Raw genomic sequence first — 57,671 nt, forward strand, 5'->3', positions numbered from 1 at the left:
CCAAATCAGCCTCTTTTGCTTGTCGCTTTTCACCAAACATCCGACAATTTAGCCTAACCCGGCAAAAATGGAGATGCCTATGTCCACGACATGGTTTGTAGGAGCCGACTGGCTCGCCGAACATATTGATGACCCGGAAATTCAGATTATCGATGCCCGCATGGCACCGCCTGGACAGGAAGATCGTAACGTTGCCCAGGAGTATCTGAATGGACATATTCCCGGCGCAGTGTTTTTTGATATCGAAGCGCTTTCTGATCACACTTCCCCGCTTCCGCACATGCTGCCGCGCCCGGAAACGTTCGCCGTTGCAATGCGTGAGTTAGGCGTTAACCAGGATAAGCACCTGATTGTCTATGACGAAGGTAATCTTTTCTCAGCCCCACGCGCATGGTGGATGCTGCGCACCTTTGGTGTAGAGAAAGTGTCGATTCTGGGTGGTGGACTTGCAGGCTGGCAGCGTGATGATCTGCTATTAGAAGAAGGCGCAGTAGAGCTGCCGGAAGGAGAGTTTAACGCCGCGTTTAATCCTGAAGCCGTGGTGAAAGTAACCGATGTATTATTGGCAAGCCATGAAAATACGGCGCAAATTATTGATGCCCGCCCGGCTACACGTTTTAACGCAGAAGTTGATGAACCTCGCCCAGGTTTACGTCGCGGACATATTCCCGGTGCATTGAACGTTCCGTGGACGGAACTGGTCCGTGAAGGCGAACTAAAAACGACCGATGAACTGGATGCGATATTTTTTGGTCGCGGTGTCAGCTACGACAAACCAATTATCGTCAGCTGCGGTTCTGGTGTAACAGCAGCCGTGGTTTTATTGGCACTCGCGACGCTGGATGTGCCAAACGTGAAACTATACGACGGCGCATGGAGTGAATGGGGCGCACGGGCCGATTTACCGGTTGAGCCAGAGAAATAAGCTTTTTACAGGCAATAAAAAACCGCCAAATTTGGCGGTTTTTTATTGCTGGTCTGGTTCGCGGCCTTTCCAGCAGGTTGACTTGTGTTGCCGGAGCAACGCAGGCACCCCACAGTGTTGAAATACTCTCTTTTATGCCTGGCTAAGTCAAGATAATAAATAGAGTAATTATTCAAATATGAGAGTATTATTCGTGACGGCCCTTTTCGCCGTCTCGCAAACGGGCGCTGGCTTTAGGAAAGGATGTTCCATGACCGTAAATGCAGGCACCCCACAGCGCTTGCTATCGCGGCAATATCGCCAGTGGTGCTGTCGTGATGCGGTCTTCGCATGGACCGCACAATGAAGATACGGTGCTTCTGTATCGTACTTATTGTTTCTGGTGCGCTGTTAACCGAGGTAAATAATAACCGGAGTCCCTCCGGCAACAATTTACTGATGGTTAACAACCTTCAGAACAGCAAGTAAGCCCGAATGCCGCCCTTTGGGGCGGCATATTTTAAATTATTCGATTCTGTTTAAAATCACGCAGGAATCCACCCCAACGACGTTCATAGAATGGCGCAATATGTTCGGTAATAAAGTGGCTAATTCCTTTTTCCCCTTTTTTCACCTGGCAAATATCTATTGGTTCATCACCAGGTAATGTATCGGTCGCTACACTTCCCGCCGCCTGAATAATTTCTTCGATATCGCCATCGGCTTCAATGCCAATAAGTAAATTAGGCTGTGCCTCTTCGTTCTCTTTAATTGAACAAATAAAAGCACGCTTCACCGGCTTAATGGTTTTAAATAAGGTGGTAAGTGAATCAATCATTTGTGCTGGCGGCTCTGCGACTTCCGATAATATCAGCGATTCGCCGCCTTCCAGTACTTCCTGACTACTCAGCGGATTTCCTTCTTCACCAATCAACAAACTGATTTCACGCGGCATAAATTCTTTACCGATTGGCAGTTTGGCATTAAGGAAGAGCGTTTCGCCAAGGGTCATCTCAAACAATGTGCGAACGGGCATTACGACAAACGCCTGTTCGTCTTCAACCGCCTGTTGCAGTGCTTCTAACGAGGTGAAAAAAGGAATGACGCTGGTACCGTCTTCTTTTTCCCAGTGCTGTAAATCAAGCGCGCTATCTTCAGCCACTGCCTCGCCCTGCGCCGCCGTACCTGGTACCCAGACAGTGGATTCCAGTAGAGTACGGAAAAAGGCCGGGCGGTGCGCCGGTTCAGTTGCTGCTTTTTCCAGCAGCTCTTCAAGTTCGTTTTTTGTTTCGGACATAAGAACCACAATTCATTCAACGTTCGGGGCACAAGTGCCTGATGCGCTACGCTTATCAGGCCTACAAGGGAATCGCAATTTTTTGAATTCACAATACTTTGTAAGCCGGATAAGGCGTTTACGCCGCATCCGGCATATTAGTTTACGCCGTTAACAGATTAGCAATCGTGCGCACACCCAGCCCGGTCGCACCCGCAGACCACTGTTCAACCGGTGCTTTACGGTAAGTCGCCGAACAGTCGATATGCAGCCAACCTTGTTTATAGTTCTCAACAAAGTGCGACAGGAAGCCCGCCGCCGTACTTGCACCCGCCGGATACGCCGCGCTTCCGGTATTGTTCAGTTCCGCAAAGTTAGACGGCAGCTGGCTACGGTGGAACTCCGCCAGCGGCAGACGCCAGAACGGTTCGTTCTCCTGGGCGGCACTCTCCAGTAGGCGACCGGCCAACGCATCGTCAAAACTGAACAGCGCGTGATAATCATTACCCAGCGCGGTTTTCGCCGCACCGGTGAGTGTCGCGGCATCGATAATCAGTTCCGGTTTCTGCGCACTGGCGTCAATCAGGCCATCTGCCAGAACCAGACGCCCTTCCGCATCGGTGTTCATGACTTCGACTTTTTTACCGTTGCGATAGGTAATGATATCCCCCAGTTTGAACGCGTTGCCGCTAATCAGGTTATCCGCACAGCAGAGGAACAGCTTCACACGCTTGTTCAGACCGCGCGTAATGGCAAATGCCAGCGCCCCGGTAACCGTTGCCGCACCGCCCATGTCAGACTTCATTGAGTCCATAAACGCGGTCTGTTTGATGCTGTAGCCGCCGGAATCAAAGGTGATGCCTTTACCTACCAGGCACGCGTACACCGGCGCTTCTTTATCGCCAGTTGGGTTGTAATCCAGCGCCAGCAATACCGGGGAACGTTCTGAACCACGCCCGACAGTGTGCAGCCCCATATAACCTTGATCACGAAGATCTTCACCTTTGGTGATCCGGTAAGTCACACGATCGCCTGCGACGTTGCTGATCAGATCAACAGCACGCTGTGCCAGTTGCGATGGCCCCAGTTCTTCTGCCGGTGCGTTGATGGTGTCACGCACCCAGTCGATGATCATCAGGCGGTTATCCAATTCCTGACGCTGGGCATCGTCCAGATCCGGCCACTCCACTTTACGCGTGCCTTTCGGGGCTTTGTAACCTTGCCAGAATGCCCAGCAACGATCCGCATCCCAGCCATCACCGCTTAGCTGAACATGCTTGATGCCCAGACCGTCAATCTTGCGCGCCGCACGCTGGATCAGCCCCAGATCGTCTGCCCCGTTCAAATGCAGGGTAATGCCGTCATTATTAATGCTGTAAGTTGCTTTTTCTCCCCAGCGCGCGTCGGCAGGTTGGGTCGAGAGGGTAATCTTCATCGCTTCTGTCATTTTAGTTATCCTTATTTGTAAAAGGGCCGCCAGTTGGCAGCCCCAGGATTTTTCCGCTAAATGATTCGCGTTGCAGGAAGGCGGCAAGTGAGTGAAGCCCCAGGAGCATAGATAACTATGTGACTGGGGTGAACGAGCGCAGCCAACGCATCTGCGGCGTGAAGCATGACGCGGAAATCACTCGGCTTCGTCCAGCCAGACTAATAAAATCGCTTCGAGGATTTTCTCGTTCGATGCCTGCGGGTCGTCGTCGAAATCTTCCAGATCGCAAATCCACTGATGCATATCGGTGAATCGAACCGTTTTCGGATCAAGATCCGGATACGCATCGTACAGTGCTTCGCCAATTTCGCGGCTATCGGTCCACTTAAGTCCCATACTAACCTCTGTTAATGCTCACGCGCATGGTTGATAGTGTAACGCGGGATTTCGACCACTAAATCTTCGTCGGTAACGCGCGCCTGGCAGCTTAAACGGCTTTCCGGCTCCAGCCCCCAGGCTTTGTCCAGCATGTCGTCTTCCTGCTCTGAGCTTTCCGGCAGCGAATCAAAACCTTCACGAACGATGCAGTGGCAGGTGGTGCAAGCACAGGATTTTTCACAGGCGTGTTCAATCTCGATGCCGTTACGCAGCGCAACGTCGAGAATGGTTTCACCGCTATTCGCTTCCAGAACAGCGCCATCAGGACAGAGATCCTGATGAGGCAAAATAACAATCTTTGGCATATTAAACCTCGTCCACGGAATGGCCCTTCAGCGCACGACGAACCGACTGGTCCATGCGGCGAGCGGCGAAATCCTGGGTTTGTTTGTCTACGTTTTTAATCGCTTGTTCGATGGCGTCAACATCATCGCCCTGCGCCACTTCACTCAGGTGAGCGGCAGCATCGTCAATGACCTGACGCTCTGGGGCGCTTAACAGCGCGGCATCAGCAGCCAGCGCGCCGTGCAAACTTTCCAGCACACGCGCCGCTTCTACTTTTTGTTCAGCCAGCATACGGGCTTTTACGTCCTGCTCGGCATAGCTCATTGAGTCTTTGATCATCGAAGCGATTTCACTGTCGGTCAGACCATAAGACGGTTTAACCTGAATAGACGCCTCAACGCCGGTGGATTTCTCCATCGCCGTCACGCTCAAAAGACCATCAGCATCGACCTGAAACGTTACGCGAATATGCGCGCCGCCAGCCGGTAGCGCCGGAATACCACGCAGCGCAAAACGTGCCAGCGAGCGGCAGTCCTGCACCAGCTCACGCTCACCCTGCATTACATGGATAGACATCGCCGTCTGACCATCTTTAAAGGTGGTGAAATCCTGGGCGCGCGCCACCGGAATTGTGGTGTTACGCGGGATCACTTTCTCCACCAGGCCACCCATGGTTTCGAGGCCCAGCGACAGCGGGATCACATCAAGCAACAGCATTTCGCTGTCCGGCTTGTTACCCACCAGAATATCCGCCTGAATCGCCGCGCCAATAGCGACGACTTTATCCGGGTCGATGGAAGTCAGCGGTGGACGACCGAAAAATTCACCCACCCGTTCACGCACCAGCGGCACGCGGGTAGAACCACCAACCATCACCACTTCCAGTACGTCGTCAGCCTCAACGCCCGCGTCTTTCAGCGCACGACGACAAGCCAGTAAGGTTCGTTTTACCAATGGCGCGATCAGTTCGTTGAATTGTTCACGGCTGATTTCACCCTGCCAGCCCGCAACACTCACGGTCACAGAGTCCGCATCGCTCAGCGCGATTTTGGCCGCAATGGCGGCATCCAGCAGTTCACGCTGAACGCGGTTATCGCTACGGTCAGGAATGCCCGCCTGTTCGCGAATGTAATCTGCTAACAGATGGTCAAAGTCATCGCCGCCGAGCGCGGAATCACCGCCGGTCGCCAGCACTTCGAACACGCCGCGACTTAAGCGCAGAATGGAAATATCAAACGTCCCGCCACCGAGGTCATAAACAGCGATCACGCCTTCCTGACCGGAATCCAGCCCGTAGGCGATAGCCGCAGCGGTCGGTTCGTTAAGCAAGCGCAGAACATGCAGCCCAGCCAGACGCGCCGCGTCTTTGGTGCCCTGACGCTGGGCATCGTCAAAGTACGCCGGAACGGTGATAACGACACCATCCAAGTCGCCTGCCAGGGCTTCAGTTGCCCGCGCCGCCAGTGCTTTGAGGATGTCCGCAGAAACGCGCACCGGATTCAGCAATCCCGCTGCTGTTTCAATCATCGGCAAGCCGTTTTCGCTGGCCTGGAATTGATAAGGCAAATGCGGGTAGCGTTGCTGGATATCAGCCAGCGAGCGCCCCATCAGGCGTTTAACAGAACTAATGGTGTTGGCGGTGTCAAGCGCTGCGTTAGTGCGCGCGTCATAACCCACCGAATGCCCCTGCTGTTGATAGTGAACAACAGAGGGCAGCAGGTGACGGCCTTCATGGTCGGCTAACGTTTCGGCCTGACCGCTGCGCACTGTCGCCACCAGCGAGTTGGTTGTGCCCAGGTCAATACCGGCCGCCAGACGACGCTGATGCGGCGCAGCACTCAAACCAGGTTCACTAATTTGTAATAAGGCCATGTTTAGCTTCCAGAAATTAAAAATCGAGCAGTTTTTCTTCGAGTTGTTCGGCACTGCTTCGCAGTTTATCGAGAAAACGCAGCTTACGCACGGTATCCGCCGCCGCGTCCCACGTCTCGTTGTCTAACTGTTCAACCATCAACTGATGGCGGGTATCAAACATCTTTTTCACACGTTTGATAAAGCTTTCCAGCCGCGCTTCATCTTTCGCCTGTTCGATCTCGTCCAGTTCTTCGCGAAGCTCCAGCTGTTCCATCAGGAACGCGGTGTCGCGCACAGTATGCTGCTCGCTGGCGAGATCAAAACCGTGCAAAGAAAGTAAATATTCCGCGCGCATTAACGGATGACGCAGCGTTTGCCAGGCCTGGTTAATGGTTGCAGATTGCTGTACGGCGGCGAGTTGTTCCGCCTGGCTTCCGCTGGCGAATTTATCAGGATGATACTGACGTTGTAGATCCTGAAAACGCAGGCTCAGTGCCTGGGTATCGAGTTGATAACGGGCAGGCAAGCCAAAGAGGGTGAAGTAATCCATAACATTCTCAGGGCTGCGATCCGCCGCAATAACGACGAATCAGGTAAAACAAACCCCACGCGCAGCTGACCACGATGGGGTTATCGGTATGCGCATCAAACGTGGAAGCTTTCGCCGCAACCACACTCATCTTTGACGTTCGGGTTGGTAAATTTAAACCCTTCGTTCAGGCCTTCTTTTACGAAATCCAGTTGCGTACCGTCCAGAAATTGCAGGCTTTTGCCATCGACCACGACTTTCACGCCTTTGTCTTCAAACACGATGTCTTCCGGCGTCGGTTCGTCAACAAATTCCAGTACATAAGCCATACCTGAACATCCGGAGGTTCTCACGCCCAGACGCAGGCCAAACCCTTTGCCGCGGTTAGCCAGAAAGGTATTTACTCGCGCTGCTGCACTGTCGCTCAGTGTAATCGACATAACCAAACCTCAACTCTTATTTTGCTTCACGTTTGCTTTTATAGTCCGCAATGGCGGCTTTGATCGCGTCTTCTGCCAGAATAGAACAGTGAATTTTCACCGGCGGCAGTTCAAGTTCTTCAGCAATATCGGTGTTTTTGATCGCCTGTGCTTCGTCGAGAGACTTCCCTTTCACCCATTCGGTGACCAGGGAGCTGGAAGCGATAGCGGAACCGCAGCCGTAAGTTTTAAAACGCGCGTCTTCAATGATACCTTCATCGTTGACTTTAATCTGCAACTTCATCACGTCGCCACAGGCCGGTGCACCCACCATGCCGCTGCCCACGTTCTCGTCGTTGTTGTCAAAGGAACCCACGTTACGTGGATTCTCGTAATGATCGATAACTTTTTCGCTGTAAGCCATTATAAATTCTCCTGATTCCGATACCGATTAATGATGTGCCCATTCGATGCTGTTCAGATCCACGCCCTGCTTGTACATTTCCCACAGCGGAGAAAGGTCACGCAGACGACCGATGGATTTACGAACTAACTCGATGGTGTAGTCGATCTCTTCTTCAGTAGTAAAACGACCTAAAGAGAAACGGATAGAGCTATGTGCCAGCTCGTCGTTCAGCCCCAGCGCGCGCAGCACGTAGGACGGTTCGAGGCTTGCTGACGTACAGGCAGAACCGGAAGAAACCGCAAGGTCTTTCAGCGCCATAATCAGCGACTCACCTTCAACGTAATTAAAGCTGACGTTGAGAATGTTCGGCGCACCGTGTTCCAGGTCACCGTTCAGGTAAACTTCTTCGATATCTTTGATGCCGTTCCACAGACGGTTACGCAGGCCGCGCAGACGTTCCATCTCGGTCGCCATCTCTTCTTTTGCGATGCGATAGGCTTCGCCCATACCGACGATCTGGTGAACAGGCAGAGTACCGGAACGCATACCGCGCTCGTGACCGCCGCCGTGCATTTGTGCTTCGATACGTACGCGCGGTTTACGACGCACATACAGCGCACCGATACCTTTCGGGCCGTAGATTTTGTGACCGGAGAAAGACATCAGGTCAACTTTCAACTGGCTCAGGTCGATAGGCAGTTTGCCCACGCTCTGGGTTGCATCAACGTGATAGATAATGCCACGAGCACGGCACATTTCACCGATAGCCGCGATATCCTGCACCACGCCGATTTCGTTATTTACGTGCATGATGGAAACAAGGATGGTGTCATCACGCATCGCTGCTTCGAGTTCTTTCAGGTCGATAATACCGTTACGCTGCGGTGCCAGGTAAGTGACTTCAAAACCTTCGCGCTCCAGTTGACGGCAGGTATCCAGTACCGCTTTGTGTTCGGTTTTGCTGGTGATGATGTGCTTGCCTTTTTTCTGATAAAAGTTAGCAGCACCTTTGATCGCCAGGTTGTCAGATTCGGTAGCACCAGAGGTAAAGACAATTTCACGCGGATCAGCGCCAACCAGATCGGCAATCTGATTACGAGCGATATCTACCGCTTCTTCAGCCTGCCAGCCGAAACGGTGAGAACGGGAGGCCGGGTTACCAAAGGTTCCGTCCATCGTCATAAACTGCATCATTTTCTCGGCAACACGCGGGTCCACCGGCGTGGTTGCGGAGTAGTCGAGATAAATCGGTAATTTCATTGCTCTATAAACTCCGTACATCACTCAATGCAAGGAACCAGGCTACCGGCTGGATGTACGACCGTGTTTACGGAGCGCGAGACGCCCCGGCCTGATTCTAATATCTTGTTATCTTTAACCTAACTGTTTCGGGTTTCAGCAAGTTGACAAACTTACGAATCTCCGGGAGCTTACATAAGTAAGTGACCGGAGTGAGTATGTGCAGTCAACGCAGATGCAACACGAAACAGGACGGTTAAATTAAGCGCGTAACTTAACGTCGATCGCGTCTTGTGTGCGGGTGCGTGGCGCGTCGTGAGTATGCTGACGACCAGATACATCCAGCACTTCCTGGTTATTAACCAGTTCGCCTAAAGTAATGTTGTTGAGAAAACCGGTGAGGCGGTCGCTCAAATCACGCCACAGCGCATGGGTCAGGCATTTATCGCCCCCCTGGCAGCCGCCTTTACCCTGACAACGGGTGGCATCTACAGATTCGTCAACGGCGCTAATCACTTCGCCAACGGCGATGCTGCTGGCATCTTTGCCTAACAGATAACCACCGCCTGGTCCGCGTACGCTGGAAACCAGACCATTTTTACGCAGACGGGAAAACAGTTGTTCCAGATAAGAAAGGGAAATTCCCTGACGTTCGGAAATATCAGCCAACGGTACCGGGCCCGCTTCAGAGTTGAGCGCAACGTCAAGCATTGCGGTCACGGCATAGCGCCCTTTAGATGTCAGTCTCATGTCTTACTTCACCTCAAACTCGCCCCTGCCCGGGGTTTTTTATTGTAAAAGTGGGGGTATTGCATAGCAGGGTCAAGTCTGACATTCCCGAGTAAATTGGTCAACTATTTACTTGACTGATTTAGTCGGGTATTTAACCTTCAGTGCCATTTTTTTATCGTGGCGTTTGTACCTGTTGTCGGGTGCGGCGTAAACACTTTATCCGACCAGGGGTTCAGTACAATGTAGGCCTGACAAGACGCGTTAAGCGCCGTATCAGGCAACCTCGGTTATTCGGCCTTGTTACCTTTATTCTGCTGCTCAATAGAAGCCAGAATCCCGCGCAGGATATTCAACTCCTGGCTTTCCGGGCGCGCACGGGTAAACAGACGACGCAGCTTATTCATCACCTGCCCCGGATGGTTTTCACGGATAAAGCCGGTTGCCAGCAGCGTTTGTTCAAGATGACCGTAAAAACGTTCCAGATCATCGACCAGCGGATACGGCGTCTCGTCATGTTCAACCTGCTCGCTGTTCTCCTGAGTCGCCAGCCAGGCCATGCGCACTTCATAGGCAATAACCTGAACAGCCATCGCCAGGTTCAGCGAACTGTATTCCGGATTAGCGGCAATGGCGACATGATAATGGCACTTTTGCAACTCTTCATTGGTCAAGCCAACGCGCTCACGACCAAAAACCAGTGCCACCGGCGTATTTGCCGCTTCAGCGACGCTTTTCAAACCGCATTCACGCGGGTCGAGCATCGGCCACGGCAGCGTGCGGGAACGTGCGCTGGTGCCAACCACCAGGCTACAACCGGCTAACGCTTCGTCGAGCGTATCGACAATGTGAGCATTACCAATCACATCGCTGGCCCCTGCTGCCAGAGCAATCGCCTGGGAGTCAGGTTTCACCAATGGATTAACCAGCCACAGATTGGTTAAGCCCATTGTTTTCATGGCACGGGCAACAGAACCCATATTGCCGGTGTGTGACGTCTCCACCAGCACAATTCGAATATTTTGCAGCATTGTCTTTCTTCGTCTAAAGATTATTTGCGCATCTTATCATAAAACGAAGACAGATGCCGATCTCGCTGCTATACTCTGCGCCGTTTTCCCGTTCTTTAACATCCAGTGAGAGAGACCGATGCATCCGATGCTGAACATCGCCGTGCGCGCAGCGCGCAAGGCGGGTAATTTAATTGCCAAAAACTATGAAACCCCGGACGCTGTAGAAGCGAGCCAGAAAGGCAGTAACGATTTCGTGACCAACGTAGATAAAGCTGCCGAAGCGGTGATTATCGACACGATTCGTAAATCTTACCCACAGCACACCATCATCACCGAAGAAAGCGGTGAACTTGAAGGTACCGATCAGGATGTTCAATGGGTTATCGATCCACTGGATGGCACTACCAACTTTATCAAACGCCTGCCGCACTTCGCGGTATCTATTGCCGTTCGTATCAAAGGCCGCACTGAAGTTGCTGTGGTTTATGATCCTATGCGTAACGAACTGTTCACCGCGACTCGCGGTCAGGGCGCACAGCTGAACGGCTACCGTCTGCGCGGCAGCACCGCTCGCGATCTCGACGGTACTATTCTGGCGACCGGCTTCCCGTTCAAAGCAAAACAGTACGCCACCACCTACATCAACATCGTCGGCAAACTGTTCAACGAATGTGCAGACTTCCGTCGTACCGGTTCTGCGGCGCTGGATCTGGCTTACGTTGCTGCGGGTCGCGTTGACGGTTTCTTTGAAATCGGTCTGCGTCCGTGGGATTTCGCCGCAGGTGAGCTGCTGGTTCGTGAAGCGGGCGGCATCGTCAGCGACTTCAACGGTGGTCATAACTACATGCTGACCGGTAACATCGTTGCCGGTAACCCGCGCGTTGTTAAAGCCATGCTGGCGAACATGCGTGACGAGTTAAGCGACGCCCTGAAGCGTTAATTTCTCTGGCGGGTGATTTCTCTCACCCGCCCTCGCCTTTCAGGCGCTATTCCGAAATGCTTCCGCTCTGCTTTACTTTCTTTCGTCACTCTCCCACCATCTTTCCCCGATTAATGGATTATAAAGAAGTCGCAAGGAAAGGTTATGGCACTGCCAGTGAACACACGCGTTCTCAAAATTCTGTTTATTCTCTTTGTTGTTGCCTTCTGCGTTTATTTAGTGCCGCGCGTTGCCATCAACTTCTTCTATTATCCCGACGACAAAATTTACGGTCCCGACCCCTGGTCGGCGGAATCCGTCGAATTTACAGCTAAGGACGGTACTCGTCTGCAAGGCTGGTTTATCCCTTCTTCGACAGGCCCCGCTGACAACGCCATCGCAACCATCATTCATGCTCACGGCAATGCCGGAAATATGTCCGCCCACTGGCCGCTGGTCAGTTGGTTACCTGAGCGTAATTTCAACGTTTTTATGTTTGATTATCGCGGGTTTGGTAAATCAAAAGGCACGCCGTCTCAGGCCGGATTGCTGGACGATACGCTAAGTGCCATCAATGTGGTGCGCCATCGCAGTGATGTAAACCCACAACGACTGGTACTGTTCGGGCAGAGTATTGGCGGGGCGAATATTCTTGATGTTGTTGGTCAGGGTGATCGTGAGGGCATACGTGCAGTGATCCTCGACTCCACATTTGCCTCTTATGCAACCATTGCCAACCAGATGATCCCCGGCAGTGGCTACTTACTTGATGAGAGTTACAGCGGCGAAAATTACATCGCCAGCGTCAGCCCGATCCCAGTTTTACTCATTCACGGTAAGGCCGATCACGTTATCCCATGGCAGCACAGCCAAAAGTTGTATGATCTGGCAAAAGAGCCAAAACGTTTAATCTTAATCCCTGACGGCGAACACATTGATGCTTTTTCCGATCGTCACGGTGATGTTTATCGCGAACAAATAGTGGATTTTATCCTTAGCACGTTGAATCCGCACAACTAACCCATGATCGCTAGCGCGATAATCATTCACAAATCCACCTTTAGACGAGCTAATCCACTGGTCAGAACAGTTTAAGATGAGAAAAATTCTGTGACGCTTGCCAACATTTCTGATGATTAGCATTCCCTTCGCCATTTCCCTGGGCAAACTTTAGCTATTCTTATCAATTATGCTTATGGGAGATCTACAGATGATGCCTACGCTTGCTTCACCATCTGTCCTTTCGGCTCCCCAGCGCCGCTGCCAGATCTTGCTGACACTCTTTCAGCCGGGGTTGACCGCCACCACGGCAACTTTCAGCGAGCTTAATGGTGTGGATGATGATATTGCCTGTCTTGATATCAGCGAAACAGGACGGGAGATCCTGCGCTATCATCAACTCACACTGACTACTGGTTATGACGGTAGCTACCGGGTTGAAGGCACAGTGCTTAACCAACGTTTGTGTTTATTTCATTGGCTACGACGTGGTTTCCGTCTGTGTCCGTCATTTATTACCAGCCAATTCACACCTGCTCTGAAGAGTGAACTAAAGCGGCGCGGAATTTCGCGTAACTTTTACGACGATACCAATCTACAAGCGTTAGTGAATCTCTGCTCTCGACGGCTACAAAAACGCTTTGAATCGCGCGATATTCATTTCCTGTGTCTGTATCTGCAATATTGCTTGCTGCAACACCACGCTGGCATTACGCCTCAGTTTAATCCGCTCCAACGTCGCTGGGCAGAATCCTGCCTGGAATTTCAGGTAGCGCAGGAAATTGGACGCCACTGGCAGCGTCGGGCGCTCCAGCCTGTACCGCCTGATGAGCCACTATTTATGGCATTACTTTTTTCCATGTTGCGAGTTCCCGATCCAATTCGGGATGCGCATCAGCGGGATAGACAATTGCGTCAGTCTATCAAACGTCTGGTAAACCATTTTCGTGAGCTGGGAAATGTTCGTTTTTATGATGAACAGGGGTTATTAGATCAGCTTTATACTCACCTCGCCCAGGCGTTAAATCGCAGTTTGTTTGCCATCGGTATTGATAACACCCTGCCAGAAGAGTTCTCCAGACTGTACCCACGCCTGGTGCGCACCACCCGCGCGGCGCTGACCGGATTTGAAAGTGAATACAGCGTCCATCTTTCTGATGAGGAAAGCGGTCTGGTCGCGGTGATTTTCGGTGCCTGGCTAATGCAGGAAAACGACCTGCATGAAAAACAGATTATTCTACTGACCGGGAATGATAGCGAGCGTGAAGCGCAGATTGAGCAGCAGTTACGTGAACTAACGTTACTGCCGCTCAACATTAAGCATATGTCGGTAAAAGCATTTTTGCAGAGAGGTGCTCCACGCGGCGCGGCACTGATTATTGCGCCTTACACCACGCCGTTACCGCTCTTTTCACCACCGCTGATCTACACAGATCTGACGCTGACAACACACCAACAGGAGCAGATCCGCAAAATGCTCGAATCAGCATGAGGGAACAACTTTCGGGCGCAAGAACATTGCCGGAAGCGCCACCAGCGCCATCACCCAGAACACGCCGTGGCCCAGATATTGATACAGGAAACCGGCGAAGACGGTCATGATGGCGATACTACCGCCCATTGCAACGGCAGAGTAAACCGCCTGCAAACGAATGACTTCGCTACCCTGGCGGGCGGCAATATAACGCATGGCCGCCAGGTGGCAGACCGTGAAGGTGCCGCAATGCAGAATTTGCACTACTATCAACCACGGCAACGCCGTCGTTGCTCCCATAATTCCCCAGCGCATTACGCCGCTAATTGCCGAGATCAGCAGCATATCGCGTGCACTACAACGGCGGAAAAGTTTATTACTCAGCGCAAAAATAATGACTTCTGCCACCACGCCCAGCGACCACAAATAGCCCACCGCTGAAGCAGAATACCCAGCTGCCTGCCAGTAAATAGCGCTAAAACCGTAATAGGCTGCATGCGCTCCCTGTAATAAACAAACGCAGGCCAGAAAGCGCCAGTTCTGGCGGACCAGTGTCAGCCAGGCTGGCCCTCCCGTGCTCTCCTGCTGACGGCTAGCCCCTTGTGGCTGAATCGTTGGACGAATGAGAAATCCGAGCAGCATGGACGCCACGCCCAACGTCAACAGCGCGAGGATCACCCGATAATCCAACATACTGACCAGTTTGCCTGTCAGCGCCGAGCCAATGACAAACGCCACCGAGCCCCACAGTCGCACTTTGCCGTAATCAAGCGGGAACTGTTTTTGCCATGTATTCGCCAGTGCATCGGTCAACGGTACCAGCGGTGAGAAAAAGAGGTTAAAGCCAATCATCACCACCATCAACCACGCTACATGCGCCCCCGCCCAGAAGGCGACAGCAAAGAGAAGTGTCAGCAGTGCCAGTACGCGCAAGGCGGAAATCAGGCGGGAAGGATCGCTAACGCGGGGCGCGATGATCAAACTCCCGAGAAAACGGGCAACCAGACCAGCCCCCAATAACAGGCCGATAGTTTCTGGCGTTAAGCCAATCCCCTTAAGCCAGACGCTCCAGAAAGGTAGAAAAATGCCGTAACTAAAAAAGTATGTGAAATAACCGAGCGCCAACCAGCGCGTGGATTGCAAAACCATGAGTCCCTCCCGTCAGGAGGCGTTAGTCTGGGGTTAATCGAATGTTGGTGCAAGTTGAAAAATAAGAATATTCGAGCCTGCTTCCCGATGTCTGTAACGCCTGTTCGCAAGCACTAAAAAAGCTGCGCCCCACAACGCACCTTGCAAAATTATTGCGTATTTATGCCGTTACGCTTGCCAAACGTTCCTGCACAATGGCGATGAAATCGCGTAATGCCGGTTTCATTTCGCCTTTCTTCCACGCCATTAGTAGGGCAATGGAAGGCACATTTCCGGCAATTGGCCGAAATACCACCTGCCCGGTATTAAAATTATTCATATAACCGGGTATCAAAGTTACGCCAAGCCCCATCCCCACCAAATTCATCGTTACCAGAATATTGGTTGCCACCTGGACGATATTCGGCTGGCTGTTTTCTTGCGCAAACCACTCCTTAACGATCGGCGCAAGCGAACCGGAATACGCCGGATCGGTACTAACGAAATTCACGCCATCCAGCTGCGCGGCGGTGATCTCTTTTTCTTGTGCTAAAGGATGATCAACCGGCAACACCACCACTAATGGTTCGTCAAAAAGTTCCAGATAATCAATCTCCGGGCTATAAACAGGATGGCGCATTAAGCCGACATCCAGTTCACCACGGCGAATTTTTTCTTCCTGTTCCGTGGTAATTAAACTCACCAATTCGATCAAAGTTTCTGGCTGTTTCAGTCGGAACATGGGCAATACTTTTGGCAGTAAATTCACTTCCGCCGATGGAACGAAACCGATGATTAAATGCTTATCTTCCTGAACAATTTTCCGCGCCCGTTGTTTGGCCTTTTCCGCTTGTTCCAGGATTGCCTGCGCGTCCTGGAGAAAACATTCTCCCGCCGCCGTCAACGCGACTTTACGTTTATCACGTACCAGTAGCGGAACACCAACACAGTTTTCGAGATCGCGGATCTGGCTGCTTAACGAAGGCTGTGAGGTATGCAGTTTTTCCGCCGCACGGGTAAAGTTCAGTGCCTGCGCCACTGCGACGAAATAGCGTAAATGCCGTAGTTCCATCACCTTCCCCCTGTTATCGAAAAAACGTCTCAGTTGGTAGAAATTAACTATTTCACATATCAGCAACCAACCAGCAACATCCTTATGGCACAAAAATAGAAGGTCAATACATCTTATCTTTCAGGATTAAAAAATATGACCACACCCTCAGATTTGAACATTTACCAACTGATTGACACCCAAAACGGTCGGGTTACTCCGCGTATTTATACCGACCCGGATATTTACCAACTGGAGCTTGAGCGCATTTTCGGTCGTTGCTGGCTATTTCTCGCCCACGAAAGCCAGATCCCAAAACCCGGTGATTTCTTTAACACCTACATGGGAGAAGATGCGGTTGTCGTGGTGCGCCAAAAAGACGGCAGCATCAAGGCGTTTCTCAACCAATGCCGCCATCGAGCCATGCGTGTGAGTTATGCCGATTGCGGCAACACTCGCGCCTTTACCTGCCCGTATCATGGCTGGTCTTATGGTATTAACGGCGAGTTGATTGATGTACCGCTGGAACCTCGCGCCTACCCACAAGGGCTGTGTAAATCCCACTGGGGGTTAAACGAAGTTCCCTGTGTGGAGAGTTATAAGGGGCTGATTTTTGGCAACTGGGATACCTCCGCGCCGGGCCTGCGTGATTACCTGGGTGACATTGCCTGGTATCTGGATGGCATGCTGGATCGTCGCGAAGGCGGTACCGAAATTGTCGGCGGCGTACAGAAGTGGGTGATCAACTGCAACTGGAAATTCCCGGCAGAGCAGTTCGCCAGTGACCAGTATCACGCCCTGTTCAGCCATGCTTCTGCCGTACAGGTATTAGGAGCGAAAGATGATGGCAGCGATAAGCGTCTCGGCGATGGACAAACCGCCCGCCCGGTATGGGAAACCGCTAAAGATGCCCTGCAATTCGGTCAGGACGGACACGGTAGCGGTTTCTTCTTTACCGAAAAGCCAGACGCCAATGTCTGGGTCGATGGCGCGGTTTCCAGCTATTACCGCGAAACCTATGCCGAAGCAGAACAACGTTTAGGTGAAGTTCGCGCTCTGCGCCTGGCGGGTCATAACAATATTTTCCCCACGCTTTCCTGGCTCAACGGCACTGCCACACTCCGCGTCTGGCATCCGCGCGGCCCTGATCAAGTTGAAGTGTGGGCGTTCTGTATTACTGATAAAGCCGCCTCCGATGAAGTTAAAGCCGCTTTTGAAAACAGCGCCACCCGCGCTTTTGGTCCTGCTGGTTTTCTCGAGCAGGATGACTCGGAGAACTGGTGTGAAATCCAGAAATTGCTGAAAGGTCACCGCGCCCGCAACAGCAAACTGTGTCTGGAAATGGGGCTTGGTCAGGAAAAACGTCGCGACGACGGCATTCCAGGCATTACAAACTATATCTTCTCAGAAACGGCCGCCCGTGGAATGTATCAACGCTGGGCCGATCTCCTGAGCAGCGAAAGCTGGCAGGAAGTGCTCGATAAAACCGCCGCATACCAGCAGGAGGTGATGAAATGAGTGCGCAGGTTTCACTGGAGTTACATCACCGCATTAGCCAGTTTCTCTATCACGAAGCCAGTCTGCTGGATGACTGGAAATTTCGTGACTGGCTGGCGCAGCTCGACAAAGAGATTCGTTACACCATGCGCACCACGGTTAACGCGCAAACGCGTGACCGCCGCAAAGGCGTTCAGCCACCGACAACCTGGATTTTTAATGACACCAAAGACCAGCTGGAGCGGCGAATCGCGCGTCTGGAAACGGGCATGGCCTGGGCAGAAGAGCCGCCGTCGCGCACCCGTCACTTAATCAGCAACTGCCAGGTAAACGAAACCGACATCCCAAACGTGTTTGCTGTGCGGGTAAATTATCTGCTTTATCGGGCACAAAAAGAGCGCGATGAAACATTCTATGTCGGGACTCGTTTTGACAAAGTTCGCCGTCTGGAAGATGACAACTGGCGCTTGCTGGAACGGGATATCGTCCTGGATCAAGCGGTGATCACGTCCCATAACCTGAGTGTACTGTTCTGATGAATCGAATTTATGCGTGTCCCGTTGCGGATGTGCCGGAGGGTGAGGCTCTCCGGATCGATACCTCGCCCGTCATCGCCCTGTTCAACGTTGGCGGCGAGTTTTATGCCATTAACGATCGTTGCAGTCATGGTAATGCGTCGATGTCAGAAGGGTATCTGGAAGATGATGCTACGGTAGAGTGCCCACTGCACGCCGCCAGTTTTTGCCTGAAAACGGGGAAAGCGTTATGCCTGCCCGCCACCGATCCGCTAACCACTTATCCAGTACACGTTGAAGGTGGTGATATCTTCATCGACTTACCGGAGGCGCAGCCATGAGCGATCTGCATAACGAGTCCATCTTTATTACTGGTGGCGGATCGGGATTAGGACTGGCACTGGTCGAGCGATTTATCGAAGAAGGTGCGCAGGTTGCCACGCTGGAACTGTCGGCGGCAAAAGTCGCCAGTCTGCGTCAGCGATTTGGCGAACATATTCTGGCGGTGGAAGGTAACGTGACCTGCTATGCCGATTATCAACGCGCGGTCGATCAGATCCTGACTCGTTCTGGCAAGCTGGATTGTTTTATCGGCAATGCGGGCATCTGGGATCACAATGCCTCACTGGTTAATACTCCCGCAGAGACGCTCGAAACCGGCTTCCACGAGCTGTTTAACGTCAACGTACTCGGTTACCTGCTGGGCGCAAAAGCCTGCGCTCCGGCGTTAATCGCCAGTGAAGGCAGCATGATTTTCACCCTGTCCAATGCTGCCTGGTATCCCGGCGGCGGTGGCCCGCTGTATACCGCCAGTAAACATGCCGCAACCGGACTTATTCGCCAACTGGCCTATGAACTGGCACCTAAAGTACGGGTGAATGGCGTTGGGCCATGCGGTATGGCCAGCGATCTACGCGGCCCACAGGCGCTCGGGCAAAGTGAAACCTCGATAATGCAGTCTCTGACGCCGGAGAAAATTGCCGCCATATTACCGCTGCAATTTTTCCCGCAACCGGCGGATTTTACGGGTCCGTATGTGATGTTGGCATCGCGGCGCAATAATCGCGCATTAAGCGGTGTGATGATCAACGCTGATGCGGGTTTAGCGATTCGCGGCATTCGCCACGTAGCGGCTGGGCTGGATCTTTAAGGAAGTACGATGAAAGAAAAAACGATCATTATTGTCGGGGGCGGGCAAGCGGCGGCAATGGCTGCGGCCTCGCTACGCCAGCAAGGGTTCACCGGTGAGCTGCATCTGTTTTCCGATGAGCAACATCTTCCTTATGAACGCCCACCGCTCTCGAAATCCATGTTGCTGGAAGATTCCCCGCAGTTACAGCAGGTGTTACCTCCTCACTGGTGGCAGGAAAACAATGTTCATCTGCATTCCGGTGTAACCATCAAATCGCTGGGCCGCGACACAAGAGAGTTAGTGTTAACCAACGGCGAAAGTTGGCACTGGGATCAGCTGTTTATGGCAACCGGCGCGGCAGCCCGACCGCTGCCATTGCTTGATGCACTGGGAGAACGCTGCTTTACCCTGCGCCATGCCGGCGATGCCGCCAGACTGAGAGAAGTTCTGCAGCCCGAACGGTCAGTCGTGATTGTCGGTGCCGGAACTATTGGTCTGGAACTGGCTGCCAGCGCCACGCAGCGTGGATGTAAGGTGACAGTGATTGAACTGGCGGCAACCGTCATGGGCCGTAATGCACCATCGCCCGTGCAACGCTATCTTTTACAGCGCCATCAGCAGGCTGGTGTGCGCATTCTGCTCAATAATGCCATTGAACATGTGGTCGATGGTGAAAAAGTAGAACTGACGCTGCAAAGTGGCGAAACGCTTCAGGCCGATGTGGTGATTTACGGTATTGGTATCAGCGCCAACGACCAACTGGCTCGCGAGGCCAACCTTGATACTGCCAATGGTATTGTCATTGATGAAGCTTGCCGCACCTGCGATCCCGCGATCTTTGCCGGTGGCGATGTGGCAATCACCCGTCTTGATAATGGTGCACTACACCGCTGCGAAAGCTGGGAAAACGCCAATAACCAGGCGCAAATTGCCGCTGCCGCAATGTTGGGGCTACCGCTTCCGCGACTGCCGCCGCCGTGGTTCTGGAGCGATCAGTACAGTGATAACTTACAGTTTATTGGCGATATGCGTGGCGATGACTGGATTTGTCGTGGCAACCCGGAAACTCAGAAGGCGATTTGGTTTAATCTGCAAAACGGCGTGCTTATCGGTGCGGTAACACTGAATCAGGGCCGTGAGATTCGCCCAATCCGCAAATGGATCCAGAGCGGCAAAACGTTTGATGCGAAACTGCTGATAGATGAGGACATCGCGCTTAAATCACTGTAACCAGGATAATTAGCGAATATCTCAACGCCTGGGGCGTGGCGAGGTACCAGAGTGTGTATTACGTTTAAATCACATTATCTTGCAAAGGGATTGGTTATGAACACACTACGTTATTTTGATTTTGGTGCTGCCCGCCCCGTTTTGTTATTAATTGCCCGTATCGCCGTGGTCTTAATTTTCATTATTTTTGGTTTTCCCAAAATGATGGGCTTTGACGGTACGGTCCAATATATGGCCTCGCTGGGCGCGCCAATGCCGATGCTGGCAGCGATTATTGCGGTAGTTATGGAAGTGCCCGCCGCGATTTTAATCGTGCTTGGCTTTTTCACCCGTCCGCTGGCGGTGCTGTTTATTTTCTACACGCTGGGTACGGCGGTGATTGGTCACCATTACTGGGATATGACCGGCGATGCGGTTGGGCCAAATATGATTAATTTCTGGAAGAATGTCAGTATCGCTGGCGCATTCCTGCTGTTGGCAATTACCGGGCCTGGAGCGATTTCTCTCGATCGACGTTAGGAAAGATGCCGGATGCGGCGTGAACGCCAGATCCGGCCTACCGTTCCAACACCGATTGTAGGCCTGATAAGACGCGGCAAGCGTCGCATCAGGCATTTTATAAATTACAGCAACTCCACCCGCAACGACATCTCTGAGGTTGTTGATTCCCCCGGCGCAAGCGCAATGAGATCACCCCCTTCCGGGCGATGATGGTCATCCGGCGCATGACTCATCGGCTCCAGACAGAAGAAATCAAACGCGTACCCTTTATCAAACGCGGGGTCGGAGACAAAGATGAAATAGCACGGCGCGGGCGGCATCGTTTCCATAGTGATAGCGTAACCCTCCTGCGGCTGCTCGATGCGGGCCTGACCATTCCATCCGGCAAAGCCATTGTTCACCCACTGGTGCGGCAACGGCGCGAACTGGTTGAAATCCAGCGCCTGCGGTAGCTGCTCGCAAAACTCACCCGCCAGCCACTGCTCCCGCTCCAGCCAGTAACCGCTCGCCTGCGCCTGAATCCGCGTTTGTGGTGACAACGGAAAATAAGGATGCCAGCCGGTACCAAATGGCAGCGTCTCTGTCCCTTGGTTGGTGACAGAGAGCGTCACCGTCAGCGTATCTGCCGTTAAATGAAACGCCTGACTTACCCGATACTGATAAATACCTGTGCGATGTTCATATACCAGACACAAGCTTTCATCGCTGCGCGAGACACATTGCCACTCGCCCAGCCAGCCGTCGCCGTGCAGATAGTGCGCATCCCATTCAATATTCGGTTGCAGTTGATACTCACGCCCCTGCCAGACAAAATGGTTGCCGCTCACCCGGTTTGCAAACGGCACCAGCGGAAAACAAGAGGCATCGGTTGCCACACCGCTTTTTTTACCGGGACGTAAGAGCGGCGTCGCGTCACGCCAGAAGCCTTCGATGACGCCGCCCCGGTCAGAAACGTCCAGCTTTAGCGGCCCGTGAGATAAGGTATAGATGGTCATCCGCTGACTCCTTAATCCGGGAAGTTAATCACAACTTTCCCGCATTTACCGCTCGCCATCAGCGCATAGGCATCTCCTGCCTGTTCCAGTGAGAAGCGATGGGTAATGGCATTACGCGGCCACAGTTTCCAGTCCGTTAAATCGTGGGCGCATTTTTCCATATGGAACAGACTGGTCACCCAGGAGCCAATAATCCGCCGTTGATGATGCATCAGATCAGCGCTAACCTCGAACTCCACTTTTCCGGTTTCCCCGATGTAAACCACCCGTCCCCAGTCAGCAGTGGATTGCAACGCCAGTAAGCGACCTGCGGCATTACCGGAACAATCGAGCGCAACATCCGCGCCACCGTGGGTGAGTTCGGCGATAATCTGCGGCAGACCTTCGGTCGTTGCTAAATAGCCGTGATCCATCACCCCTAACTGTTTCGCCATCGCCAGACGTTCCGGCAGCATATCAACGCCGATGATCCTTTTTGCACCGCGACCTTTCGCCAGCATCATCGCCATCATCCCGACCGGCCCCAGACCGACCACCAGCACGTTATCACTGCCGGAAACTTCGCCGCGCAAAATCCCTTCATACGCTGTACCAACGCCGCAACTGATAAACGCACCATCTTCATAGCTCAGCGCGTCCGGCAGGAGGATCAGATCTTTTTCTTCCGCCAGCAGGTATTCGGCATGACCGCCGTCACGCTGCCAGCCGTAAGCGGCTTTTCCTTCGCCAGTACAAGAGATAGGAAAACCGCGACGGCAGTTCGGGCAAAAACCACAGCCAGAAATGTGATACACCAGCACGCGGTCGCCCTCTTTAAAATGGCGACAACCTTGCCCCATCGCCACAATTTGCCCGCACGGTTCATGACCGTTGATAAATCCCTGGTATAACGGTTTATCGGGAGCCGCCGCTGTGGCGCGGTGTTGATGATAGATATAGTGGACATCGCTTCCGCAAATCCCGGAGGATTTCATTTTAATCAGTACCTGGTTAATCCCCGGTGTCGGCACCGCAACTTCCCGCAGATCGACGGTCGAATTTCCTGGTAAATAAGCTGCCAGCATCGTTTTCATAATTCCCTCATTAACAATACGATTAATTTTCATCCCTGCCGCACCCGCGCCAGGGGCGTTAAGGTTTAGCGTTTCGCTTTACTGCTTCGCTGGGTCAGCAAGATATTCGCCAGAACCGCCACCACGATGATGACGCCGCGCACCACCTGCTGGAAAAAAGAGTTAATCCCGAGCAACACCAGACCGTTACCGATTAGCGTAATCACCAGCACACCAAGCAACGTACCGAACAAGGAACCGCGACCGCCGGAAAGTGCCGTACCGCCGACCACGACCGCAGCGATGACGTCAAACTCCAGACCGTTTGCCGCACCTGCGTTACCAGAACCGAGGCGAGCTGCCAGCAAAATGCCGGTCACCGCCGCTAATAATCCCGAAAGGGTAAAAATAAGAATGCGCACCCGACGAACGTTGATACCGCACAACTGCGCTGCCGTCGCATTACCGCCAACAGCAAAAACCGAGCGCCCGAAGGCGGTTTTGCGGCTGATGAACACAAACAGCGCAAACAACACCATCATGATCAGCGCGGATACTGGCACACCGAGAAATTGTCCCCCCAGCCAGTCCAGTACCTCGTTTTCGTCAATCGGCACTGGCAGGGCGTTAGTCATAAACAGCCCCATTCCGCGCAGGGCGCTCCACAGCCCCAGCGTGGCAACGAAACTGGGCACGTTAAACACGCCGCGCAGCACGCCGGCCAGCGTCCCCATCAGCGCGCCTAACAGCAACACCAGCAGACAAGCAATCGCCAGCGGAACGTTAAATTGCAGCAAAAATGCCAGGCACACCGAGACAAAAGCCACCATCGGTCCAACGCTGACATCAATTTCACCGGAGATAATAATCAGCGTCATCGCCCAGGCGGCGATCCCGATGGTGGCAGCATCGCGCAGCACGTTCATTTGGTTATTCAATGAGATAAAGCCAGGCGCATTCAGGGAGAAGACCAGATAAAGAATGGCGATTACCACCAGCAAACCGATCTCATTAATATGGCGACTGACAAATTGTTTGAGCGAGACGCTCTTGCCCTGCGGCAATGGTAATGACGAAGCAGACATCTTCAGGTTCCTCGGTAAAATTCATCAGTGCACAGACAGAATGGCGGACATCAGCTCATCCACATTGACCGGCGAGTGAAACTCCTGCGAGAACGTACCGTGCTGTAATAACAGGATGCGGTCGCACACCAGCGGCAACTCCTCCACTTCACTGGAGATAAACACCACGCTTTTCCCTTCGGCAGCCAGCTCACGGACAATACGGTAAATCTGCTGTTTGGCTTCGATATCGACGCCGCGCGTTGGCTCGTCGAGCAATAAAATCTGGCTGGCGGCATAGACCCAACGACCGATCACCACTTTTTGCTGATTGCCGCCAGAAAGCGTGCCGATGGGCGTTTCGCTACTGGCGGCCTTGACCGTCATCCGCTGCATCACCTCTTCGGTCAGGCGGCGGATGGTGGACCATTGCAGCACACCGTTGGCGCTGATTTTTTGCCGATTGGTCAGCACTGTATTTTCGTCAACGCCCAGCCAGGGAATGATCCCCGCTTCTTTGCGGTTTTCTGGCGTATAGCCAATGCCGCGTTTCAGCATGTCGCCGTAATCGGGGCGCGTGATTTTCTCGCCGTTGATAACAATTTCGCCCTGTTCATACGTCTCCAGCCCAACAATCGCCTTCAGCAATTCACTGCGCCCTGCCCCCAGCAGGCCAGCAATGCCGAGCACTTCGCCGCGACGTAGCGTAAAGCTGATATCCTCCAGCTTGGGCTTATGGCGTAACGCACGGACTTCCAGCACGGCTTGATCCATAATTTCCTGAGGGGCAACCGGCGCAATATCAACGTGATCGCGCCCTAGCATTAGCGACACAATATGATGCGTAGAGGTGTTTTCGAGCATCACATCGCCCGCCACCTGACCATCGCGCATGACGGTGGCACAGGAGGCAATGCGGCGGATTTCTTCCATTCGGTGGCTGACATAAATCACCGCCACGCCCAGTGCTGACATTTTTTTCACGGCGCTGATTACCAGTTCAACTTCCGTACTGGCAAGCGAGCTGGTCGGTTCATCAAGGATGACCACGCGCGGCTCGCCCTTCATCACCCGCGCAATTTCCACCAGCTGCTTTTGCGCCGGGCTTAGTGTTGAAACAAGTTGTTCAGGGCTAACATCGACGCCCAGCGCCTGTAAACAACGTCGGGCATCCTGCGCCATTTGCGGGTAATCAATCATGCCGTTGCGGCGGGGCCATTGACCAAGGCAGAGGTTTTCCGCCACCGTCAGCCCCTCCACCAGACTTAACTCCTGATAAACCGCGCGTACCCCCAGTTCAGCGGCACGGCGAGTCAGCGTAGCTTCGTCGCCTTCCAGTCGCGTCTCGCCAATCCAGATATCACCGCTATCCGGACGTTCGCTACCGGTAAGCATTCGAATGAGGGTCGATTTTCCCGCACCGTTTTTGCCTAACAGTGCGCGAACTTCGCCTTTATTGAGCGTAAAGTTAACGTTATCCAGCGCAACGACGCCGGGGTAACGCTTATTTCCTGCCACCACTTTTGCTACCGGAACTGCCTCTGTTGCCGTGAACATAGGGACCTCTACGAATCAGCTATTAGGGCAGACCATCAACGTGCGTTGCCAGCCACTGTTTACCGTCTTCCGTTTTGGTATAGAGATCGATTGGCACCTGAATCACTTTTTCACCGTCGGCTTGTTTATTGATAACCTTCAATGTTTGCGCGAAAACAGCGTTACCCATTTTCTTACCGGAAATATCTACCACCGCTTTCAGCACCTGGTTGTTTTCCAGCTCCTGAGCAATTTCAGTGGTCATATCCGAACCGAAAACGGCAATTTTTCCAGCCTGATTTTGATTACGTACCGCTTTTACCGCGCCGAGTGTCGCTCCCCCCGATTCCCCCATAATGGCGTTGAGATCTGGCGTGGAGATAATCAATTTTTCACCAACAGAAATCGCTTTATCTAAAACAGTCCCTTCCTGATTAGCGACAATTTGCGCGCCGGGAACGCGGGCTTTTAATACTTCCTCAAATCCTTTACGTCGTTGCACACAAACTTCAAAGGCTTCGCAATTGATGACAGCAATTTTCGGCTGGTCAATTTTGTTGGCAATAAAATAATCGGCGGCAGCGTTACCCAGTTTTTTACCAAATTCCAGCGGATCGCCAACCAGATATGCCGAGACATATTTATCGACACCCTTTTGATTAATACAGGTGTTGTAGCAAATCACCGGAATACCCGCCTCACTGGCGCGGCGAACGGTGCGGCTACTGCCATTTTCAGACACTGCCGACAAAATAATGGCATCGACATTACGCGCCACGAGGGTATCAACAAAGGTACTTTCTTTCGAAATATCGCCCTGAGCGTTAGTTTCAATTAACTGTACCTGTACTGAAGAATCTTTTGCCGCATCCTGAACGCCCTGGCGCACTCCAGCGTAATATCCCTGGGTATCAAGGTATATTGCGCCAATGGTCATTTCTTTATCCGCAGCGTTGGCAAATAGTGCGCTACCTAATAGCGTAGCCATTAATAATAGATTACGGGTTGTTCTCATTTTTTTAGGCATAGTGCCTCCTGTAGGGTTTTTATTTACAACGGCTTATTTTAATTATTTGAGCGTGAGCGGCAGCGCGTGCCGCTCAAATATTACAGTTAATAGTGTTTAGTGAACGTAGCTAAAAATAAAAGGCATCACGGTGGTAAATAATGCCGCTTTCGGCCAGGCTGGATTAATCGCCGTCAATTCAGCGCGAGCAGATTCGTATTGCGTAATCTCGCCTAATCCCGCAGCCGCCAGCATCGCCACCATCAGACATTTTTCTTTATGTTGCTGTTGTAAATCGCCATACAGCGATAACAAGTCAGGTTGCGAGACGGCAAAGAAATCCGCTTCGATACTGGTTTTCGCCATCTCTTGCGCCCACTGTTTCATTTCAATAAACAGTTGCTGTGCGGTTTGTTGTTCGCCCAGTAATCGCAGCGCCATCCCTTGCCAGAAGAGATAATCAACCGGTTGATCGTTGTAATAACTGTGGATGTTAATGGTGCGATCACCCGTCGCCGCCAGACGTAAACAACGCGTCGCTGCAGTTTCATCGCCCTGGGCTTTGGCACATATCGCCTGCCAGAACCAGATGTCGTTGTCAGTTTGCCCCGGTAAACGGCCTTCGCTTAAATTCTCCGGATAATGCAGCGCGGCATGAAGCAGTTCGCTGGCCTGCTGCGGTTGTCTGGCATCAAGGTGTTGCCAGGCGCGTAACAACTGGTTGAGGATAAACTGACTGGTGACTTTCCCTTCTCCGCCTTCCCACGGATGGAATTTACGCGTGGCGAGAATGTCTGCCGCTTTGTCCGCCTGACCCGTGAGATGCCACAAATTGAGCAATTCTGCGGTCATGTCGTCGCGTTTCAGAGCAATTTCCAGATTATTTTCCAGACGAGCCAGTCGTTTCTCCGGTGCGGCTCCGGTTAGCTTATCCAGCAAATCCCGTTCAAAAAGCAGACGAGCATCCTGCGGCGCAAGCTGATAAGCACTATCAAGATAACGCGCGGCCAGTTCATAATCATGCTGCTTATTCCACGCATGGATTGCCAGCCCACGCCAGCCGTCGGCAAACTCCGGCGACATCTCAACGCAACGTTGCCATAAGGCAATGGCTTTGCCGTAGCTGCGCTTGTTGTAGTAGAAACAGGCCAGTAAATGCCGGGCAAACCAGCACTCTTCGATACTCTCCAGCGCCGCCACTTCTTCCAGCGTATTAGGGAAACGGACAAACTGCGGGAAGACATCAATAGCTTTTGCGACCAGTTCTCCGCGTTCAGCTTTTGGCAGCAAACTGGCTTGCAGGTAAAGCGGTAGCGTGCGCTGACAGTCCAGTGCGTTCAGCATCTCTGCCGCCAGAGCGGGCATGCCCCAGTTAATCAGTTGCCCGGCGGTCATCAGGGCGTTAACGTCGCGTCCCTGACACAGACCTCGCCACTGTACGAGGGCAGATTCGCTACAACCATCGAACCAGTTCAGCCACCACAGAGTGGCGTTCAGCGGATAATCACGCAGCAACTTCTCTCGCTGCAAACGCGCGTTGTCCTGACGACCACTTAACACCAGCAGCAGGTTATGCAGGCAAAGCACTTCCTGATTGGTTGGGCAGGCGCGAAGACTTTGTTGGCAAAAATCCAGACCCGCGTCGAAGTGACCATTACGCGCCGCCAGCCGTGCCAGACCATAATAGCCACCGGCTTTACTGTTTCCGCTCCAGACCGCACGCCAGAAATCCTCTTCGGCTTGTTGATATTGCCCCTGACGTTCGTAAGCACTGGCGCGAATTAAACTCGCCTGTCCGCACTGCGGGTTTTTGTTCAACGCATGTGCGCGTTTCAGCGCCTGAGTGGCATACGACACCGCTTGTGGGTAATCGGCGCGGTTATATTCCAGCATTGCCAACGCCAGGTTACAGCGATAATCCAGCGGATCCAGCGCCACGCCGCGCAGGTAGTAATCGAACGGTGAACGGCTGGCGTGATGATATTGCTCCAGATGCTGACCGATAAACCAGGCTTCATCTGTACTGGCAATGTCTTGTGCTGCCAGTGGCGCTTTGGCGACGTCCGGCAACGGCAACTCCTGCGGCTGATGTTCCTGATAACTCAGTACAATATTGCCGTCGGCATCGGAGAGTTCAATGGTCAGTCTGTCAGGATTGATACCGTGCAACACGCCCTGGATGGCGGTCGCTGGTGTCAGGGCCACGGCATCATCGAGTAACGCGTTGCATTTGCCGATTTCGCGGATCGCCAGCCGGTATCCGTTCAACGGAGAGATGGCATACAGCCCCCACTCAATCCCCCGCTCGCTACGCTGGAGTTTAATCACCGCATCGCGGGAGGCGTTTTGCACCATGCCCAGAGAATGATAAGGCAGGAAATACTGCTCGAAACGCTTCTCTTCGTAAGCATCAAGCCAGGTAAAATCGGGCTGGTTGTCAGCGAAAATGCCCGTCATCAATTCGATATACGGGCCGTTATTGTCGGTCAGGCTCTTATCCCATGCCTGGCCGAATTCACTGTGTCCCCAGCTCCACTGTTTTTTACCTGGCGCGATGTGGTGGTTGGCAACGTGTAGCAAACCGCCATCTTCATCGTGACACCATGCGCCAACAAAATCGTACTGCGATTTTTCGGCCATATACGAAGTCGGCACTGGCACATTTTTATAGCGAGAAATATCCACTCCGGCGGAGTAGTCCACTTTGTAGTAGGTGCCGGTGGCGATGGGGAAAGCGGATACGGCCCGTTTGCCGTGATCAAACACCGCCGTTACATCCGGCGGGAAAACGCTCTGATGCCCTTCACCCCCTTTCACTGCCGGGTTGGCCCACCACAAGAAATGACGCGGCGTGGCGTTGCCGTTATAGACGCGGCTGGCGATTTCCAGCGCCGCCCGGTCAGGGCGCAGGGTGAAACTTGTCATCACCTGTAAACCATGCATCGGCTCCGTTTCGCCTACCCACACCGTCTGTGCGCCGTCTTCATGGGCTTCGAGGGTGAAATCAACGGGCATAAAGGTAGTCGGGCGATGGTGTTGTGGCCAGTTAAACTCAATCCCGCCAGAGATCCACGGCCCCAGCAGCCCCACCAGCGCCGGTTTAATGACTTCATTGTGATAGACAAAATCGCGCTGTTTCACTTTATCCCACGCGCGATGCACCCGACCGCCCAGCTCCGGCAGGATCATCACTTTGATGTAGTCGTTTTCCAGCCACACCGCTTGCCAGGATTTCAGGACTTTCTGCTCGCTTAGCGTATCGGTCACGCCGTAGGGATAAACCGCACCGGACGATCCCTGATAAACGCGATTTTCCAGGAACATAGGGTGTATATCCTGCGGCCCGGTTTCATAAGTCGGGATCTCAACGCGCTCTTGCCACACTTTTACTGGAGTCATGGTGCCCTCAATATTAACAAGACATACTGAATTAAAAGATTTGTGGCAGTGTATTGAACAATCTGGCACTGTTTTCGCGGAATAATCACGCAATTAACTAAACAAGGTTTAGTGAAGATGAAAGCCTGCATTAATAATCAACAGATTCGCCACCATAACAAATGCGTGATTCTGGAACTGCTGTACCGGCAAAAGCGCGCCAATAAATCAACGCTGGCCCGGCTGGCGCAAATTTCAATTCCGGCGGTCAGTAATATTTTGCAGGAGCTGGAAAGCGAAAAACGGGTGGTGAATATCGACGATGAAAGCCAGACGCGCGGGCACAGTAGCGGTACATGGCTGATCGCGCCGGAAGGTGACTGGACGCTGTGCCTGAACGTGACGCCCACCAGCATTGAGTGTCAGGTCGCTAATGCCTGTTTAAGTCCGAAAGGCGAATTTGAATATTTTCAGATTGATGCACCGACACCGCAGGCTCTGTTGTCCGAAATCGAAAAATGCTGGCATCGCCATCGTAAACTGTGGCCAGACCGTACCATCAACCTGGCGCTGGCTATCCACGGTCAGGTTGATCCAGTGACTGGCGTGTCGCAAACCATGCCGCAAGCGCCGTGGACAACGCCGGTTGAGGTGAAGTATCTGCTGGAAGAGAAGCTGGGCATTCGGGTGATGGTCGATAATGACTGCGTGATGCTGGCGCTGGCGGAGAAATGGCAAAATAATTCGCAAGGACGGGATTTCTGCGTGATCAACGTTGATTACGGTATTGGCTCGTCGTTCGTGATTAACGAGCAAATTTATCGCGGCAGTTTGTATGGTAGCGGACAGATTGGTCACACCATCGTTAATCCGGATGGTGTCGTCTGCGACTGCGGACGTTATGGCTGCCTGGAAACCGTCGCCTCGTTAAGTGCATTAAAAAAACAGGCGCGGGTATGGCTAAAATCACAACCGGTTAATACTCAGCTTGATCCTGAAAAATTGACAACCGCACAATTAATCGCTGCCTGGCAGAGTGGAGAACCGTGGATCACCAGCTGGGTTGACCGCAGTGCCAACGCCATTGGTTTGAGTCTGTATAACTTCCTGAATATCCTCAATATTAATCAGATTTGGCTGTATGGTCGCAGCTGCGCCTTTGGTGAGAACTGGCTTAATTCCATTATTCGCCAAACAGGATTTAACCCGTTCGACCGTGACGAAGGACCGAGCGTGAAAGCGACGCAAATTGGCTTTGGGCAATTAAGCCGCGCACAACAGGTGCTGGGGATTGGCTATTTGTATGTTGAGGCGCAGTTACAACAGATTTGATGGCGCGATAACGTAACAAGGCTTCCCGAAGAAAGCCTTGATGATCACAAACGAAAAATTGCCTGATGCGCTACGCTTATCAGGCCTACACGGAGATTGCAATATCTTGAATTTGCAATAATTTGTAGGCCGGATAAGGCGTTCACGCCGCATCCGGCATGAACAACGAGCACATTGTCAGCAAATCACCGTTTCGCTTATGCGTAAACCGGATAACGTGCGCAGATGTCGAGAACTTTACCTTTGATGCGCTCGATAACGGCTTCATCATTGATGCTGTCCAGCACGTCACACATCCAGCCAGCCAGTTCTTTCGCTTCGGCTTCTTTAAAGCCACGACGTGTAATCGCCGGAGTACCCACGCGAATACCGGAGGTTACAAACGGGCTCTTCGGATCGTTCGGTACGCTGTTTTTGTTGACGGTGATGTTAGCACGGCCCAGAGCGGCGTCAGCTTCTTTACCGGTCAGGTTTTTATCAACCAGATCAACCAGGAACAGGTGGTTATCAGTACCGCCGGAAACCACTTTGTAACCGCGCTCCAGGAATACTTCTACCATCGCTTTAGCGTTTTTCGCAACCTGCTGTTGGTAAGTTTTGAACTCAGGCTCCATCGCTTCTTTCAGAGCAACCGCTTTACCGGCGATTACGTGCATCAACGGACCACCCTGACCACCAGGGAAAACGGCAGAGTTCAGTTTTTTGTACAGCTCTTCGCTACCACCTTTCGCCAGGATCAGGCCACCGCGCGGACCCGCCAGGGTTTTGTGAGTGGTGGTAGTCACTACGTGAGCATGAGGAACCGGGTTCGGGTAGACGCCAGCAGCGACCAGTCCCGCAACGTGCGCCATATCAACGAACAGGTAAGCACCGATGCTGTCAGCGATTTCACGCATTTTCGCCCAGTCAACCACGCCGGAATATGCAGAGAAGCCACCGATGATCATTTTCGGCTTGTGTTCTTTGGCTTGTTTTTCCAGATCGGCGTAGTCGATATGACCGGTAGCATCGATACCGTAAGGAACGATGTTGTACAGTTTACCGGAGAAGTTAACCGGAGAACCGTGAGTCAGGTGACCGCCATGCGCCAGGTTCATACCCAGAACGGTGTCGCCGGGTTCCAGCAGCGCGGTGTACACCGCAAAGTTCGCCTGGGAGCCGGAGTGCGGCTGGACGTTAGCGTAGTCAGCGCCGAACAGTTCTTTCGCGCGATCGATCGCCAGTTGTTCAACGATATCAACATACTCGCAACCGCCGTAGTAGCGTTTGCCCGGATAACCTTCAGCATATTTGTTGGTCAGCTGAGACCCCTGCGCCTGCATTACGCGCGGGCTGGTGTAGTTTTCGGAGGCGATCAGTTCGATGTGCTCTTCCTGACGTACTTTTTCCTGCTCCATAGCCTGCCACAGTTCGGCATCATAATCGGCAATGTTCATTTCACGCTTTAACATCCGCATCTCCTGACTCAGCTAACAATAAAATTTTCGGCCTTTATAGGCGGTCCTGTTGGACAACGGCGAACAGTATAACCGAATCATTGTGCGATAACAGGTCTTGACAAAGGAATTTACGCAAACGATTACCTTCAGGCTGCGCAAGGCTTTGGAGAATAAAGAGCTTGCAACCGTAAACGGATTTCTTTTCAGGTTTGTGATGCAAATTTTTCACTTCATCACATTCTTTCTGAAAAACACCAAAGAACCATTTACATTGCAGGGCTATTTTTTATAAGATGCATTTGAGATACATCAATTAAGATGCAAAAAAAGGAAGACCATATGCTTGACGCTCAAACCATCGCTACAGTAAAAGCCACCATCCCTTTACTGGTGGAAACAGGGCCAAAGTTAACCGCCCATTTCTACGACCGTATGTTTACTCATAACCCAGAACTCAAAGAAATTTTTAACATGAGTAACCAGCGTAATGGCGATCAACGTGAAGCCCTGTTTAACGCTATTGCCGCCTACGCCAGTAATATTGAAAACCTGCCTGCGCTGCTGCCAGCGGTAGAAAAAATCGCCCAGAAGCACACCAGTTTCCAGATCAAACCGGAACAGTACAACATTGTCGGCGAACACCTGTTGGCGACGCTGGACGAAATGTTCAGCCCGGGCCAGGAAGTGCTGGACGCGTGGGGTAAAGCCTATGGCGTACTGGCTAATGTATTTATCAATCGCGAGGCGGAAATCTATAACGAAAACGCCAGCAAAGCCGGTGGCTGGGAAGGTACTCGCGATTTCCGCATTGTGGCTAAAACACCGCGCAGCGCGCTTATCACCAGCTTCGAACTGGAGCCGGTCGACGGTGGCGCAGTGGCAGAATACCGTCCGGGGCAATATCTCGGCGTCTGGCTGAAGCCGGAAGGTTTCCCGCATCAGGAAATTCGTCAGTACTCTTTGACTCGCAAACCGGATGGCAAAGGCTATCGTATTGCGGTGAAACGCGAAGATGGCGGGCAGGTATCCAACTGGCTGCACAATCACGCCAATGTTGGCGATGTCGTGAAACTGGTCGCTCCGGCAGGTGATTTCTTTATGGCTGTCGCAGATGACACACCAGTGACGTTAATCTCTGCCGGTGTCGGCCAGACGCCAATGCTGGCAATGCTCGACACGCTGGCAAAAGCAGGCCACACCGCACAAGTGAACTGGTTCCATGCGGCAGAAAATGGCGATGTTCACGCCTTTGCCGATGAAGTTAAGGAACTGGGGCAAGCACTGCCGCGCTTTACCGCGCACACCTGGTATCGTCAGCCAAGCGAAGCCGATCGCGCTAAAGGTCAGTTTGATAGCGAAGGTCTGATGGATTTGAGCAAACTGGAAGGTGCGTTCAGCGATCCGACAATGCAGTTCTATCTCTGCGGCCCGGTTGGCTTCATGCAGTTTGCCGCGAAACAGTTAGTGGACCTGGGTGTGAAACAGGAAAACATTCATTACGAATGCTTTGGCCCGCATAAAGTGCTGTGATTTGAGGTTGCCGGATGGAGACATCCGGCAACCCTGACGCGGTTTAAATTGCCGCGTCGTCCTCTTCGCCAGTACGGATACGAATGACCCGTGCCACGTCAAAGACGAAAATTTTACCGTCACCGATTTTGCCGGTTTGCGCCGTGCGAATAATCGTATCTACGCAGATATCGACAATGTCGTCCGGCACGACAATCTCAATTTTTACCTTCGGCAGAAAATCCACCATATACTCCGCGCCGCGATACAGCTCGGTATGGCCTTTCTGGCGGCCAAAACCTTTCACCTCGGTGACCGTCATGCCAGTAATGCCGACTTCAGCCAGTGCTTCGCGGACATCGTCCAGCTTGAAGGGTTTAATAATCGCATCAATCTTTTTCATGCTATTCCTTGAAAAGGTCGCCTGTCTTTTGATCTGCTAAACGTAACACATTACGCCGATTCATTCCTTGAAATCGTTTGCATCCAGCTCGTGTCGGGAAAGCAGTTTATAAAATTCTGTCCGGTTGCGCCCCGCCATTCTCGCCGCGTGGGTGACATTCCCTTTGGTGATTTGCAGCAGCTTACGCAAGTAGTTGAGTTCAAACTGATTACGCGCCTCAACAAAGGTTGGCAGAGCCGTATTTTCGCCCTCCAGCGCCTGCTCGACTAACGCATCACTAATCACCGGAGATGATGTTAGCGCCACGCACTGTTCAATCACGTTGACCAACTGGCGCACATTACCCGGCCAGCTCGCGGTCATCAGTCGTTTCATTGCATCGGTGGAGAATGCGCGGACAAACGGTTTATGTCGCTCTGCCGCCTGGCGCAATAAGTGGTTTGCCAGTAGCGGAATGTCTTCTGTGCGCTCCGCCAATGCCGGAATTTTCAGACTGACAACGTTGAGGCGATAGTAGAGATCTTCACGGAATTCCCCGCGCGCCATCGCCTTTGGCAGGTCACGGTGAGTGGCGGAAATAATCCGCACGTCGATATCAATATCGCGGTTGCTGCCCAGCGGGCGCACTTTGCGCTCCTGCAACACGCGTAGCAGTTTGACCTGCAACGGTGCGGGCATGTCGCCAATCTCATCGAGAAACAGCGTACCGCCTTCCGCCGCCTGGAATAAACCTTCACGATTGCTGACAGCGCCAGTAAACGCGCCACGCGCATGACCAAACAGCTCTGACTCCAGCAATTGCTCGGGCAATGCGCCACAGTTAATAGCAATAAACGGTTTGCTGTTGCGCGGGCTGGCGTTGTGGATCGCCTGGGCAAAAATCTCTTTCCCGGTACCGCTCTGACCGTTAATCAAAACGCTAACATCTGACTGCGCCACCAGCCTCGCCTGTTCCAGCAAACGCAGCATCAGCGGGCTGCGGGTGACAATCGCCTCGCGCCAGCGTTCGTCGGTAGTGGGGGCTGATTGCTCCAGCGCATCGTCAATTGCCTGATACAGCGCGTCTTTATCGACAGGCTTGGTGAGGAAACTGAACACGCCCTGCTGTGTCGCGGCAACGGCATCGGGAATGGAACCATGCGCGGTGAGGATGATTACTGGCATACCTGGCTGCACTTTCTGGATTTCGGCAAACAGTTGCATACCATCCATTTCATCCATCCGCAGATCGCTGATGACTAAATCTACTTTTTCACGATTCAGTATCCGCAATCCTTCAGCTCCACTTTCCGCCGTAACCACGCTATAACCTTCGCTGGTCAGACGCAGACCAAGCAGTTTCAGCAATCCTGGATCGTCATCGACCAGTAATAAATGCGCAGGTTTATGGCTCATCAGGAGTGACCTCATGGGTAGATGGCGCGGGCTTTTCACTCTCGTGCGGCGTATCCGGCGAGAAATTGCCAGCCGGTTTGCGGGTAGAGAGCTGACGTTCAATATCGGTCAGATTTTCCAGCTTGCGGGTGGTGAGCTCCAGTTGCTGCTGTAGAACGTGATGTTGCTGGCGCAAAGTATCCAGTTCGCTGTCGCTGGACTGCTGGAGTTTGCTGTAGCGTTGGCGCTCTTCCGCCAGTTGCAGTTGCAGCGCCTGACCGTCGCGCCAGAGTTGATACAGTGGGCGAACCTGTGCCGGGATCTCGGTACTTAACGCATCAATGCGCGCGACCAGCTGGCGGCGCTCATAAGGCGTAATTTTGGCGTCGGCGAGCAAAATCCCTTGTTTGAAGGTATTTTGCCAGCTGCCGTCGTCATATTGGCGGGCTTGCTGCCGCGACTGCGCAGGCATTAAACGATCAGCACAATCCATCGCCCGCAGCCAGTAAAGCGGATTGGTTTCGGTTGACTTACCTTGCAGTGCCCAGATGTCGCTACATTCAGTAGAAAGATAGTCAGCCAGTTGATAAACCGGAATTTTTTCTTCTGCTGGCGTATCAATAGCTGGCTTATTGTGACTCTGCACGCAACCCAGCAATGCCAGACATGGCAGCCCTGCCAGCCATAGCCGTCGGGGCAATAATCGTTGAAAAATGTGTCGCATATTCACCAGACTTAAAACCTACCCCAGTGGGCGTAATTGTTGCAGGCAGTTTGGACATGGACAGCGCGGAGAAACCGGAGCGTACACGTAGTACGTAATGATTTCGCGCACTGCACGGGGCCAAACTGGCAAATAAAATAGCCTGATGGGATAGGCTCTTAACATTATTTCGTGTTTTTCGACGACGGTAATTCAATGCGGAAGCAAACCTCTTGCCCGCTCTCGTCGACCAGATACAGTTCCCCCTGCATACGGCGAATACAATCCCTGGCAATGCTTAATCCCAGACCGCTGCCCTTCACCGCCCCTTTTCGCTGGTGGCTTCCCTGAAAAAAGGGTTCGAAGATCATGGCGCGTTCCTCTTGCGGAATGGGTGTGCCTGTATTGATGACATCAATATAAACCCGCGCGCCATGTAAACTGCTGCGAAGGCAAATGTTACCGGATTCAGCCCCGTAGTGCACCGCATTGGAGTAAAGATTATCCAGTACGCTCATCAGCAGCATTGGCTCCGCCAGGCAAACAGTTGCTTTGAGATCGACGTCGGTATGCATCATTTTAGCCCGTGCGGGCAGGCTATGAGCAGAAACCACCATTTCCACCAGCGGTGCCAGCTCTACACTCTCCAGTTCCACCGCGCCGTCCGCCTGTTTACGGTTGTAATCAAGCAGTTGTTCGATCAGTTTTTGCAAATTGCGGCTGCTGCTATCAAGGATGCTCACCACCTCTTTTTGCTCGGGCGTAAGCGGCCCGACAACCTGGTCAGCCAGTAATTCAGTGCCCTCGCGCATACTCGCCAGCGGCGTTTTTAATTCATGAGATAAATGTCTTAAAAATTGATGGCGCTGGGATTCCAGCCATGACAGGCGTTCGCTTAACCAGAGAATACGTTGCCCAACCGAGCGTAACTCACTCGGTCCACTGAACGAAACGCTATTGCCCAGAGAACGCCCTTCCCCCAGACGGTTGATCATCCGTTCAATATTTTTCACCGGGCCGATAATCATCCGCGTGAAGAGCAGTACCATCACCAGACTTACCAGAAATAACACCAGCGATTGCCAACCAAAATATTGCCCACGTTCGGCGATTTCACGCTGAAGCTGCTGTCCGCGAGAGAACACCACTGTGCGCGTGGCCTGTACCATTTCGGTATTGGCACTGGCAAAGGCTTCCAGACGCGCGGCGGCAGCAGCATCGGGACCGCTGTTGTTACACTGAAGTTGAGCCAGATTGTTCAAATCCTGACGCAATGCCTGGTAAAGTTTATCGTCCGGCAGTACGCCTGCGTGGGCATCGAGCATTTCGCTGTAACGCTTGCGCTGGCTTTGATAAACCTTCGCCAGAGTTGGGTCGTCCAGCACGCAATACTGACGGTAGCTACGCTCCATCTCCAGCGCCGCGTTGGTCATCGCTTCACTGCGCCGGGCATCAATAAGCGTAGTGCGGTTAACCAGCGCCGCCTGATCGCTAAGCGCATTCAGGCTTTGCCAGGCTTGCCATGCCAGCACCAACAGGGGTAGCAGAATCAGCAAAAATGCCAGCATTACCAGTTGTCGTAATGAGCGGGGAAAAACGGGCCAGCGTTTCAAGGTGTTACTCTCGTCAGACGCGAATAGCCTGATGCTAACCGAGGGGAAGTTCAGATACAACAAAGCCGGGAATAACCCGGCTTTGTTATGGAATAAGGCGGTGCCTAACTCGACGTTTCGCCCGAGGGTTGATATAGCTAAGCTGATATCAGAAGTTGGACGGCAGGCACCTTGTTGTGCGTCATTCGAATTTTATGTAGCACGTCCCGAAGGGGCTGACATAAGTCGGTGAATGAGCCACTGATGACTATTATGCAGTAACTGTGCCAATAAATAAAATAGTTTGGTAACGTACTGATTATACGTTGTTTTGATGGGTTAATGACTTCTTCGCTATTTGGCTGTAAATCAGCCATTGTGTCGCCAAAAAGAGACAACTTAAGATAAACTTATTAAATTACAATAAAATCAATCAATAAAATGTCGTCAAAAAGCGACACGGTAAACCACCCATTGTCGTGATTTACAGACACAAAAAAAGCTCCCGGAGCTGGGAGCTTATGATAGTGGTTGGCGTTTAATGCCGGATGCGGCGTGAATGCCACAGCCAGGCAGCAAAACCAATAGCTTGACGACTTACCCCAACTGCTTACGCGCATTGCGGAAAATACGCATCCATGGGCCATCCTCGCCCCAGTTTTCCGGATGCCAGGAGTTACTGACAGTACGGAAAACACGTTCCGGGTGCGGCATCATAATGGTGACTCGACCATTTTCAGTCGTGACCGCCGTAATACCATTCGGAGAACCGTTCGGGTTAGCCGGGTAGGTTTCAGTGACTTTGCCGAAGTTATCGACATAGCGCAGTGCCACCAGCCCTTTGCTTTCCAGTGCCGCCAGATGCGCCGCATCGCGCACTTCCACGCGTCCTTCGCCGTGAGAGACAGCAATCGGCATCTGCGAACCCACCATCCCTTGCAACAGCAGCGACGGGCTTTGTGTCACTTCTACCAGGCTGAAACGCGCTTCAAAGCGATCGGAGGTGTTACGCACGAAACGTGGCCACAACTCGCTACCTGGGATCAGTTCACGTAGGTTAGACATCATCTGGCAACCGTTACATACCCCCAGCGCCAGCGTTTGCGGACGGTGGAAGAAGGTTGCAAACTCATCGCGTACACGGTCATTGAACAGGATAGACTTCGCCCAACCTTCACCAGCACCCAGCACATCACCGTAGGAGAAACCGCCGCACGCTACCAGAGCGTGGAAATCCTCCAGGCCCGTGCGTCCAGCCAGCAGGTCGCTCATATGCACATCGATTGCATCGAAGCCTGCACGGTGGAAAGCTGCCGCCATTTCAACATGCGAGTTCACCCCCTGCTCACGCAGCACGGCAACTTTCGGACGCGCACCAGTGGCAATATACGGTGCTGCCACATCTTCGTTGATATCAAACGACAGTTTCACATTCAGGCCCGGATCGGCGTCGTTAGATTTCGCCTGATGTTCCTGATCGGCACACTCCGGATTGTCACGCAGGCGCTGCATCTGCCAGGTAGTTTCTGCCCACCAGACACGCAACGTAGTGCGGCTTTCGCTGAATACAGTCTGCCCGTTGGCGGTAATCACAAAACGGTCACCGGAAACCGCCTGGCCAACATAATGGACGCAATCAGCAAGCCCATGCTGTGCCAGTACCGCTTCAACTGCTTTACGGTCAGCGGCTCGAACCTGAATCACCGCACCCAGTTCTTCGTTAAACAACGCCGCCAGGCGATCGTCACCCAGAGTGGCGATATCCGCGTCAATGCCGCAATGACCAGCAAAGGCCATTTCCGCCAGCGTTACCAGCAGGCCGCCATCAGAGCGGTCGTGGTACGCGAGCAGCTTACGCTGTGCTACCAGCGCCTGAACCGCGTCATAGAAGCCTTTCAGTTGCGCGACATCGCGTACATCTGCCGGTTTGTCGCCAAGCTGACGATAAACCTGCGCCAGCGCCGTTGCGCCCAGCGCGTTATTGCCTTTGCCTAAATCAATCAGCAGCAGTGCGTTATCTTCGGTAGAAAGCTGCGGCGTGATGGTGTGACGTACATCTTCCACGCGGGCAAATGCAGAAATCACCAGCGAAAGCGGCGAGGTCATTTCGCGCTCTTCGCTACCTTCCTGCCAGCGGGTTTTCATCGACATGGAGTCTTTACCCACCGGAATCGTCAGGCCCAGCGCCGGACAAAGCTCTTCGCCCACCGCTTTAACGGCTTCATACAGGCCTGCATCTTCACCAGGGTGGCCTGCCGCCGCCATCCAGTTGGCGGAAAGTTTAATGCGTTTGATATCGCCAATCTGCGTTGCGGCAATATTGGTTAACGCTTCACCGACCGCCAGACGGGCAGAGGCGGCGAAATCCAGCAGTGCAACCGGCGCACGTTCGCCAATTGCCATCGCTTCGCCGTAGTAGCTGTCGAGGCTGGCGGTAGTGACCGCGCAGTTAGCGACCGGCACCTGCCACGGCCCCACCATCTGATCGCGCGCCACCATACCGGTTACGCTGCGGTCGCCAATGGTCACCAGGAAGGTTTTTTCCGCCACAGTCGGCAGATGCAGCACACGTTTCACCGCGTCTGCAATGGTGATCCCTTCACGGGCCAGCGCGTCGCCTTTCGCTTTCAGCGTTTGCACATCGCGGGTCATCTTCGGCGTTTTACCAAGCAGGACGTCCAGCGGCAGATCGATCGGCTGATTATCAAAATGACGATCGTGCAGAGAAAGATGCAGTTCTTCGGTCGCTTCACCAATCACCGCGTAGGGCGCGCGTTCACGCTTACACAGTTCGTCAAACAGCGGTAACTGATCGGCAGCAACCGCCAGCACGTAGCGTTCCTGGGATTCGTTACACCAGATTTCCAGCGGGCTCATGCCCGGTTCGTCGCTCAGAATATCGCGCAGTTCGAATTTACCGCCGCGTCCGCCGTCGCTCACCAGTTCCGGCATCGCGTTAGAAAGACCGCCTGCGCCGACGTCGTGGATAAACAGAATTGGGTTAGCATCACCAAGCTGCCAGCAACGGTCGATCACTTCCTGACAGCGACGCTCCATCTCCGGGTTATCGCGCTGTACGGAAGCAAAGTCGAGGTCGGCATCAGACTGACCAGACGCCATGGAAGACGCCGCGCCGCCGCCAAGACCGATGTTCATTGCCGGGCCGCCGAGAACGACCAGTTTCGCACCGACGTTGATCTCACCTTTTTGTACGTGATCGGCGCGAATGTTGCCGATCCCACCCGCCAGCATGATCGGTTTGTGATACCCGCGCAGCTCTTCGCCGTTGTGGCTGTTCACTTTTTCTTCATAGGTACGGAAGTAGCCGTTCAGTGCCGGACGACCAAATTCGTTGTTAAATGCCGCGCCGCCCAGCGGACCTTCTGTCATGATGTCCAGCGCGGTGACAATGCGCTCAGGCTTACCGAAATCTTCTTCCCACGGTTGTTCAAAGCCAGGAATACGCAGGTTGGATACGGAGAAACCGACCAGGCCAGCTTTCGGCTTCGCGCCGCGGCCGGTGGCACCTTCATCGCGAATTTCACCGCCGGAACCGGTAGCTGCGCCCGGCCACGGAGAAATCGCCGTTGGGTGGTTGTGGGTTTCGACTTTCATCAGAATGTGCGCCGGTTCCTGATGGAAATCGTAGCGGCCCGTTTCGTGGTCAGCAAAGTAGCGGCCCACTTCAGAACCTTCCATTACGGCGGCGTTATCTTTATAAGCCGAGAGAACGTGATCCGGCGTGGTTTCGAAGGTGTTTTTGATCATCTTGAACAGCGATTTCGGCTGTTGTTCTCCGTCGATAATCCAGTCGGCGTTAAAAATTTTGTGGCGGCAGTGCTCAGAATTCGCCTGGGCGAACATATACAGCTCGATGTCGTTCGGGTTACGACCCAGCTTTGTGAACGCATCCTGCAGATAGTCAATTTCATCTTCCGCCAGTGCCAGGCCAAGACGCAGGTTAGCGTCGATTAGCGCCTGACGGCCCTGCCCCAGCAAATCAACGCTGGTGACCGGAGTCGGTTGATGGTGTGCAAACAGCTGCTCTGCATCATCTAAAGCAGAAAAGACCGTTTCCATCATGCGGTCGTGCAGTTCAGCGGTCACCTGCTGCCATTGTTGATGGGTCAGCGTACCGGCTTCTATATAGTAAGCAACGCCGCGCTCAAGGCGGTTTACCTGTTGCAGCCCGCAGTTATGGGCGATATCGGTCGCTTTCGAAGACCAGGGAGAGATGGTACCAGGACGCGGAGTCACCAGCAGGAGTTTGCCTTGCGGGGCGTGGCTGGCGAGTGCCGGGCCATATTTCAGCAGGCGTTCAAGTTGTGCGTGCTCATCATCGTTTAACGGCGCATTGAGGTCAGCAAAATGGACATACTCGGCGTAAATATTGTGAACCGGGAGCCTGGCAGCCTGAAAACGTGCCAGCAGTTTGTTGATTCGGAATGCCGACAATGCAGGCGAACCACGCAGAATTTCCATCATAAGTCTCTCGTCTTCTAAGCTTTCGGTGTACCCAAGGGGGGGAAACGGGCGTCATTATAAAGAATCTGATGCGCTGACGAAACCGTTTGCGTGGAAATAAAATCACCATTGTGAATTAGCAACGCGTGCCGCCAATGGCTGTAATAAGTTGCCAACTGGCGCTGGTTTACGCAAAATGCCGCTCATTTATGAGTAAACCTTTCACTATTATTACGTTTTTTCAAGCTGGGATGCGCACGACACAGAGAATTAACTAATTGAAAAAATTAAAGATTAATTATCTGTTCATCGGCATTCTGGCACTGCTGCTCGCGGTCGCTCTCTGGCCATCCATTCCCTGGTTTGGTAAAGCCGACAACCGTATCGCCGCCATTCAAGCGCGGGGAGAGTTGCGTGTGAGCACTATTCATACCCCACTGACTTATAACGAAATCAACGGGAAACCTTTTGGCCTGGATTACGAACTGGCGAAACAGTTTGCCGAGTACCTCGGCGTAAAACTGAAAGTGACCGTGCGGCAGAATATCAGCCAGCTGTTTGACGACCTCGATAACGGCAACGCCGATCTGCTGGCTGCAGGACTGGTTTATAACAGTGAGCGGGTAAAAAATTATCAGCCTGGCCCTACCTACTATTCCGTGTCACAACAACTGGTTTATAAAGTGGGTCAGTATCGCCCGCGTACGCTGGGCAATCTGACAGCGGAGCAACTTAACATCGCACCAGGCCATGTGGTGGTTAACGATCTCCAGACCCTGAAAGAAACAAAATTCCCGGAATTAAGCTGGAAGGTAGACGACAAAAAAGGCTCAGCAGAATTAATGGAAGATGTCATCGAAGGAAAACTCGATTACACCATTGCTGATTCTGTCGCCATCAGCCTGTTTCAGCGCGTTCACCCGGAACTCGCTGTAGCGCTTGATATCACCGACGAACAGCCGGTGACCTGGTTTAGCCGATTAGATGGCGATAATACCCTTTCTGCCGCTCTGCTCGACTTCTTCAACGAAATGAATGAAGACGGTACGCTGGCACGCATTGAAGAGAAATACCTGGGGCATGGCGATGATTTTGATTACGTCGATACGCGCACGTTTTTACGCGCCGTCGATACCGTACTGCCGCAGTTGAAACCGCTGTTTGAGAAGTACGCCGAAGAAATTGACTGGCGTTTGCTGGCCGCTATTGCTTATCAGGAATCGCACTGGGATGCACAGGCCACTTCCCCGACGGGTGTGCGTGGCATGATGATGTTAACCAAAAATACCGCGCAAAGCCTCGGCATTACGGATCGTACCGATGCCGAACAGAGCATCAGCGGCGGTGTGCGTTATTTGCAGGATATGATGAGTAAAGTGCCGGAAAGTGTGCCGGAGAACGAACGGATCTGGTTTGCCCTCGCCGCGTACAATATGGGCTATGCGCATATGCTGGATGCCCGCGCCCTGACGGCAAAAACTAAAGGTAATCCTGACAGTTGGGCTGACGTGAAACAGCGCCTGCCTTTACTTAGCCAGAAACCCTATTACAGCAAGCTGACTTACGGCTACGCACGTGGGCATGAAGCCTACGCTTATGTCGAAAATATTCGTAAGTATCAGATTAGCCTGGTGGGGTATCTGCAAGAGAAAGAGAAGCAGGCTACAGAAGCGGCGATACAACTGGCGCAGGATTATCCGGCAGTATCGCCAACGGAGCTGGGCAAAGAGAAATTTCCTTTTCTCTCGTTTCTTTCCCAGTCGTCATCAAACTATTTGACCCACTCTCCCTCTCTGCTGTTTTCGAGGAAAGGGAGTGAAGAGAAACAAAATTAATCCGTCGAGGATTGCGCTTTTTTCTGCGCTTTAATTTCCTGTCGGCGCATGCGAAAGAAGTCACTGAGCAACGCCGCGCACTCATCCGCCAGTATTCCTTCTGTAATTTCCACTCGGTGATTCATACCCGGATGGTGCAGCACATCCATTAAAGATCCCGCAGCGCCCGTTTTCGCGTCACGCGCACCAAAGACCACGCGACCAATGCGACTGTGGATCATTGCTCCGGCACACATTACACAGGGCTCAAGCGTGACATACAATGTGGCGTCGATCAGACGATAATTTTGCATCACCAGACCGCCCTGCCGCAGGGCCATGATTTCTGCATGCGCGGTGGGATCATGTCGACCAATCGGACGGTTCCAGCCTTCGCCAATAACACGATTGTTATGCACTAATACCGCGCCGACCGGCACTTCCCGCTCATCCCAGGCACGCTTCGCCAGCGTCAGCGCGTGACGCATCCAGTATTCGTGGCTAAATTCGACTTCAGACAAAAAGAAAACTCCGGTTATAAAAGCGCGGCGCATTATACACGTACGCTATGCTTTACTCTATTCCAGTTGCTGGAGTTCACCACGCGGGGTTACCCGCCAGCGATGCTGGCAGAAATAAAGCAGCGGGTTGTCCTGATTACTGTCGCTATAGCCACTGTACAGCCGCAGCGGCGTGCCAATTTTGCGCTCCAGTTGTGCGACCTTTTCATGTCCCAGACAACGCATCGTCAATATCCAACCGCCATAACCCCGCTGGATCTGACTGGCAATAAGATTAACCCGCGGCAACCAGGGCGTATCATAATAAACCGCTTCAACCAGCGGCTGCGGAGAGCCTGTGATCAACCAAATATCCGCATCGGAACTTAACAGGTAGGTAGTCAAACGCTCCTGGACAAGCGGAAAAGCGGTAACATTGTCGCGAAACCAGTGCACAAAATCGGCCTGCAACGCCTGTAAACGCGCTTCACTGTGACCAAAAGTGCATCCCCAAAGAAGCAGACTCATCGGCCATCGTGCTGCACGACCTTTTATCAATAACGCGATGGCAATGACCGGCAACAACGGCAGGACAAGTAATGCATTCAGCGGTTGGCGACGCAGTAAATAACGCATAAAACTGCCGAACATATCCTGCTGATGCAATGTTCCATCTAAGTCAAAAAACACCACACGACGCTCGTGAGTTGCCAAACCATACTCCTCTGGACTGAAACATCCTGATTAATTTTCGCTACTACATAGCCTAACAGATAGATCATCACTTTTCCGGCAACAATCGACCGCATCATGGCTAACTGGAATTTTTAATTCATGGCAATTAGCGGCAATGGAATATAAAATTCACCCGCGTTTGTCTCATATTGCCTGTTGTCGCCACTATTTCATCGCGAGGAAAGATATGAACGGCTTACTTCGTATCCGTCAGCGTTACCAGGGGCTTGCCCAGAGTGATAAAAAACTGGCGGACTATCTGCTGCTACAACCTGATACGGCGCGCCATTTAAGCTCTCAGCAACTGGCCAACGAAGCCGGAGTCAGTCAGTCCAGCGTCGTGAAGTTCGCGCAAAAACTCGGCTATAAAGGTTTTCCGGCACTTAAGTTGGCGTTGAGTGAAGCGCTGGCAAGCCAGCCGGAATCTCCCTCCGTGCCCATTCATAACCAAATCCGCGGTGATGATCCGTTACGGCTGGTCGGCGAAAAACTGATTAAAGAAAATACTGCCGCTATGTACGCAACGCTAAATGTTAATAGTGAAGAGAAACTGCATGAATGCGTAACAATGTTGCGCTCTGCACGGCGGATAATTCTGACCGGTATTGGCGCTTCGGGTCTGGTGGCGCAAAACTTTGCCTGGAAGCTGATGAAGATTGGCTTCAATGCTGCCGCAGTGCGCGATATGCATGCGCTACTCGCTACAGTACAGGCGTCGTCCCCTGACGATCTGTTATTAGCCATTTCCTACACCGGTGTACGACGCGAGTTAAACCTGGCGGCAGATGAGATGCTGCGAGTGGGCGGAAAAGTGCTGGCGATTACCGGCTTTACTCCCAATGCCCTGCAACAGCGTGCTTCTCATTGCCTGTATACCATTGCCGAAGAACAAGCGACAAACAGTGCTGCAATCTCTGCTTGTCACGCTCAGGGAATGTTAACGGATTTACTGTTCATTGCGCTGATTCAGCAGGATCTGGAGCTGGCACCAGAACGTATTCGTCATAGTGAAGCGTTGGTGAAAAAACTGGTTTGAGTAAAGAATGCGCGTATAATGCCCGCCCGGTTTGTGTTGTTTTGAGAGTTTCCTTATGGCGCTGTTAATCACTAAAAAATGCATCAATTGTGATATGTGTGAACCCGAATGCCCGAATGAGGCGATTTCGATGGGTGAACATATCTACGAGATTAACAGCGATAAGTGTACCGAATGCGTAGGCCACTACGAGACGCCCACCTGCCAGAAGGTGTGCCCGATCCCCAATACCATTGTGAAGGATCCACAACATGTCGAGACGGAAGAACAGTTGTGGGATAAATTTGTGCTAATGCACCACGCGGATAAGATTTAATATTTTGCTCTGGAAGTAGAGTATTAAATATTTTACAGGAAAGCCTTAACGCCATTATATTTATTTAATTGATGACATTAGCATAATTATTCACCAAATGAATTTATATAATATCTGCCCAGACATTTATTTATAATTATTAAAGGCGCGCCTGGCTGGTTAACCTGACGCGCCTTAAGTACGTTTCCTGGTGTTACAAGAACAGAAGGATCAGCTGTAAAACAGCAATGACGACTTTAATGACCCGTTTAATCAGGTATCGGCAATCAGTCATTCGTTTTTCCTTAAACAAGGAATGCAGCCGTTCAGATTAGCCCTTACATCTCCCCAAAACTGAACGTGCGAGTTATTGGAATCGAGTGCCGCACTCCACACCAGAGCTTTGACGACACCACTCGTTTCAATGGGGGAATTCAGTGGCATGGCGTAGAACACAGCAAAATATCCAATAACGACGCCGATTCTAATGTACTTATCAAAAAGCGGTCACGTTAATCTTTTCATCAATATCGATTTCTTCGTAAAGGCTCGAGTTTTTATGCTAAAGATTGCAAGTTGCTTGTACAGGATAACTAAATTGATCCATAATCATTTTTGTTGGAATCGTGTGCTGCACAAAATTAAAGTTGTAAAGTAAAACCCCCGTTCCTTACCAGTTCGGGGGTTTTACTTTTTAAAGAGAACGGTATTATTTTAACTTTCGATAATTACCGTGGCGCAAGCATAGTGGCGTTCATCTGCCAGCGTTACATGCATATTTACAACGCCGAGCTTTTCCGCCAGTTTTAATGCCTCGCCCCACAGTCGCAGCCGTGGCTTACCAAGCTCATCGTTAAATACTTCAAACTGATTAAACGCCAGACCATTGCGGATCCCGGTGCCAAACGCTTTTGCTGCGGCTTCTTTTACGGCAAAGCGCTTCGCCAGAAAACGCACTGGCTGGTGGTGCGTTTTCCAGATTTCCCATTCGTTATCGCTTAATACGCGGCGAGCCAGGCGCTCACCGGATCGGGCGATCACCGCTTCTATGCGAGCGATCTCCACGATATCCGTGCCTAAACCTAATATTGCCATTAGCCACGCGCTTCCAGCATCAAACGCTTCATTTCTGCCACCGCATCTTTCAGTCCGGTCATCACTGCACGACCAATAATGGCATGACCGATATTCAGTTCGTGCATCTCAGGAATGGCGGCAATGGCTTTCACGTTGTGATAGGTCAGACCGTGACCAGCGTTAACTTTCAGACCGAGACTTGCGGCAAAGGCCGCGGCTTTGGCGATACGCGCCAGCTCTTGCGCCTGTTCGGCGTCAGTTTTGGCATCAGCATAGCAACCGGTGTGGATCTCGATAAACGGTGCGCCAACCTCTGCCGCAGCTTTGATCTGCTCTTCATCGGCGTCGATAAACAGAGAAACCAGGATCCCGGCCTCCGCCAGACGTTTGCAGGCATCGCGCATTTTTTCACGCTGTCCAGCGACGTCCAGGCCGCCTTCGGTTGTTACTTCCTGACGCTTTTCCGGTACCAGGCAGCAAAAATGCGGCTTTGTTTCAACGGCGATCGCCAGCATCTCTTCGGTCACCGCCATCTCCAGATTCATGCGGGTATCCAGCGTCTGACGCAGGATGCGCACGTCGCGGTCGGTAATGTGGCGACGATCTTCACGTAGATGCACGGTAATGCCATCCGCCCCCGCCTGCTCAGCAATAAACGCCGCCTGCACCGGATCCGGGTAAGCAGTACCACGTGCGTTACGCAGCGTTGCAATATGGTCAATGTTGACGCCTAACAGTAATTCAGCCATGACAATCCTCATCATTCATAATGTGTTTTCACCGTTCGCTTAGGCATAAACTGCCGGAACAGTTCCCTGCTCTTTAATGGTTTACCGCCAAGATACGGCTTAAGCGCCATACGGGTAAAGCGTTTCGCGGCGCGTAGTGTGTCTGCGTCAGGAAATTCCCGCGCGTTTAACGCTTTTAACTGCCTTCCAGTGAACGTTTTATTGTCGATAACGACGCTTGCGATAAACCCTTTTTCTTCGCGATAACGATACGTCATGGTGTCATCTACCGGCTCGCCGCTACCCGCACAATGGGTAAAATTGACGCCATAACCCAGATGACCGAGCAGTGCCAGTTCAAAGCGGCGCAGCGCGGGTTCTGGCGTACCAGTGGCACCTGCAAGAGACTGAATGCAGTGCAAGTAATCGAAAAAGAGTTCAGAGAAGCGCGTCTCGTATTCCAGCACGCGGGAGAGAAGTTCGTTAATGTACAAACCACTGTAAAGGGTGATACCGCTTAATGGCAGCGCCAGCGAGACAGCTTCGGCACTGCGCAGCGTTTTGACTTCGCCACGCCCGCCAAAACGTAGCAAGAGAGGGGTGAAAGGCTGTAATGCACCTTTCAGAGTAGAGCGTTTAGAGCGTGCGCCTTTGGCAACCAGACGCACGCGACCCGATTCCTCCGTGAAGACGTCCAGCATCAGGCTGGTTTCGCTCCACGGGCGACTATGCAATACGAATGCGCGCTGCCAGCCTTCCATCATACTCGTCGCCTTTCAAGTTGCAGGTGCCTTGGCTGCACCCGTTCACCCTGGTCACTTACTTTAGTAAGCTCCCAGGGATTCACGGTCTTGCCGCCTTCCTGCACCTCGAAAGTCATAGAGTATGCTAATTAAAGATCGTCAACGTAACCGAGACTGCGCAGTGCGCGTTCGTCGTCGGCCCAGCCAGATTTCACTTTTACCCACAGTTCAAGGTGGACAGGCGCTTCGAACATTTCCTGCATGTCTTTACGCGCTTCAATTCCGATGGTTTTAATCTTGGCCCCTTTGTTGCCAATCACCATCTTCTTCTGCCCCTCACGCTCAACGAGAATCAAACCGTTGATGTCATAACCACCGCGTTCGTTAGAGACGAAACGTTCGATCTCCACGGTCACGGAGTACGGCAGTTCAGCGCCGAGGAAACGCATCAGTTTTTCGCGGATGATTTCAGACGCCATAAAACGCTGTGAGCGATCGGTGATGTAATCTTCCGGGAAGTGATGGGTCGCTTCAGGCAGATGCTTACGCACGATTGCCGCGATAGTGTCGACATTCAGCCCGGTTTCGGCAGAGATCGGCACGATATCGAGGAAGTTCATCTGGCTTGCCAGGAACTGTAAATGCGGCAGCAGATCGGCTTTTTCCTGCACGTTATCCACTTTGTTCACCGCGAGGATTACCGGCGCTTTGCCATCGCGCAGTTTGTTGAGCACCATTTCATCGTCCGGCGTCCAGCGGGTGCCTTCAACGACAAAAATCACCAGCTCAACGTCGCCAATGGAACTGCTCGCCGCTTTGTTCATCAGGCGGTTAATGGCGCGTTTTTCTTCCATATGCAGGCCTGGGGTATCGACGTAGATCGCCTGATACGCGCCTTCAGTATGGATCCCCACAATGCGGTGACGAGTTGTCTGCGCCTTGCGGGAGGTGATGGAGATTTTCTGCCCCAACAATTTATTCAACAATGTGGATTTGCCAACGTTCGGACGTCCGACGATAGCAATAAATCCGCAGTAACTTTTATCGTTGCTCATTCCAGCTCCAGTTTTTTCAACGCCTGTTCGGCGGCAGCCTGCTCAGCCTTACGACGGCTTGAACCTGTGCCTACCACCGGTTCACTCAGGCCGCTGACCTGGCAGTGGATAGTAAATTCCTGATCGTGCGCTTCGCCACGTACCTGGACGACCAGATAAGTCGGCAGCGGCAGATGGCGACCCTGCAAATATTCTTGCAAGCGCGTTTTCGGATCTTTTTGTTTATCGCCTGGGCTAATTTCGTCCAGACGGGTTTGATACCAGTTAAGGATTAATTTCTCGACGGTTTGAATGTCACTGTCGAGGAATACGCCACCAATTAATGCTTCGACGGTGTCGGCGAGAATTGACTCACGACGAAATCCACCGCTTTTAAGTTCACCTGGCCCTAAACGTAAGCACTCACCTAACTCAAATTCGCGCGCCAGTTCAGCCAGCGTATTGCCACGGACCAGCGTGGCGCGCATCCGGCTCATATCGCCTTCATCCACGCGAGGGAAACGGTGATAAAGCGCATTGGCGATAACGTAGCTCAGAATAGAGTCGCCTAAAAATTCTAAACGCTCGTTATGTTTGCTGCTGGCACTACGATGGGTTAATGCCTGCTGCAACAGTTCCTGATGATTAAAAGTGTAGCCCAGCTTCCTTTGAAGCCGATTAATTACGATGGGGTTCATGCGATACCAATAAATAAATGCGTCAACAATTCAGCACACGAAACAGACCTGATATACATGGCTCTGCTAACTGCTTCGCTGCAGTTTCAGTTTACCGGTATATGGGGACCAACGCTGTTTCGTGTGCCGTGGCAACCTGGAGGTGCCAACCTTAAACTTCGGGGGAATATTCTATACACAACGACGGGGGATGTCGTTAGCCACGGGGGATTTATCTCATAAATAATTCACGTTGTCGCCATAACGGCGACAACGTGAACGAAGATAAGCTATTAATGGATGCCGCCAATACGACTTAAGCGCACACCAGTCGGCCATTCGCCTTCTTGCTTATCGAAACTCATCCAGATAGCCGTTGCCCGACCTACCAGATTCGCTTCCGGCACAAAGCCCCAGTAACGGCTGTCCGCGCTGTTGTCACGGTTGTCACCCATCATGAAGTATTGGCCCGGTGGAACAATCCAGGTTGCCAGTTGTTGCCCTGGCTGCTGGTAATACATCCCCACCTGATCCTGCGCAATCGGCACTGTCAAAATACGGTGCGTCACATCACCCAGAGTCTCTTTACGCTCGGAAAGACGAATTCCATTTTCTTTGGTTTCGTTTTTCGGCACTTCAAAGAATCCGCTGGTTGCTTCCCCACCATTACGGCGCGAGAAGGTCTGAACGAAATCGCTCGGTTCCACGTTTGAGTAGGTGACCGGCAGCGCGTTTTCACACGCCTGACCGGAACTGCATCCCGGCTGAATCGTCAGCTCTTTTGAAACCGGATCGTAAGTGACTTTATCGCCCGGTAAACCCACCGCACGCTTGATGTAATCAAGCTTTGGATCTTCCGGGTATTTAAAGACCACGATATCGCCACGCTTCGGATGACCGGTTTCGATCAGCGTTTTCTGGTAGATAGGATCTTTAATGCCGTAAGCAAACTTTTCTACCAGAATAAAGTCACCGATTAACAGAGTCGGCATCATCGAACCTGACGGGATCTGGAACGGTTCATAAATAAACGAACGCACAATCAATACAATAGCCAGCACTGGAAAAACAGAAGCCCCGGTTTCCAGCCAACCTGGCTTCGGTGCAACTTTTTTCAGCGTTGCTTTATCCAGTGAGTCACCAGCAGCCGCTTGAGCCGCTGCCTGACGTTCCCGTCGCTTAGGTGCGAAAAAGAATTTATCCACGCACCATAAAATGCCCGTCACCAGTGTGGCAATCACCAGAATGAGGGCAAACATATTCGCCATGCCAACTCCTAAGGGTTATTTGTTGTCTTTGCCGACGTGCAGAATGGCGAGGAACGCTTCCTGCGGCAGCTCGACGTTACCGATCTGCTTCATGCGTTTCTTACCTTCTTTCTGCTTCTGCAGCAGCTTTTTCTTACGGCTGATATCGCCACCATAACATTTAGCCAGTACGTTTTTACGCAGCTGTTTCACGGTGGAGCGCGCAATGATGTGCGTACCAATCGCTGCCTGAATGGCAATATCAAACTGCTGGCGTGGGATCAGATCCTTCATCTTTTCCACCAGCTCGCGACCACGGTTTTGCGAATTATCACGGTGGGTGATCAGCGCCAGCGCATCAACACGTTCACCGTTGATTAATACGTCTACACGTACCATGTCGGACGCCTGGAAGCGTTTGAAGTTGTAATCCAGAGACGCATAACCACGAGAGGTAGATTTCAGGCGATCGAAGAAGTCGAGCACCACTTCAGCCATCGGGATCTCGTAGGTCAACGCTACCTGGTTACCGTGGTAAACCATGTTGGTTTGTACGCCACGTTTTTCTACGCACAGCGTAATAACGTTACCGAGATATGCCTGCGGCAATAGCATGTGACACTCTGCAATCGGCTCGCGCAGTTCGTAGATGTTATTTACCGCTGGCAGCTTCGATGGGCTGTCGACGTAAATAACTTCTCTTGACGTAGTTTCAACTTCATACACTACGGTCGGCGCCGTAGTGATCAGATCCAGATCGTATTCACGTTCCAGACGTTCCTGAATGATCTCCATGTGCAGCAGGCCGAGGAAGCCGCAGCGGAAACCAAAGCCCAACGCGCTGGAGCTTTCCGGCTCATAGAACAGTGAGGCATCATTCAGGCTGAGTTTGCCCAGCGCGTCACGGAAGGCTTCATAGTCGTCAGAGCTTACCGGGAACAAGCCTGCGTAAACCTGCGGTTTGACTTTCTTAAAGCCAGGCAGCGCCTTTTCTGCCGGATTACGCGCCAGTGTTAAGGTATCGCCTACCGGTGCACCGTGGATATCTTTGATCGCACATACCAACCAGCCAACTTCACCGCATTTCAGTTCAGTGCGGTCAACCTGCTTCGGCGTGAAAATACCCAGACGGTCGGCGTTATAGGTCTGCCCGGTACTCATGACTTTCACTTTGTCGCCCTTACGCAGGGTGCCGTTTTTAATACGGATAAGTGAAACAACGCCCAAGTAGTTGTCGAACCAGGAGTCGATAATTAGCGCCTGTAACGGGCCTTCCGGATCGCCTTCCGGCGGCGGAATATCGCGCACCAGACGTTCGAGAACGTCCTGCACACCAACGCCGGTTTTCGCTGAGCAGCGCACTGCGTCGGTGGCGTCGATACCAACGATATCTTCAATTTCTTCTGCTACGCGTTCAGGATCAGCTGCCGGCAGGTCAATCTTGTTCAGTACCGGCACTACTTCGAGATCCATTTCCATCGCGGTGTAGCAGTTTGCCAGGGTTTGCGCTTCTACGCCCTGCCCGGCGTCGACCACCAGCAATGCACCCTCACAGGCAGCCAGCGAACGGGAAACTTCATAGGAGAAGTCTACGTGGCCCGGGGTGTCGATAAAGTTAAGCTGATAGGTTTCGCCGTCAGACGCTTTGTAATCCAGCGTCACGCTTTGCGCTTTGATGGTAATGCCACGCTCACGCTCAAGATCCATGGAATCGAGAACCTGCGCCTCCATTTCACGGTCAGACAGGCCACCGCAGATCTGGATAATACGGTCAGACAGCGTCGATTTACCGTGGTCAATGTGAGCTATGATCGAAAAGTTACGTATATTCTTCATAAAGTATGATTATTGTGCCTTAATGCCCGGTTAACCAGGCTTTTAGAAGTCGCTGTTCTGAGCTTAACGTCTGTATTAATAGAAACGCCGCATTCTACACTACAACATTGAGGCGAGGAAATGTTCATACGGTATGGATTGTGGTATCTGGAAACGTCCTCGCATTTGTTATGCAAAATGCAACAAAGCCAGTGAAATCACTGGCTCGCGTCTTCCGAAGATGTTTCAAATCGCACAAGGCCTGGCGGCAATGCCACGCTTAAGATGATCGGTTGCCATTCTGCCCGGGCAGCAAACTTTCGCGAGTAGCTGCGTGCAATCAGGAATCCACCAACGCCGCCGAGAATCGCACCGCATAATGCTGCAAGATCTGAAGCAAAGAGTAGCTGAAATAACGAAGCGATGAGGAATAATCCCACCAACGGCGACATATAAACCAGTAATGCGGAGCTAAGCAGGCTGCCTTCGGTGATTCCTAATTCCACTTTTTGCCCCGGTACTAACGGTTCATCACAGGGTACGACAATGGTATGCGTGGTTTGTGGGCCAAGTTTATTCAGCACGCGGCTACCGCAACCGACACGGGAAGCACAGCTGCTGCATGAGGCTTTAACATCACAACTGACCAGCGCCTGCCCGTTTTGCCAGGAGACGACCGTAGCCCACTCTTTGATCATTGCGCTGCCCCGAACTTAATATTCTCGGCAATGCGTTTCGCCGTTTGCGGCGGCAGTTCGCCGACAATGGTGATTTCGGCGTTATCACGTACGCTTGTACTGACGGTTCTGCGTCCGGTGCGCAACATCTGATCGGTGCTCGATGGCGTAGCGCGGTTAACGTTTACCGAGAAGCTGAATAATCCGTCGGAATAGAGACGTGATTCGATAGGCATGTTGTCCATCGTCGGTAACGGACGTCGGCTGCTGGAAACTTCACTAAACCCCTGTGGCAACCAGGTTGGCGTCCAGCTGAATTTAGCTTTTTCACCTACAGGAACAGAAAGCAGCGGCGGCAGATTTGCTTTCGCCAGCGTCTGCATACTGCTGCTGATATCCTGATTAACGTTAAAAGCAATCACGCGAAATTGTTCCAGCGTTTCACCATCGCGATCAAGGAGATCAACCCGCATCGGTAATTTCGATTCGGTGTCCATCCACACGATGTAGCTGTAGCGTGTGCCATCACGGGCCACCACGCGAATGACTTCGCAAAGACGATCAGCAATACGCGTGCGTCCCACGGAGATAAAGTCGTAGTAAGGAGAAAGGCGTTTGAAATCGGTATAGATGAGCGATGGCAGAGAATCAACAATGTAATCGCCATTAAGCGTGAACGGTTCAAGGCCCGGTTCAAAGTAGCTGATTTCATTGCCGCGCTGTACCACTTCCCGGCGCGGGCCATCCATTTGCAACAATTGTGCAAGAGGACGGTTATCGAGGCGTGCATGTCGATAACGCAGAGACTCAACACCCTGTTTATTGATGCTGATGAATGACAGCTCGTAATTCAGTGACTGACTGGCCAGGTTCATCTGCTGTAATAACGCCCCGGACGCGGGAGTGGCCGAGGCGTTAGCAGAGAATAACAGGCTACCTGTCACTAATGACATGGCAAACCAAAGTTGCTTCATTACTGCGATTGCGTTCCTAAAGTTTGAATTCCTGGCACCTGTACAGCGGCTTGCTGTGTTTGGGCCTGCTCAAACTGAAGCTGTTCAGAGTGGAGTCGACGTTGCAGTTCGTAATCCTGCAACATTGCATTAATGCGACGACGCTGCTCCTGTACCTGCTGCTGTTGACCATTATTTGCAGTCGCTTCAGAAGGTACTCCCAGGCTAACCGGGCTGGCTTTACCCATCATCGGCAGTGTATTAAATACTGGCGTTTCGGGCTGCTGGGACGTTTCAGATTGCCCATTATAGTGCTGGACGCCAACGATAACTGCAAGCGATACGCATGCTGCTACGCCCATTTGGGTAAGCTGTGCTGCCCATGGACGTACTTTCTGCCAGAATGGCATTTTCTGCCATTGATGCGGCGCAGGCTGGGCCTCTGGGATCAGTGTCGCCGGTTGACGTACTGGCTCTTCTTCAATGGCGGCCATTACGCGTGAAGAGATATCGAAATGGAGCACCTCGGGAGTATCACCCCGCATTGAGTCACGGATTAAGTGATAGCTTTCCCAGGTTTTCTGCATTTCTGGGTTATGAGCCAGTTCGTTAAGCAGCTCACTATCCAGCGTTTCGCCATCCATTAAAGCGGAAAGTTGTTCTTTCTGCATGCCTAATACCCTTATCCAGTATCCCGCTATCGTCAACGCCTGATAAGCGGTTGAACTTTGTTATCAATAGCTTCCCTCGCTCGGAAGATACGTGAACGCACCGTACCTACCGGACAATCCATGATAGCGGCTATCTCTTCATAGCTCAGGCCATCCAGCTCCCGCAAGGTTATTGCCATGCGTAAATCTTCCGGGAGGGACTCAATAGTTCGGAAAACTATCTGTCTCAGTTCTTCTGACAACATTAAGTTCTCAGGGTTCGAAATTTCTTTCAACGCGCCGCCACTTTCGAAGTTTTCAGCTTCAATGGCATCCACATCACTGGAAGGTGGACGGCGTCCCTGAGCAACCAGGTAATTTTTCGCTGTATTTACAGCAATCCGATACAGCCATGTATAAAAAGCGCTATCTCCCCGGAACGAATCCAGCGCACGATAGGCTTTAATAAAAGCTTCTTGTACCACATCGGGAACATCACCCGACGGCACATAGCGGGAAACCAGACTCGCCACTTTATGCTGATAGCGCACTACCAGTAAGTTAAAGGCTTTCTGATCTCCCTTCTGGACCCGTTCAACCAGGACCTGGTCCGTTAACTGCTCGCTCATCCGAGGTAAAGTCTCCCCAAACCAAATTTCCACGCGCTATCGAAACGCCACTCCATTAGCTGCAATTTGAGCAAGCAAAGGGTTAGAGTGTCTCGTTTTTGTAAAGTTCCGTAACGCATCTGTTTTTGTTTGTCATGCTGTAGACGGATCATTATCTATCATTATAAGTCTACAGAATCTGAACATCGCATTATCTGTGTAGAAATGCCCATTTAACTGCCTGAAGAGTAACCCAACGGCCTTTTTA

56 protein-coding genes are annotated in these 57,671 nt (G+C 52.3%); 16 read left to right on the plus strand and 40 right to left on the minus strand.

Annotated elements, in window-relative coordinates; genetic code table 11:
* Window positions 1-79 precede the first annotated feature (79 nt).
* Together sseA and timP are read left to right on the plus strand one after the other, a co-directional pair.
* The gene (gene sseA / locus QUE34_RS15455) at window positions 80-925 is read left to right on the plus strand and encodes a 3-mercaptopyruvate sulfurtransferase (RefSeq protein ID WP_032303554.1); all 846 of its coding nucleotides are present in this window, start codon (window positions 80-82) and stop codon (window positions 923-925) included.
* Between the two features lie 342 nt (window positions 926-1,267).
* Window positions 1,268-1,393: a small toxic inner membrane protein TimP gene (gene timP / locus QUE34_RS15460; protein ID WP_248785394.1), complete on the plus strand. Its 126-nt coding sequence runs from the start codon at window positions 1,268-1,270 to the stop codon at window positions 1,391-1,393.
* Window positions 1,394-1,424: 31 nt separating this feature from the next.
* Here timP and sseB read toward each other — a convergent pair whose 3' ends face one another.
* The 11 genes from sseB to trmJ form a co-directional block, all read right to left on the minus strand.
* Window positions 1,425-2,201, minus strand: coding sequence for an enhanced serine sensitivity protein SseB (sseB, locus tag QUE34_RS15465; protein WP_032303555.1), 777 nt, complete (start codon window positions 2,199-2,201; stop codon window positions 1,425-1,427).
* Window positions 2,202-2,343: 142 nt separating this feature from the next.
* Complete coding sequence (gene pepB / locus QUE34_RS15475) at window positions 2,344-3,627, minus strand: aminopeptidase PepB (protein WP_032303556.1); 1,284 nt, start codon at window positions 3,625-3,627, stop codon at window positions 2,344-2,346.
* Between the two features lie 177 nt (window positions 3,628-3,804).
* Window positions 3,805-4,005, minus strand: a complete 201-nt coding sequence (gene iscX, locus QUE34_RS15480) for a Fe-S cluster assembly protein IscX (protein WP_000523616.1) — start codon at window positions 4,003-4,005, stop codon at window positions 3,805-3,807.
* 11 nt (window positions 4,006-4,016) lie between these two features.
* Window positions 4,017-4,352, minus strand: coding sequence for an ISC system 2Fe-2S type ferredoxin (gene fdx, locus QUE34_RS15485; RefSeq protein ID WP_001124471.1), 336 nt, complete (start codon window positions 4,350-4,352; stop codon window positions 4,017-4,019).
* A gap of 1 nt (window position 4,353) precedes the next feature.
* Window positions 4,354-6,204: a Fe-S protein assembly chaperone HscA gene (hscA, locus tag QUE34_RS15490; protein ID WP_103253362.1), complete on the minus strand. Its 1,851-nt coding sequence runs from the start codon at window positions 6,202-6,204 to the stop codon at window positions 4,354-4,356.
* Between the two features lie 16 nt (window positions 6,205-6,220).
* A complete protein-coding gene (gene hscB / locus QUE34_RS15495) occupies window positions 6,221-6,736 on the minus strand; it encodes a co-chaperone HscB (RefSeq protein ID WP_000384413.1) in 516 nt (171 codons plus the stop codon).
* A gap of 95 nt (window positions 6,737-6,831) precedes the next feature.
* Window positions 6,832-7,155, minus strand: a complete 324-nt coding sequence (gene iscA / locus QUE34_RS15500; protein WP_000028953.1) for an iron-sulfur cluster assembly protein IscA — start codon at window positions 7,153-7,155, stop codon at window positions 6,832-6,834.
* A gap of 16 nt (window positions 7,156-7,171) precedes the next feature.
* Window positions 7,172-7,558, minus strand: a complete 387-nt coding sequence (gene iscU / locus QUE34_RS15505) for a Fe-S cluster assembly scaffold IscU (protein WP_000331707.1) — start codon at window positions 7,556-7,558, stop codon at window positions 7,172-7,174.
* A gap of 27 nt (window positions 7,559-7,585) precedes the next feature.
* Entirely contained in the window at window positions 7,586-8,800 is a 1,215-nt protein-coding gene (iscS, locus tag QUE34_RS15510; RefSeq protein WP_001295373.1) for a cysteine desulfurase, read from the minus strand.
* 240 nt (window positions 8,801-9,040) lie between these two features.
* The gene (iscR, locus tag QUE34_RS15515) at window positions 9,041-9,529 is read right to left on the minus strand and encodes a Fe-S cluster assembly transcriptional regulator IscR (RefSeq protein WP_001241357.1); all 489 of its coding nucleotides are present in this window, start codon (window positions 9,527-9,529) and stop codon (window positions 9,041-9,043) included.
* A gap of 269 nt (window positions 9,530-9,798) precedes the next feature.
* On the minus strand, window positions 9,799-10,539 hold the full coding sequence (trmJ, locus tag QUE34_RS15520; protein ID WP_000940023.1) for a tRNA (cytosine(32)/uridine(32)-2'-O)-methyltransferase TrmJ: 741 nt from the start codon (window positions 10,537-10,539) through the stop codon (window positions 9,799-9,801).
* Between the two features lie 118 nt (window positions 10,540-10,657).
* Between trmJ and suhB the strand changes: the two genes are divergently transcribed.
* The 3 genes from suhB (at window position 10,658) to csiE (ending at window position 13,931) form a co-directional block, all read left to right on the plus strand.
* Window positions 10,658-11,461, plus strand: a complete 804-nt coding sequence (suhB, locus tag QUE34_RS15525) for an inositol-1-monophosphatase (RefSeq protein WP_032303558.1) — start codon at window positions 10,658-10,660, stop codon at window positions 11,459-11,461.
* A gap of 144 nt (window positions 11,462-11,605) precedes the next feature.
* Entirely contained in the window at window positions 11,606-12,460 is an 855-nt protein-coding gene (locus QUE34_RS15530; RefSeq protein WP_024212144.1) for an alpha/beta hydrolase, read from the plus strand.
* Window positions 12,461-12,650: 190 nt separating this feature from the next.
* Complete coding sequence (gene csiE / locus QUE34_RS15535; RefSeq protein WP_032303559.1) at window positions 12,651-13,931, plus strand: stationary phase inducible protein CsiE; 1,281 nt, start codon at window positions 12,651-12,653, stop codon at window positions 13,929-13,931.
* On the opposite strand, the gene QUE34_RS15540 is transcribed toward csiE, so the two are convergent.
* Window positions 13,923-15,062, minus strand: coding sequence for a 3-phenylpropionate MFS transporter (locus tag QUE34_RS15540; protein ID WP_000244171.1), 1,140 nt, complete (start codon window positions 15,060-15,062; stop codon window positions 13,923-13,925). The two genes, csiE and QUE34_RS15540, sit on opposite strands and share 9 nt — an antisense overlap.
* 160 nt (window positions 15,063-15,222) lie before the next feature.
* Entirely contained in the window at window positions 15,223-16,113 is an 891-nt protein-coding gene (gene hcaR, locus QUE34_RS15545; RefSeq protein WP_000423267.1) for a DNA-binding transcriptional regulator HcaR, read from the minus strand.
* Window positions 16,114-16,248: 135 nt separating this feature from the next.
* Here hcaR and hcaE point away from each other — a divergent pair, with 135 nt between their 5' ends.
* The 6 genes from hcaE (at window position 16,249) to QUE34_RS15575 (ending at window position 20,985) form a co-directional block, all read left to right on the plus strand.
* On the plus strand, window positions 16,249-17,610 hold the full coding sequence (gene hcaE / locus QUE34_RS15550; protein ID WP_000211172.1) for a 3-phenylpropionate/cinnamic acid dioxygenase subunit alpha: 1,362 nt from the start codon (window positions 16,249-16,251) through the stop codon (window positions 17,608-17,610).
* Window positions 17,607-18,125, plus strand: coding sequence for a 3-phenylpropionate/cinnamic acid dioxygenase subunit beta (gene hcaF, locus QUE34_RS15555; protein ID WP_032303562.1), 519 nt, complete (start codon window positions 17,607-17,609; stop codon window positions 18,123-18,125). The genes hcaE and hcaF overlap by 4 nt, the downstream gene beginning before the upstream one ends.
* Entirely contained in the window at window positions 18,125-18,445 is a 321-nt protein-coding gene (locus QUE34_RS15560) for a bifunctional 3-phenylpropionate/cinnamic acid dioxygenase ferredoxin subunit (protein ID WP_001080102.1), read from the plus strand. The genes hcaF and QUE34_RS15560 overlap by 1 nt, the downstream gene beginning before the upstream one ends.
* Window positions 18,442-19,254 (plus strand): 3-phenylpropionate-dihydrodiol/cinnamic acid-dihydrodiol dehydrogenase, encoded by an 813-nt coding sequence (hcaB, locus tag QUE34_RS15565; RefSeq protein WP_001281377.1) that lies wholly within the window; start codon window positions 18,442-18,444, stop codon window positions 19,252-19,254. Before QUE34_RS15560 ends, hcaB begins: the two co-directional genes overlap by 4 nt.
* Window positions 19,255-19,263: 9 nt before the next feature.
* The gene (gene hcaD, locus QUE34_RS15570) at window positions 19,264-20,466 is read left to right on the plus strand and encodes a phenylpropionate dioxygenase ferredoxin reductase subunit (RefSeq protein ID WP_032303563.1); all 1,203 of its coding nucleotides are present in this window, start codon (window positions 19,264-19,266) and stop codon (window positions 20,464-20,466) included.
* 96 nt (window positions 20,467-20,562) lie between these two features.
* Entirely contained in the window at window positions 20,563-20,985 is a 423-nt protein-coding gene (locus QUE34_RS15575) for a DoxX family protein (RefSeq protein ID WP_001094726.1), read from the plus strand.
* A gap of 104 nt (window positions 20,986-21,089) precedes the next feature.
* On the opposite strand, the gene QUE34_RS15580 is transcribed toward QUE34_RS15575, so the two are convergent.
* The 6 genes from QUE34_RS15580 to QUE34_RS15605 all read right to left on the minus strand — a co-directional run bounded on the left by QUE34_RS15580 (window position 21,090) and on the right by QUE34_RS15605 (window position 30,019).
* Window positions 21,090-21,962, minus strand: coding sequence for an aldose 1-epimerase (locus QUE34_RS15580; RefSeq protein WP_032303564.1), 873 nt, complete (start codon window positions 21,960-21,962; stop codon window positions 21,090-21,092).
* An 11-nt stretch (window positions 21,963-21,973) separates the two neighbouring features.
* The gene (locus QUE34_RS15585) at window positions 21,974-23,068 is read right to left on the minus strand and encodes a zinc-dependent alcohol dehydrogenase family protein (protein ID WP_162754260.1); all 1,095 of its coding nucleotides are present in this window, start codon (window positions 23,066-23,068) and stop codon (window positions 21,974-21,976) included.
* Between the two features lie 32 nt (window positions 23,069-23,100).
* Window positions 23,101-24,099, minus strand: coding sequence for an ABC transporter permease (locus tag QUE34_RS15590; protein WP_103253361.1), 999 nt, complete (start codon window positions 24,097-24,099; stop codon window positions 23,101-23,103).
* Between the two features lie 24 nt (window positions 24,100-24,123).
* The gene (locus QUE34_RS15595; protein WP_286338849.1) at window positions 24,124-25,635 is read right to left on the minus strand and encodes a sugar ABC transporter ATP-binding protein; all 1,512 of its coding nucleotides are present in this window, start codon (window positions 25,633-25,635) and stop codon (window positions 24,124-24,126) included.
* 22 nt (window positions 25,636-25,657) lie between these two features.
* Complete coding sequence (locus tag QUE34_RS15600; protein WP_105268353.1) at window positions 25,658-26,641, minus strand: substrate-binding domain-containing protein; 984 nt, start codon at window positions 26,639-26,641, stop codon at window positions 25,658-25,660.
* A gap of 96 nt (window positions 26,642-26,737) precedes the next feature.
* A complete protein-coding gene (locus QUE34_RS15605; RefSeq protein ID WP_105268352.1) occupies window positions 26,738-30,019 on the minus strand; it encodes a DUF5107 domain-containing protein in 3,282 nt (1,093 codons plus the stop codon).
* 117 nt (window positions 30,020-30,136) lie between these two features.
* Here QUE34_RS15605 and QUE34_RS15610 point away from each other — a divergent pair, with 117 nt between their 5' ends.
* A complete protein-coding gene (locus QUE34_RS15610) occupies window positions 30,137-31,330 on the plus strand; it encodes an ROK family protein (protein ID WP_105268351.1) in 1,194 nt (397 codons plus the stop codon).
* Window positions 31,331-31,527: 197 nt separating this feature from the next.
* Here QUE34_RS15610 and glyA read toward each other — a convergent pair whose 3' ends face one another.
* Entirely contained in the window at window positions 31,528-32,781 is a 1,254-nt protein-coding gene (glyA, locus tag QUE34_RS15620; RefSeq protein ID WP_000919159.1) for a serine hydroxymethyltransferase, read from the minus strand.
* A 327-nt stretch (window positions 32,782-33,108) separates the two neighbouring features.
* Between glyA and hmpA the strand changes: the two genes are divergently transcribed.
* The gene (gene hmpA / locus QUE34_RS15625) at window positions 33,109-34,299 is read left to right on the plus strand and encodes an NO-inducible flavohemoprotein (RefSeq protein ID WP_000883103.1); all 1,191 of its coding nucleotides are present in this window, start codon (window positions 33,109-33,111) and stop codon (window positions 34,297-34,299) included.
* A 43-nt stretch (window positions 34,300-34,342) separates the two neighbouring features.
* On the opposite strand, the gene glnB is transcribed toward hmpA, so the two are convergent.
* From glnB to purL, 5 genes are all read right to left on the minus strand, one after another.
* A complete protein-coding gene (glnB, locus tag QUE34_RS15630) occupies window positions 34,343-34,681 on the minus strand; it encodes a nitrogen regulatory protein P-II (RefSeq protein WP_000717691.1) in 339 nt (112 codons plus the stop codon).
* Between the two features lie 60 nt (window positions 34,682-34,741).
* Window positions 34,742-36,076 (minus strand): two-component system response regulator GlrR, encoded by a 1,335-nt coding sequence (gene glrR / locus QUE34_RS15635; protein ID WP_001353028.1) that lies wholly within the window; start codon window positions 36,074-36,076, stop codon window positions 34,742-34,744.
* Window positions 36,066-36,779 (minus strand): two-component system QseEF-associated lipoprotein QseG, encoded by a 714-nt coding sequence (gene qseG, locus QUE34_RS15640; protein ID WP_032303569.1) that lies wholly within the window; start codon window positions 36,777-36,779, stop codon window positions 36,066-36,068. The genes glrR and qseG overlap by 11 nt, the downstream gene beginning before the upstream one ends.
* A gap of 164 nt (window positions 36,780-36,943) precedes the next feature.
* On the minus strand, window positions 36,944-38,371 hold the full coding sequence (gene qseE / locus QUE34_RS15645; RefSeq protein WP_032303571.1) for a two component system sensor histidine kinase QseE/GlrK: 1,428 nt from the start codon (window positions 38,369-38,371) through the stop codon (window positions 36,944-36,946).
* A 576-nt stretch (window positions 38,372-38,947) separates the two neighbouring features.
* On the minus strand, window positions 38,948-42,835 hold the full coding sequence (gene purL, locus QUE34_RS15650; protein ID WP_103253357.1) for a phosphoribosylformylglycinamidine synthase: 3,888 nt from the start codon (window positions 42,833-42,835) through the stop codon (window positions 38,948-38,950).
* A 257-nt stretch (window positions 42,836-43,092) separates the two neighbouring features.
* On the opposite strand from purL, the gene mltF reads away from it, so the two are divergent.
* Entirely contained in the window at window positions 43,093-44,649 is a 1,557-nt protein-coding gene (mltF, locus tag QUE34_RS15655; protein WP_032303574.1) for a membrane-bound lytic murein transglycosylase MltF, read from the plus strand.
* On the opposite strand, the gene tadA is transcribed toward mltF, so the two are convergent.
* Both tadA and yfhb read right to left on the minus strand, forming a co-directional pair.
* Window positions 44,646-45,149, minus strand: coding sequence for a tRNA adenosine(34) deaminase TadA (gene tadA, locus QUE34_RS15660; protein WP_001297409.1), 504 nt, complete (start codon window positions 45,147-45,149; stop codon window positions 44,646-44,648). The two genes, mltF and tadA, sit on opposite strands and share 4 nt — an antisense overlap.
* A gap of 57 nt (window positions 45,150-45,206) precedes the next feature.
* Entirely contained in the window at window positions 45,207-45,842 is a 636-nt protein-coding gene (gene yfhb, locus QUE34_RS15665; RefSeq protein ID WP_000190668.1) for a phosphatidylglycerophosphatase C, read from the minus strand.
* A 208-nt stretch (window positions 45,843-46,050) separates the two neighbouring features.
* On the opposite strand from yfhb, the gene QUE34_RS15670 reads away from it, so the two are divergent.
* Together QUE34_RS15670 and yfhL are read left to right on the plus strand one after the other, a co-directional pair.
* Window positions 46,051-46,899 (plus strand): MurR/RpiR family transcriptional regulator, encoded by an 849-nt coding sequence (locus QUE34_RS15670; RefSeq protein ID WP_103253356.1) that lies wholly within the window; start codon window positions 46,051-46,053, stop codon window positions 46,897-46,899.
* Window positions 46,900-46,954: 55 nt separating this feature from the next.
* Window positions 46,955-47,215, plus strand: a complete 261-nt coding sequence (gene yfhL, locus QUE34_RS15675; protein WP_001196297.1) for a 4Fe-4S dicluster ferredoxin YfhL — start codon at window positions 46,955-46,957, stop codon at window positions 47,213-47,215.
* A gap of 193 nt (window positions 47,216-47,408) precedes the next feature.
* Here yfhL and shoB read toward each other — a convergent pair whose 3' ends face one another.
* From shoB to rseD, 13 genes are all read right to left on the minus strand, one after another.
* Window positions 47,409-47,489 (minus strand): type I toxin-antitoxin system toxin ShoB, encoded by an 81-nt coding sequence (gene shoB, locus QUE34_RS15680; RefSeq protein WP_000128779.1) that lies wholly within the window; start codon window positions 47,487-47,489, stop codon window positions 47,409-47,411.
* Between the two features lie 419 nt (window positions 47,490-47,908).
* Window positions 47,909-48,289, minus strand: a complete 381-nt coding sequence (gene acpS, locus QUE34_RS15685) for a holo-ACP synthase (protein ID WP_000986038.1) — start codon at window positions 48,287-48,289, stop codon at window positions 47,909-47,911.
* Window positions 48,289-49,020 (minus strand): pyridoxine 5'-phosphate synthase, encoded by a 732-nt coding sequence (gene pdxJ, locus QUE34_RS15690; protein WP_032303577.1) that lies wholly within the window; start codon window positions 49,018-49,020, stop codon window positions 48,289-48,291. The genes acpS and pdxJ overlap by 1 nt, the downstream gene beginning before the upstream one ends.
* Before the next feature lie 11 nt (window positions 49,021-49,031).
* Window positions 49,032-49,760: a DNA repair protein RecO gene (gene recO, locus QUE34_RS15695; protein WP_000399393.1), complete on the minus strand. Its 729-nt coding sequence runs from the start codon at window positions 49,758-49,760 to the stop codon at window positions 49,032-49,034.
* A gap of 131 nt (window positions 49,761-49,891) precedes the next feature.
* On the minus strand, window positions 49,892-50,797 hold the full coding sequence (gene era, locus QUE34_RS15700; protein ID WP_000063883.1) for a GTPase Era: 906 nt from the start codon (window positions 50,795-50,797) through the stop codon (window positions 49,892-49,894).
* A complete protein-coding gene (gene rnc, locus QUE34_RS15705) occupies window positions 50,794-51,474 on the minus strand; it encodes a ribonuclease III (protein ID WP_001068343.1) in 681 nt (226 codons plus the stop codon). Before rnc ends, era begins: the two co-directional genes overlap by 4 nt.
* 272 nt (window positions 51,475-51,746) lie before the next feature.
* Complete coding sequence (gene lepB, locus QUE34_RS15710; RefSeq protein ID WP_000002542.1) at window positions 51,747-52,721, minus strand: signal peptidase I; 975 nt, start codon at window positions 52,719-52,721, stop codon at window positions 51,747-51,749.
* A gap of 15 nt (window positions 52,722-52,736) precedes the next feature.
* Window positions 52,737-54,536, minus strand: a complete 1,800-nt coding sequence (gene lepA / locus QUE34_RS15715) for a translation elongation factor 4 (protein ID WP_000790168.1) — start codon at window positions 54,534-54,536, stop codon at window positions 52,737-52,739.
* Between the two features lie 197 nt (window positions 54,537-54,733).
* Entirely contained in the window at window positions 54,734-55,213 is a 480-nt protein-coding gene (rseC, locus tag QUE34_RS15720) for a SoxR-reducing system protein RseC (RefSeq protein ID WP_032303578.1), read from the minus strand.
* Window positions 55,210-56,166 (minus strand): sigma-E factor regulatory protein RseB, encoded by a 957-nt coding sequence (rseB, locus tag QUE34_RS15725; RefSeq protein ID WP_000812053.1) that lies wholly within the window; start codon window positions 56,164-56,166, stop codon window positions 55,210-55,212. Before rseB ends, rseC begins: the two co-directional genes overlap by 4 nt.
* Window positions 56,166-56,816, minus strand: a complete 651-nt coding sequence (gene rseA / locus QUE34_RS15730; protein WP_001168459.1) for an anti-sigma-E factor RseA — start codon at window positions 56,814-56,816, stop codon at window positions 56,166-56,168. Before rseA ends, rseB begins: the two co-directional genes overlap by 1 nt.
* A gap of 32 nt (window positions 56,817-56,848) precedes the next feature.
* Window positions 56,849-57,424 (minus strand): RNA polymerase sigma factor RpoE, encoded by a 576-nt coding sequence (gene rpoE / locus QUE34_RS15735; RefSeq protein WP_001295364.1) that lies wholly within the window; start codon window positions 57,422-57,424, stop codon window positions 56,849-56,851.
* Window positions 57,421-57,576, minus strand: a complete 156-nt coding sequence (gene rseD / locus QUE34_RS15740; protein ID WP_001303621.1) for a rpoE leader peptide RseD — start codon at window positions 57,574-57,576, stop codon at window positions 57,421-57,423. Before rseD ends, rpoE begins: the two co-directional genes overlap by 4 nt.
* Window positions 57,577-57,671: the final 95 nt, after the last annotated feature.

The organism is Escherichia sp. KS167_9B (assembly GCF_030295215.1).
Taxonomy (GTDB): Bacteria; Pseudomonadota; Gammaproteobacteria; order Enterobacterales; family Enterobacteriaceae; genus Escherichia; species Escherichia coli_F.

Coding starts and splice junctions, on each gene's coding strand:
- sseA (WP_032303554.1), top strand. CDS start 80: ATGTCCACGACATGGTTTGTAGGAGCCGACTGGCTCGCCGAACATATT.
- timP (WP_248785394.1), top strand. CDS start 1,268: ATGAAGATACGGTGCTTCTGTATCGTACTTATTGTTTCTGGTGCGCTG.
- sseB (WP_032303555.1), bottom strand. CDS start 2,201: ATGTCCGAAACAAAAAACGAACTTGAAGAGCTGCTGGAAAAAGCAGCA.
- pepB (WP_032303556.1), bottom strand. CDS start 3,627: ATGACAGAAGCGATGAAGATTACCCTCTCGACCCAACCTGCCGACGCG.
- iscX (WP_000523616.1), bottom strand. CDS start 4,005: ATGGGACTTAAGTGGACCGATAGCCGCGAAATTGGCGAAGCACTGTAC.
- fdx (WP_001124471.1), bottom strand. CDS start 4,352: ATGCCAAAGATTGTTATTTTGCCTCATCAGGATCTCTGTCCTGATGGC.
- hscA (WP_103253362.1), bottom strand. CDS start 6,204: ATGGCCTTATTACAAATTAGTGAACCTGGTTTGAGTGCTGCGCCGCAT.
- hscB (WP_000384413.1), bottom strand. CDS start 6,736: ATGGATTACTTCACCCTCTTTGGCTTGCCTGCCCGTTATCAACTCGAT.
- iscA (WP_000028953.1), bottom strand. CDS start 7,155: ATGTCGATTACACTGAGCGACAGTGCAGCAGCGCGAGTAAATACCTTT.
- iscU (WP_000331707.1), bottom strand. CDS start 7,558: ATGGCTTACAGCGAAAAAGTTATCGATCATTACGAGAATCCACGTAAC.
- iscS (WP_001295373.1), bottom strand. CDS start 8,800: ATGAAATTACCGATTTATCTCGACTACTCCGCAACCACGCCGGTGGAC.
- iscR (WP_001241357.1), bottom strand. CDS start 9,529: ATGAGACTGACATCTAAAGGGCGCTATGCCGTGACCGCAATGCTTGAC.
- trmJ (WP_000940023.1), bottom strand. CDS start 10,539: ATGCTGCAAAATATTCGAATTGTGCTGGTGGAGACGTCACACACCGGC.
- suhB (WP_032303558.1), top strand. CDS start 10,658: ATGCATCCGATGCTGAACATCGCCGTGCGCGCAGCGCGCAAGGCGGGT.
- QUE34_RS15530 (WP_024212144.1), top strand. CDS start 11,606: ATGGCACTGCCAGTGAACACACGCGTTCTCAAAATTCTGTTTATTCTC.
- csiE (WP_032303559.1), top strand. CDS start 12,651: ATGATGCCTACGCTTGCTTCACCATCTGTCCTTTCGGCTCCCCAGCGC.
- QUE34_RS15540 (WP_000244171.1), bottom strand. CDS start 15,062: ATGGTTTTGCAATCCACGCGCTGGTTGGCGCTCGGTTATTTCACATAC.
- hcaR (WP_000423267.1), bottom strand. CDS start 16,113: ATGGAACTACGGCATTTACGCTATTTCGTCGCAGTGGCGCAGGCACTG.
- hcaE (WP_000211172.1), top strand. CDS start 16,249: ATGACCACACCCTCAGATTTGAACATTTACCAACTGATTGACACCCAA.
- hcaF (WP_032303562.1), top strand. CDS start 17,607: ATGAGTGCGCAGGTTTCACTGGAGTTACATCACCGCATTAGCCAGTTT.
- QUE34_RS15560 (WP_001080102.1), top strand. CDS start 18,125: ATGAATCGAATTTATGCGTGTCCCGTTGCGGATGTGCCGGAGGGTGAG.
- hcaB (WP_001281377.1), top strand. CDS start 18,442: ATGAGCGATCTGCATAACGAGTCCATCTTTATTACTGGTGGCGGATCG.
- hcaD (WP_032303563.1), top strand. CDS start 19,264: ATGAAAGAAAAAACGATCATTATTGTCGGGGGCGGGCAAGCGGCGGCA.
- QUE34_RS15575 (WP_001094726.1), top strand. CDS start 20,563: ATGAACACACTACGTTATTTTGATTTTGGTGCTGCCCGCCCCGTTTTG.
- QUE34_RS15580 (WP_032303564.1), bottom strand. CDS start 21,962: ATGACCATCTATACCTTATCTCACGGGCCGCTAAAGCTGGACGTTTCT.
- QUE34_RS15585 (WP_162754260.1), bottom strand. CDS start 23,068: ATGAAAATTAATCGTATTGTTAATGAGGGAATTATGAAAACGATGCTG.
- QUE34_RS15590 (WP_103253361.1), bottom strand. CDS start 24,099: ATGTCTGCTTCGTCATTACCATTGCCGCAGGGCAAGAGCGTCTCGCTC.
- QUE34_RS15595 (WP_286338849.1), bottom strand. CDS start 25,635: ATGTTCACGGCAACAGAGGCAGTTCCGGTAGCAAAAGTGGTGGCAGGA.
- QUE34_RS15600 (WP_105268353.1), bottom strand. CDS start 26,641: ATGCCTAAAAAAATGAGAACAACCCGTAATCTATTATTAATGGCTACG.
- QUE34_RS15605 (WP_105268352.1), bottom strand. CDS start 30,019: ATGACTCCAGTAAAAGTGTGGCAAGAGCGCGTTGAGATCCCGACTTAT.
- QUE34_RS15610 (WP_105268351.1), top strand. CDS start 30,137: ATGAAAGCCTGCATTAATAATCAACAGATTCGCCACCATAACAAATGC.
- glyA (WP_000919159.1), bottom strand. CDS start 32,781: ATGTTAAAGCGTGAAATGAACATTGCCGATTATGATGCCGAACTGTGG.
- hmpA (WP_000883103.1), top strand. CDS start 33,109: ATGCTTGACGCTCAAACCATCGCTACAGTAAAAGCCACCATCCCTTTA.
- glnB (WP_000717691.1), bottom strand. CDS start 34,681: ATGAAAAAGATTGATGCGATTATTAAACCCTTCAAGCTGGACGATGTC.
- glrR (WP_001353028.1), bottom strand. CDS start 36,076: ATGAGCCATAAACCTGCGCATTTATTACTGGTCGATGACGATCCAGGA.
- qseG (WP_032303569.1), bottom strand. CDS start 36,779: ATGCGACACATTTTTCAACGATTATTGCCCCGACGGCTATGGCTGGCA.
- purL (WP_103253357.1), bottom strand. CDS start 42,835: ATGATGGAAATTCTGCGTGGTTCGCCTGCATTGTCGGCATTCCGAATC.
- QUE34_RS15670 (WP_103253356.1), top strand. CDS start 46,051: ATGAACGGCTTACTTCGTATCCGTCAGCGTTACCAGGGGCTTGCCCAG.
- yfhL (WP_001196297.1), top strand. CDS start 46,955: ATGGCGCTGTTAATCACTAAAAAATGCATCAATTGTGATATGTGTGAA.
- shoB (WP_000128779.1), bottom strand. CDS start 47,489: ATGACTGATTGCCGATACCTGATTAAACGGGTCATTAAAGTCGTCATT.
- acpS (WP_000986038.1), bottom strand. CDS start 48,289: ATGGCAATATTAGGTTTAGGCACGGATATCGTGGAGATCGCTCGCATA.
- pdxJ (WP_032303577.1), bottom strand. CDS start 49,020: ATGGCTGAATTACTGTTAGGCGTCAACATTGACCATATTGCAACGCTG.
- recO (WP_000399393.1), bottom strand. CDS start 49,760: ATGGAAGGCTGGCAGCGCGCATTCGTATTGCATAGTCGCCCGTGGAGC.
- era (WP_000063883.1), bottom strand. CDS start 50,797: ATGAGCAACGATAAAAGTTACTGCGGATTTATTGCTATCGTCGGACGT.
- rnc (WP_001068343.1), bottom strand. CDS start 51,474: ATGAACCCCATCGTAATTAATCGGCTTCAAAGGAAGCTGGGCTACACT.
- lepB (WP_000002542.1), bottom strand. CDS start 52,721: ATGGCGAATATGTTTGCCCTCATTCTGGTGATTGCCACACTGGTGACG.
- lepA (WP_000790168.1), bottom strand. CDS start 54,536: ATGAAGAATATACGTAACTTTTCGATCATAGCTCACATTGACCACGGT.
- rseC (WP_032303578.1), bottom strand. CDS start 55,213: ATGATCAAAGAGTGGGCTACGGTCGTCTCCTGGCAAAACGGGCAGGCG.
- rseB (WP_000812053.1), bottom strand. CDS start 56,166: ATGAAGCAACTTTGGTTTGCCATGTCATTAGTGACAGGTAGCCTGTTA.
- rseA (WP_001168459.1), bottom strand. CDS start 56,816: ATGCAGAAAGAACAACTTTCCGCTTTAATGGATGGCGAAACGCTGGAT.
- rpoE (WP_001295364.1), bottom strand. CDS start 57,424: ATGAGCGAGCAGTTAACGGACCAGGTCCTGGTTGAACGGGTCCAGAAG.
- rseD (WP_001303621.1), bottom strand. CDS start 57,576: ATGATCCGTCTACAGCATGACAAACAAAAACAGATGCGTTACGGAACT.